The organism is Pseudomonas sp. GW821-FHT03C07, assembly GCF_059420925.1.
On sequence record NZ_JBWKUQ010000014.1, the window covers coordinates 113405 to 169150 of the forward strand.

Sequence of the window (55746 nt, forward strand, 5' to 3'; positions counted from 1 at the left end):
ACAAGGCCGAGAAAGCCCGTTTCTACATCCGAGAGTCCCGCGCCGGGCGTTGAGCCTGCGAATGCGCTCCTTTGTAGGCGCCAGCAAGCTGGCGCCTACAAAGGAGGTGGTGTCGTTGCGCAAAACAAGGTTGTTTCACAGGCCTGCGTAGCTCCAGAAACACGGTAGTATCCCCGGCTTCTCCCCACGTTCGGATGTCTGCCTATGCGCAGTAAACTGGAAGCCTGTCTGCAGGCCGTCAACCAGGTGGTGTTGGGCAAGGATGCGCAGGTTCGCCTGGCCCTGACCTGCCTGCTGGCCAACGGTCATCTGCTGATCGAAGACCTGCCGGGCATGGGCAAGACCACCCTCAGCCACACCCTGGCCAAGGTCCTTGGCCTGAGCTTCCAGCGTATCCAGTTCACCTCCGACCTGTTGCCCAGCGATATCCTCGGCACCTCGGTGTTCGACAAGGACAGCGGGTTGTTTGTGTTCCATCCGGGGCCGATCTTCGCCGAGCTGGTGCTGGCCGACGAAATCAACCGGGCCACCCCCAAGAGCCAGAGCGCCTTGCTCGAGGCCATGGAAGAAGGCCAGGTGACCATCGAAGGCGCCACGCGCCCCTTGCCGTCGCCGTTCTTCGTGATCGCCACGCAAAACCCCAGCAGCCAGGGCGGCACCTTCGCCCTGCCGGAGTCACAGCTCGATCGTTTCCTGATGCGGGTGTCCCTCGGCTATCCGGCCCGGGCCGCGGAAAAGGCCCTGCTGCAAGGCGTGTCGCGGCGTGACCTGTTGCCGAAGTTGCAGCCGATCCTCAGCCATGCCGAATTGTCGGTGTTGCAACAGCAGGTCAAGCAGGTGCGCACCAGCGATCCATTGGTGGACTACGTACTGCGCCTGGTCGGCGCGACCCGCGATCAAGCGCAATTCGCCTGGGGCCTTTCACCCCGGGCCAGCCTGGCGATCCTCGCCGCCGCCCGGGCCTGGGCGCTGTTGGCCGGGCGCGATTATGTGATCCCGGAGGACGTCCAGGCGGTCTTGCCCTCGGTGGTCAGCCATCGTCTGCGCGAACGTGCCGATCCGGCCGGGCAGGGCGGTGGCGCCCTGGTGCAGTGGCTGCTGCGCGAGGTGCCGGCGCTTTGATCCGGCGCCTGCGCGAGTTCTGGCAGGCCTGGCTGGTGCGGCGCCTGCCACCCTCGACGCGGATCCAACTGAGTCAGCGGCAGATCTTTATCATGCCCAATCGCGCCGGCGGAGTCTTTGCCGCCCTGCTGGCGCTGATCCTGATGCTCGCCATCAACTACCAGAGCAGCCTGGCCTACGCCCTGTGCTTCCTGCTGCTGTCGGTGTTCGTGGTGGCGATCCTGCATACCTGGCGCAATTTGCAGGGGCTGGTGCTCAGTGCCGGGACCGGGCCTGCGGTGTTTGTCGGCGAGCAGGCGCGCTTCCTGGTGCGCCTGGAAAGTGCCGGGAAAGCTCATCAGTCCATTGGTCTGGGCTGGTCGACGCCGGCCTTGCACCGCGTCGATGTGCCGGCCGCGGGCTTTTGCGAGCTGGAGTTGAATCGGCCGACGCTGGTGCGCGGCTGGTTGCAGGCGCCGCGGATCGGCGTCGAGAGCAGTTTCCCGTTGGGGATCCTGCGGACCTGGAGCCGGCTCGACCTGGGCCAGAAAGTGCTGGTTTATCCACAGCCCCTGGAAGGCGAACTGCCGAGCCTGGCCAGTGTGCTGACGGATGATCGCGAAGAGGGCATGCGCGCCCACGGCCAAGGGGTCGACGACTACCAGGGTTTGAAGGTCTATCAACCCGGTGACTCCTGGCGACGCCTGCATTGGAAAGCCTATTCCCGTGGCCAGGGTTTGCTGATCAAGGAATTCGCCCGGCTCGATGGTCGTGAGCTGTGCCTGGATTTTCTCGCCCTGGGCGGGGATGTCGAGCAGCGCCTGTCACGCCTGTGTTATTGGGTATTGGAATTATCCCGCCGCGAGACGATGTTCTCCTTGCGCCTGCCCAACCAGCTGCTGGCCAGCGACAGCGGTGCGGCCCATTGCGCAGCCTGCCTGCGGGCCCTGGCGCTGTTCGGGAAACAACCATGAGCGCCGCGCCGCTGATCTCCCGTGCCAGCCTGGTCTGGCTGCTGGTGGCCCAGACCCTGGTGATGCTGCCGTTCTGGTTTCATGTGCCGCCGTGGATGGTCGCACTGTGGCTCGGCTGCACGGTCTGGCGGATCCAGGTCTACCGCATGCGCGTGCGCTTTCCCGGACGCCTGATGGAACTGCTTCTGCTGCTGGTCACCATCGCGGGCATCTGGCTCTCGCGCAGCAGTTTGCTCGGACTGGACGCCGGGGCGGTGCTGCTGGTGGCGATGTTTATCCTCAAGCTGGTGGAGACCCGCACCCGCCGCGATGCCCTGGTGCTGATTTTCCTTGGCCTGTTCTGTGTCGCGGTGGCCTATCTGTTCGAAGACAGCCTGCCCTGGGCGCTCTATAGCCTGTTGCCGGTGGGCGCGCTGCTGGCCGCGTTGATCGGTTTGCAGCAAGGCTCGACGACCCGGCCCCTGGCGACCCTGCGCCTGTCCACGAGCCTGTTGCTGCAAGCCTTGCCGCTGATGCTCCTGCTGTTCCTGTTTTTCCCCCGTATCGCGCCGCTCTGGTCGTTGCCGTTGGCCGTCGACAAAGCGCAGAGCGGCTTGTCCGAGAGCATGTCGCCGGGGGATGTGGCTGAGCTTGGGCGTTCCGCGGAACTGGCCTTTCGCGCCAGCTTCGACGGCCCCATGCCGGCGCGCCGCGACCTCTACTGGCGGGCCCTGACCCTGGAGCAATTCGACGGCCGGCGCTGGAGCCAGGCCGCCTCGGTGACCTACAGCCAGGCGCCGAAATGGCAAGCCGGCGGCGAGTCCTGGCGCTACAGCATTATCCTCCAGGCCAGTGGCAAACCCTGGTTGCCGGCGCTGGATGTGGCCCGCACCGATCAGGCCGATGTGCACCAACTGGCAGACTATCGAGTGCAGCGCTTGCGTCCGGTGCAGCAGGTATTGCTCTATCGGGTCGAGTCCTGGCCGCAGGTGGTGCGCGATCCGCAGCTCAGTGACCGGGCCCGGCGCCAGGCCTTGCAATTGCCGGCCCAGGGCGATCCACGCAGCCGCCAGTGGGCGGCACAATTACGACAAGGTTATCCACAGCCCCAGGCGCTGGTGGCGGTGCTGCTCAAGCATTTTCACGATGAGCCGTATTACTACACCCTCAAGCCGCCGACCCTGGGGGCCGACAGTATCGACGCTTTCCTGTTCGACAGCCGCCAGGGCTTTTGCGCGCATTACGCCGGGGCCATGGTCTACGTGTTGCGGGCGGCGGGTATTCCGGCGCGGATGGTGGCCGGCTATCAGGGCGGTGAGCTGAATCCGGCCGGCCACTTCCTCACGGTGCGTCAGTTCGATGCCCACGCCTGGGTCGAATACTGGCAGGAAGGGCGGGGCTGGCGCAGTGTCGATCCGACCTATGCCGTGGCCCCGCAGCGCATTGACCAGGGACTGGAACAGGCCCTGGCGACCGATGAAGATATGCTCGGGGCCTCGCCGCTGTCACCGCTGCGTTACCGCCATCTGACCTGGCTCAATGATCTGCGCCAGGGCTGGGATAATCTCAATTATGCTTGGCAGCGCAGGGTCCTGGGTTATCAGGGTGAACAGCAACTGCAACTGCTGGGGCGCTGGTTCGGCGACCTGACGGCGTGGGTCCTGCCGGTCGGCTTGGTGCTGATCCTGGGGCTGCTCTCGCTGCTGTTGCTGCGGCCCTGGCGGAACAGGTCCGATCCGTCGCTGCGCTTGTTCGCCAGCTTTGAAAAGCTGTTGCGACGGCGCGGGCTGGTGCGCGAGCCGGGCGAAGGTCCGCAGGCTTTTGGCGAGCGGGCCGCAAGGCAGTTGCCGCGCCAGGCAGAAAATATCAATGCATTCATCCAGAGCTTCGTGGCCCAGCGCTATGCTGAACGGACCCCGTCGATGGATGCCTTGCAACAGACGTTGCGGTCATTGCGTCGTAGTCTTGGAAGTTCGATTTGGGAGTGAGTGTCGAATGTCTGCCCTGGTGGATGGATTGGTGGTTGAGGTCGTGAGCCTGGAAGTGCGGTTGCTGGCCTGTCATGCGCGTGTCGATGCGCTGACCGACGAGGAGGGCCTGCATGACTTGCGCACCACGGTACGGCGCCTGCGCAGTCTGTTGCGGCCGTTGCGTGGCTTGCCAGGGGTTGAACAGGTCGAGCAGGCGGCGCAGCAGGTCGGCAGCCTGACCACGCCGATTCGCGACCGCGAAGTACTGGCCGTCTACCTGCATCAGCAGGGGCATCATGTGGCAGCGGCGCGGCGCACGGAACAGTTGTCCGATGATTACTGGGCCGTGGCGCGCAGTGCCGAGTTGAAGCAGTTGTTCAGTGTGCTCGATGCCTTTCCGCGTTTTCTCCGGGCTTCGCAGCACCAGGGTTTGTTGAGGGGGCTGCGCAAGCGCATCGAAAAGCGCCTGGCCAAGCAGTGGGAGGCGCTGGATGAGGCCTTGCATGATCCGCTACATGACCGTCATCGCTTGCGCTTGTTGATCAAGCGCGTGCGTTACGCCGCCGAAGCCTATCCGCAACTGAACCGGTTACCGGCCCCGGCCTTGAAATCCCTGAAGGCGGCCCAGGAAGCACTGGGTGACTGGCATGATTGCTGGCAATGGCTGCTGCGGGCGGAACAGGAACCGGACCTGCAATCCTGTGTCACCGGTTGGCGCCGGACCATGGTCCTGGCCGAGAGCAAGGCCGATCGGGTGCTGGACCGATTGAGCGAGATCTGTTTCAGCTGAGGGATGACGGCCTGTTTGGCGGCTGCTTTGGCCGGTATGAGTGCTGTGTGGCCTGGATCAGCTGGGTACTATTCGGTAGGACTTTTTCCAGCCGAGGTGTGCATGGGCTTTTCAGATTTGCTCGATAGGGTTCGTCGCCAGCCCAGGGGGCTTTGCATTTCCGCCGAGTGGGCGCAGGGGCGGGCGACTTTTGGCGGCCTGGTGGTGGCGCTGCAATACGAAGCGATGCGGGCGCGGGTAGCCGCCGAGCGGCCGGTGCGTTCGTTGGCGATCACTTTTGTCGGGCCGGCCGAGCCCGGGGTGCCGATCGATTTTGAAGTCGAAGTGCTGCGCGAGGGCAAGGCGGTCAGCCAGGTGCTGGGCCGGGCCGTGCAGAATGGCCAGGTGGTGACGCTGGTGCAGGGCAGTTTCGGCGCTTCCCGGGAGTCGCTGGTGGACGTGCCGGCCGAGCCGGCACCCTCGCTCAAGCACTGGGACGAATGCCCGGAGGCGCCGTATATTCCAGGGGTGATGCCGGAGTTCATGCGTCATCTGTCGATGCGCTGGGGGATTGGCGGCCTGCCTTTCACCGGCAATAAATCCCGTGAGATGGGCGGTTGGGTACGTTTCCGTGGGGATGTCCGGCAAGAGCCGCTGAGCGAGGCGCACCTGCTGGCGCTGGTGGACGCTTGGCCGCCGGCCGTGTTGCCACACCTGAGCAAACTGGCGGCCGGCAGTACCCTGACCTGGACCGTGGAGTTCGTCCAGCCGTTGCTTGAACTCGATACCCTGGACTGGTGTAAATACCGCGCGGTGATCGAGCATGCCCGCGACGGCTACGGCCATGTGGCCGCGGCGTTGTGGAGCGCGGATGGACGGCTGATTGCCTTGAGCCGGCAGACCGTTACCGTGTTCGGCTGAGGCCGGCGGTGACGGTTGCATCGCTATCGCCGGCAAGCCGGCTCCCACAGGTACGGGGTCCGGCGATGTTTTTGGGTTGGAACACGGATTTTTAGGTGCTGGCACACCTGTACGGGGCACGGCGATGTTTCTGGGTTGGAACGCGGACTTGTAGGTGCTGGCACACCGTACGGGGCACGGCGATGTTTTTGGGTTGGAGCACGGATTTGTAGGTGCTGGCACACCTGTACGGGGCACGGCGATGTTTCTGGGTTGGAACGCGGATTTGTAGGAGCTGGCTTGCCGGCGATGAGGCCGGCAAGGCTTGCCTTGATCACAAGGTCCTACAACGAACCACGGCAGTTCAGGCCTCCAGCGCCAAACTCTGGCCTTTGCTGCGCAGGCTGAACGCGGCCACCAGGCCGAGTACGCCGACGGCGAAGCTGGTCGGGTTCTGGGCGAATACGCCGGAACTCACCAGCAGGAAGGACAGGGCGAACAGGATCAGCGCCAGCAGTTGCATGCCTTCGCCGGTGCTATCGTTCGAAGCTTGGGGAGCAACCCGCCATTGCCAGGCGGGGAAGTTGGGGTGACGTTGGCCCATGATCGTGTCCTCTGTTCGTGTAGTGGGTGAACAGAGAGTAAGCCCGACCCACTGGCGAGGCGAATCAACTCTTCCTATCGATCCTATAGTTTGAGCTGGCCAATCGCCTTATTCAGTTCTCCCGCCAGCTTGGCCAGGTCATGGCTGGTGGTGGCCGAGTCCACGGTCTGTTGCACGGTGTTCTCGGTCACGTCGCGGATACTCACCACCGCCCGGTTCATTTCCTCCGCCACCTGGCTCTGCTGTTCGGCGGCCACCGCGATCTGGGTGTTGCTTTCACGCATCTGGGCCACCGCACTGGTGATCTGCGCCAAGGCTGCCCCGGCTTCCTGGGCCTGCTGCACGCAGTCGTCGGCCTTGAACGAGCTTTCCTGCATAAAGTCCACGGCGTCGCGGGTCCCGGCCTGCAAGGCGGAGATCATGCCGGTGATTTCGTCGGTGGAGGTCTGCACCCGCTTGGCCAGGTTACGCACTTCATCGGCAACCACCGCGAAACCGCGGCCCATTTCCCCAGCCCGGGCCGCTTCGATGGCGGCGTTCAGCGCCAGCAGGTTGGTCTGTTCGGCGATGCTGTGGATCACGCTGACCACGCCATTGATCTTCTGGCTGTCCTCGGCCAGTTGCTGGATCATCGTCGCGGTCTGCTGCACGCCGCTGGACAACCCGGTGATCGACTGCTGGACCCGGCTGACCACCGCCTGCCCGCTGCCGGCCAGGTCGTCGGCGGTTTTCGACAGGTCACGGGTGGCGCCGGCGTGCTGGGCAATGTGATAGACCGTGGCCGACATCTCGTTGATGGCCGTGGCGGCCTGGTCGGTTTCGCTCTGCTGGCCGAGCATGCCGTGGCGTACGTCGTTCATGCTCGAGGCCAGGCGCGCGGCACCGACATCCAGTTGCGCCGCGGTACGGGCCACCGTGCCGACCACCCGCTGATAGCCGGCCTGCATCGCGTTGAAGGCGCTGGCCATTTGTCCGACTTCATCCTTGCCAGCCAGCGGCACACGGGCCGAGAGGTCGCCGGTCTTCTCCACGTGGAGCATCACGTCCTTGAGGGTATTGAGCTGGCTGAGCAGGAAGCGGATCAGCAACTGCGAGGCGCCGAGCATCGCCAGCATCAGGATGAACACGGCCACCGCATAGTTGGCGAACCGCTCGCTGAACACCTGGGCCAGGCTGGGCGCGTAGGCGAGCACGGCGACTTGTTGCTCGCCATGGCTGAGCACTTGCGCGCCGAGCAGCGGGTTGTCGCCGAACAGCGGCATATAGTCGTAGTCGACCCAGCCCTTGGCGTCCTTCAGGCGTGGCAGCATCTGGCCCTTGAGGCTCGGCGTTTCGCCAGCCTTGAACGGCAGCAGGTTATCGGCCTCGGGCCAGGCCTTGCCTTCGGGCCAGGCGCCGAGCAGGCGGGCCTGGGACTGGACCGTGGCGCGGGAAGCGTCGGTGCGGGCCTGTTGCTCAAGCTGCACGGCATACAACACCAGGAGCAGGGTGGTGACGAAAGCGACCGCGTTCACGGCCCAGAACTTGTATTTCAGCGAGATATTGCTAAGCCAGGCACGCATGGGGGTCTTCCCTGATAGAGCGGAAACAGTTTTGGCAAGGTGCCATTATTGTGCCGCTACCGGGCAAGAGGCTTGTTGATGTAGGTCAATAGCGCTTTAGTCGAGGCTTGGCAAGTTGAAAAAGGCGCGGGCGCAGGCGGTCGTATGGGCGGCCAGGTCTTCCTGGCTTTCGCCGCGGTGCAGGGCCACTTCACGCAGCACTTCGCCCAGGTACGCCGGTTCGTTGCGCCCGTTCTTCGGCTTGGGTCGCAGGCTGCGCGGCAGCAGGTAGGGCGCGTCGCTTTCAAGCATCAGCCGACCACGGGGAATCTCCCGCACCAGGGGGTGCAGGTGGCTGCCCCGTCGCTCATCGCAGATCCAGCCGGTGATACCGATATGCAGGTCCAGGTCGAGGTAACTGAACAGCGCCTTTTGCTCGCCGGTGAAACAGTGCACCACGGCAGCGGGCAGGCGGTCGCGGTAGTCACGCAGGATCTCCAGCAAGCGCACGTTGGCATCGCGCTCGTGAAGGAACACCGGGCGCTGCAACTCCACGGCCAGGGCCAGGTGTTCCTCGAGGACTTTTTCCTGCTGCGGGCGCGGGGAGAAGTCCCGGTTGAAATCCAGCCCGCACTCGCCGACCGCACAGACGTTCGGTTCCATCAATAGGGCTTTCAGACGAACGGCGCTATCGGCTGTCCAGTCACTGGCGCAATGGGGGTGGATCCCGGCGCTGGCGAACAGCCGCTGGCCGCTAGGATCCCTCTCCCGACATAGCTCCAGCGCCTGTTCGCTGCCCGCCAGGCTGGTGCCTGTGACAATCAGTTGGCAGACTCCGGCGGCATAGGCACGCTCGAGTATTTCCTGCTGTTTGCCGGCAAAACTGGGGTTGGTCAGGTTGACGCCGATATCGATGAGTTGCATGGTGCTACCTCAGGCCACAGGCCGAAAAGCATACCAGAGCTGTAGATTTATAATAAAAATCAAGAACTACAACGAGTTATGACTGTCTCTTAAAGCCGCAAGAACGCATCGGTTGGCATGCCGCCGATGTCGCACCGCCTCTTGCGCACTTTTCGCGTTCAAAAGACGCTCGATTTCAGTTACCCGACTTCAGGCCACCCCGCCTGTGCCGGGCAGTATGCTTTCCGGAGAACGGATGAAGAAGCGACCCTCGCTGTTGCTCCTGCTGTGCCTGTCCTTGCTGCTGCCGTTGCCGGCGGTTGCGCGCTTGGCCGGGCCGTTGGAAATCGTCCAGCCGGGCAAGGTGCGCGACCTCGCGGAGATTCGCGGCAGCCGGGTCCTGCGGGTGCTGGTCAACCAGAGCCGCAACAGCAGCGGTGAGGTCCAGGGCGAGACCATCGGTATCGAATACCATCGCTTGCGGGCCTTTGAGCAGTTCCTCAACAGCCAGGCCCGCGACAATCAGGAGATCACCCTCAAGATCATTCCCAAGGCCAAGGACCAACTGCTCGGCGCCTTGCAGCGCGGGGAGGGCGATCTGGTGGCCCCGGGGGAATTGCTTGAGGCCCAGCCGGGTCATGCGGTGATCGCCAGCGATCCGCTCGGCAGTACGGTGCCGCTGTTGTTGGTGGGGCTCAAGGGCGAGAAGCGTTTTACCCGCTTTGAACAACTTTCCGGCCGGACCCTGGCCCTGACCCCCGGCAGCGCGGCGGGCGAGGCGGTCAACCAGATCAACCAGAAACTGGCGTTGCGCAAGTTGCCGCCGGTCAAGGTCGAATGGGTCGATCCGAGTCTGGCGGCGGAGGATGTGCTGGAGATGGTCCAGGGCGGGATCTTTCACCTGACCATCGTCGAACAGCCGATTGCCGAACGCTGGGCCCGGATCATGCCCAGGCTGCGTTTCGACAAGCAGGTGCTGGTCAGCGAGCCGGGGCAGATGCACTGGTTCGTACGCGACAATGCGTCGATGCTGCGGGCGAGCATCGACCGCTTCCTCAAGACCTACAAGACCCCTTCGGACCAGGATGCGGCGTTTCTGCGCATCTATCGACGCCTGTATCAGGTGCATTATCCGTTGAGTCGCAGCGATCGGGCGAAGCTGGAAAAGCTGCGTCCGGTGTTGCAACGTCATGCCCAGGCCCAGGGCATCGACTGGCTGAACCTGGCGGCGCTGGCCTTCAAGGAGTCGGCCCTGGATCCCGCGGCCCGCGGCGCCAGCGGTGCAATGGGGTTGCTGCAGATCACCCCCTCGGCGGCGCAACGGGTCGGCGTGAGCAATATCCAGAATGTCGATAACAATGTGCAGGCCGGGGCCAAGTACCTGGCGATGATCCGGCGCAAGTTCTTTGCCAGCCCCAAGCTCAATGAGCGCGAGCGCATGGCCTTTGTCCTGGCGGCTTACAACATGGGCCCGGAACGGGTCCAGGGCATGCGCGCCGAGGCCCGCCGTCGTGGCCTGAACCCCAACCAGTGGTTCTTCCAGGTCGAGCGCATCGCCATGGAGCAGGTGGGGATGAATGCGGTGAACTATGTGAACAGCGTGAACAAGTACTACCTGGCCTTTGACCGGGAGCGCGACTCCCTGGAGCCGAATGCACGGAAGATCGCCTCACGTAAATAATCGAATAAATAGATTTGTTTGTTGAGTTTTTTGCGATTTTACATTTTAAAAACTGATTAATATGAGGCCTATCACCCGCTCATAGAATCCAGACGACAGCGCCAATCTTTGTAGCCGCTGGCTTGCCGGCGATAGCGTCCGATCCGGCGATGCAAGGCTTACTGGCCTCATCGCCAGCAAGCCGGCTCCCAGACGAATACGACAAGCCCGCATTTTTGCGGGCTTTTTCGTTGTCGGGGATTCTTGACAGCTTGCTACCGGCTTCTCTAGGATTGCTATATGCGCCGATTTAAACAGCTACTTGCGGGGCGCCAGGCCGGTCGAAAGACCGCCGACAGAAGCTTGCGACAGGCTTCGAAATACCGCTAAAGCGCTGGTTCGGTGTTGCCTCACACCTGCCCGGCAGATCGTTGAGGCGGAGACACGCACTTTGAACAACCCACGCCCCGTTGTACGCCTTACGCCGATCACGGCGAGCCTGCCTTTTCGCAACCCTAAAATCCTTCTCGGCGGTACACACCAGCCCACGCTGCTGCGTTATCTCGACGGCTGGCCGCGGCGCAAGGGCCGTGCTTCGGCCTTCTTGATCCAGTTCGTCGAGGACGGTGACGCCCTGACTCGCTTTGCCGATGACAGCTTCGACCTGGCGGTGATCCAGGCACCGGATGCCGAGCACGCCGAAGCGGTGATCCGCCAACTGACCCGCGTGGCGCGGCAGGGTTTGATCACACGGCGCTAAGAGGTTGTCTCAGGGGATTCGAGCAGGGTTTAAAAACGAGAAATCTACTGGTGTTGGTTTGCCGGTTTCGTGGCTACTACCTGCTATGAAATTTTTCACTGCTGGTCATATCTGACCTATTTCTATTGATTTTCCGATTTTATTGGTCATTTTTGACCAATAGTAATCTGTTTTATCTCTTTGCTTTTCTATTGGTCAAAATTGACCTTTTATGGCTTGATTTATGTCATAGTGGGTCAGTTTTGACCAATAGCCTGTGAGAGTTAAGCGATGTCACTCATGCATTTTCTGTACTCCCCAGCGGAGATCGCCCGTGAACTGGGGAAAAATGCCGAATCATTGCGCCTGTCCAAGAACCTTTCCCGCAAGACCTTGGCCGAGCAATCCGGAGTCTCTGAGTCCTCCATCAAACGGTTCGAGTACACCGGCTCCATCACCCTCGAGTCCATGATCCTTCTGGCCACGGCGCTCGACGAACTGACCCCGATGATGAGTCTGTTCAAGCCTTCGAACCCGAGCTCAATCGACGAGCTGAAAAACCTCAAGCGAAAACGGGGTAACAAATGAGCTCACTCACCCCCAGGTTCAAGTCCACCGAGTCCCTCACCGTCACCGCTAATGGCATCAGGGTCGGAGAGTTGAGCCGTACCGAGGGGAAAGGCATTTACTTCGCCTATGACAAAGAGTGGTTGGCCAAGGGGTTCAACCTTTCTCCCCTGACCATGAAGTTCGACGACAAGCCACAGCTCGCTCAGGAACGGCGTTTATTCAAGGGGCTGCACGGCCCATTTGCAGACTCCTTGCCGGATGGCTGGGGGCTCCTGCTGATGGATCGATTCTTCGACGCGACGTTTGGAGTGGGAGCCTCGCTGACACTCAGCCCGCTGGATCGGTTGGCCTACATGGGCGATCGTGGCATGGGAGTCTTTGAATACCATCCCAAAACAGAAAAGGTCAGCGTCTTCAGGTCATGGCAAACCGACGAGGAAGGTCATCCGGGATCTGTGCAAAGATTACAAATACCTCAAGCCGGATGGGTACATCGATCAGACGCTTGCGGCACTGGATGACTGGGAGCGGATGCTCGGATTGTTAAACATCCCCAAGGCCGCGGGGGCTGCGATTCATCGTGTTCTAAATGATGCAAGGGCACGTTTCGAGGATGATTCATCAGTGAGAATCCCGTCTTGAGTACCAATATCATCACACAAGCAGGCCATGAAGCTCTGAAGCAAGAGCTTGATTACCTTTGGCGAGAGAAACGCCCCGATACCACGAGAAAGGTTACCTGGGCCGCATCGCTGGGAGATCGTAGCGAAAATGCCGACTACCAGTACAACAAGAAACTGCTTCGGGAAATTGATCGGCGAGTCCGCTACCTTCGCAAGCGTCTTGAGGATGTCCGCGTAGTCGCCTACTCGCCTGAGCAGGAAGGCCGGGTTTTTTTCGGGGCCTGGGTCGAGATCGAAAACGAGGCGGGTGAAATCAAGAAGTTCCGGGTGGTTGGGTACGACGAGATCTATGGTCGCAACGACTACATCTCGATCGACTCGCCGATGGCGCGCGCGCTTTTGAAGAAAGAGGTAGGCGATGAGGTCGTGGTGCAGACCCCAAGTGGTGAAGTGTTGTGGTGGATCAACGAGGTCCTTTACCAAAAATAAGCTCGGCGCGTATGCGCGCCGAGTTCTTGGGAGTGATCCGAGCTGACTCTATCAGCCCTCGCGCAGCACTGTCAGTGGGCTGACATTGAGCGCCCGGCGGGTGCCGAACACACCGGCGCCGCCGACCATCAGCGCGCCGATCAGCGGCAGCAGCAACAGCCATGGATGCAGGTGCCAGGGTAGGTCGAAGGCGAACCGGTACAGTACCCAGCTCACCAGTTCCGTGCCGAGGGCCGCCAGCAGGCCGCTGGCCGCGCCGAGCAGGCCGAACTCGATCCGCCGGGCCTTGACCAGCAGCTTGCGCTCGGCCCCCAGTGCCCGCAGCAGCGCGCCCTGGCGGATGCGTTCGTCAAGCGTTGCCTGCAAGCCGGAGAACAGCACCGCCATGCCCGCCGCCAGGACAAACAGCAGCACGTACTCCACGGCAATGGTCACCTGCGCCAGGATGCTGCGCAGTTGTTCCAGCAGGGCTTCCACTTGCAGAATGGTCACCGCCGGGAAGGCCCGGGACAGTTCGACGATGTCCTTGTCGTGCCCCGGTGCCAGGTAGAAGCTGGTCAGGTAGGTCGCCGGCAGGTCCTGCAGGGTGCCGGGCTGGAAGATCATAAAGAAGTTCGGCTGGAAGTTGTCCCAGTTGATGGTCCGCAGGCTGCTGACCACCGCCTCGCGATTGACCCCGCCGACGCTGAACACCAGGTGATCGCCGAGCTTGAGCTTCAGGCTCAGGGCGACCTTGGCTTCCACCGAGACGCCAGGAGTGTCGCCAGTGGGCTTGTCCGGCCACCAGCTGCCTTGCGTCAGGATATTGCCCGGCGGCAGGTCGGCGGCCCAGGTCAGGCTGAGGTCGCGCTGGGTGGCGCGATCGCCGCCGGAGTCCTTGCTGACGATCTCCTGCACCGCAGTGCCGTTGATGCTGATCAGCCGGCCGGGCACCACTGGATAGATCGGTGCCGAGGTGGCCGCGAGCTGGATCAGATGGTCGCGGAAACCGTCCTTGTCCGCCGGTAGGATGTTCAGGGCGAAATAATTCGGCGCATTTTTCGGCAACTGGTTCTGCCAGGTGTCGAGCAATTCGCCGCGCAACAGGGCGATCAGGGCCATGGACAGCAGGATCAGGCCGAACGCCAGGGATTGTCCGGCCGCCGCCAGCGGATGGCGCAGCAACTGGCCCAGGCCCAGGCGCCAGGGCAGCGAGGCCCTCGCCAGCAGCCGCCGCAGGCTTTGCAGCACGAGCAGCAGCAGGCCACCCAGTACCAGCGCGGCGATCACCCCGCCACCGAGCAGAGCGAAAGTCAGCAGCAGGTCCAGGCTCAGGCGCCACATGATCAGGCCCAGCGCGAACAAGGCCGCTCCGTAGACCAGCCAGGTGCTGGCCGGGATCGGCAGCAGGTCACGGCGTAGTACCCGCAGCGGCGGCACCCGACCGAGGGCGGCCAGGGGCGGCAGGGCAAATCCGGCCAGTGCCACCAACCCGGTGCCGATCCCGGCGAGTGCCGGCATCAGCCCACCCGGCGGGACATCGGCGGGCAGCAGGTCATGCAGCAGGGCGAACAGACCCAATTGGGCCAGCCAGCCGAGCAGGGCGCCGCTGACACTGGCCAGCACGCCGAGCATCGCCAGTTGCAGGCTGAACAACGTCATGGTTTCCCGGCGCGACAGACCCAGGCAGCGCAGTAACGCGCTGGCGTCGAAGCGCCGGGCGGCGAAACGGCTGGCGCTGAGGGCCACGGCGACGCCGGAGAGCAACACCGCCACCAGGCTGGCCATATTCAGGTAACGCTCGGCCTTGCCCAAGGCACCGCCAATCTGCTGGTTGCCGTCGCGGGCATCGAGCAGGCGCTGGTTCGGCGCCAGCCCGGGCTTGATCAACTCGCGATAGGTCGCCAGGGCGTTCGCCGAGCCGCGCCACAGTTCACGATAGTCGACCCGACTGCCAGGCTGGACCACGCCGGTGGCGTCGAGGTCGGCGAGGTTGATCAGCACCCGTGGGGTCAGACTGTAGAAATTGCCGGCGCGATCCGGCTCATAGGTCAGGACCCGGGCCAGGCGCACGCGCTTCATCCCGACATCGATACTGTCGCCGATCTTCAGGTCCAGCGCGGTCAACAGCCGAGCTTCGACCCAGGCCTCGCCCGGTGCCGGTCCGCCGCCGGCGGTTTCGCTGCCGAACGGCGCTGCGGCGCTCTTCAGTTCGCCACGTAGCGGGTAGTGTTCGTCGGTGGCCTTGATGCTTGACAACTGGATGCCGCTGTCGGTGGCGATCACGCTGGAGAACTCGACCGCCCGCGCATGCGCGAGGCCCAGGTCGCTGCCGGTCTGGAGCTGCTCCGGGCGGGCAGCGGAGGTGCCGTCGAGCACCAGGTCTGCGGCGAGGAATTCGGTGGCCCGCAGCAGCATCGCGCCGTTCAGGCGCGCCCCGAAGTAGCCGATGGCGGTACTGGCCGCGACCGCCACCAGCAAGGCGAAGAACAGCACCCGCAGTTCCCCGGCGCGGGCGTCGCGCAGGAGCTGGCGGGTGGCGAGGCTGAACAGGCGCAACAGCGGCAGGCGTGCCATCAAGGCTCCAGGGGGCCGACCAGATGGCCGGCGTCAAGACGGATCAGGCGCCGGCAGCGATGGGCCAGGCGTTCGTCGTGGGTCACCAGCACCAGGGTGGTACCGCGTTCATGGTTCAGTTCGAACAGCAGGTCGCTGATGCGCTCGCCGGTATGGCTGTCGAGGTTGCCGGTGGGTTCGTCGGCGAACAGTACGTCCGGCTCGGCGGCAAAGGCCCGGGCGATGGCCACCCGTTGCTGCTCACCGCCGGACAACTGGCGTGGCGCGTGCGTCAGGCGCTGGCCCAGGCCGACCCGTTCGAGCAGGTCGCGGGCGCGTTCGCGGGCATCGCCGCGGCCGTCCAGTTCCAGGGGCAGCATGACGTTTTCCAGGGCGTTGAGGCTGTCGAGCAATTGGAAACTCTGGAATACGAAGCCAACGTGCTCGGCGCGGATCCGCGCGCGCTGGTCTTCATCCAGTGTGCTCAAGGCTCGTCCGGCCAGGATGACTTCGCCGCCACTGGGCAGGTCGAGGCCGGCGAGCAGGCCGAGCAGGGTGGATTTGCCCGAGCCCGAGGCGCCGACGATGGCCAGGCTGTCGCCCTTGTTCAATGTCAGGCTCAAAGGGTGCAGGATGGTCAGCTCACCTTCCGCGCTGGGAACCACTTTGCTAAGGTTCTGCGCGGTGAGAATACTTTCGCCCATGGAGAATCCGATGCGAGTGTGGTTTTTGAGTGCCGGCCTGGCCTTGATGTGCATGGCCCAGAACGCGGCGGCGGGTACAGTGCTGATCGTGGGCGATAGTATCAGCGCGGGTTTCGGCCTGGATACCCGTGTGGGATGGGTCGCCCTGCTGGAAAAGCGTCTGAAGAGTGAGGGTTTTGCCGATCAGGTGGTCAATGCGTCCATCAGTGGCGACACCAGTGCGGGGGGCCAGGCGCGGCTGCCGGCGCTGCTTGCAGAGCACAAACCGCAGGTGGTGGTGCTCGAGTTGGGCGGCAACGATGGTCTGCGTGGGCAGTTGCCGACGCAATTGAAACAAAATCTTGCATCGATGATCGACAAGTCTCAGGCCGCAGGTGCAAAAGTCCTACTGCTCGGGATGCAGATTCCGCCCAATTATGGTCCGCGCTACACCCAGGCCTTTGCCAAGGTCTATGGCGAGCTGGCCGAGGAAAAAAATATCGCCCTGGTGCCGTTTTTCCTCGAAGGCATCGGCGGTCATCCCGAACTGATGCAGGCCGACGGGATTCATCCGGCGCCCGCTGGTCAGGGGATGTTGCTCGATAACGTCTGGCCGAGGCTCAAACCGCTGCTTTGAGCTTTTCTAGCGGCCGGCTTTCGGCTATGGTGGCGCCCCCGATTTGGAGCCATCGATGCAGCGTCCCGCCTGGTCCTTGTTTGCCTACCAACTGATCGAACCCGACGAGCAGCTCGATCTGTTCGCCTGTCAGGAAGTGCGCGTGCACCTGGTCACCCGGCAGCTGGAGCTCGGCGGCTCGGCCGATCGAACGCTCTGCGGCACGCTGTTGCCGGCCCAGCCACGTTGGTCGGGGGTGGATCGCTCGATTTTTCGCGACCAGCGTCTGTGCCCTCTGTGTCGGGCGATTCTCGAATCGCAGAAGCGCGGTACGCCGCCGATCTGGCCGGAACTGCGCTTCGAGTTGTAGGCGCGAGCTTGCTCGCGATGGTAGTCAGGGCAACGCGGGGGGCAGGCTTTTCGCGTCATCGTTGAGGTCCATCGCGAGCAAGCTCGCTGCTACACCGGCAACCTGTACCGTACCTGTCTCGTTACGATTGTCCCAGTGCGCCATCTCCCTTGCCGGCGCGGTGTCGGTGTACAATTGCTGTCTATTTACTTACGTCGATCTATGCGAAGGATGTCCCGGATGTTGTCGCGCTTTCCTGCCGTTGCCCGTTGCCTGTCTGTGGCCGCCCTCTGTGTAGCGGGTCCCGTTTCGGCGCTGGAACTGCCGTTGCCTCCTCCTGGCGAGGATATTGTCGGCCAGGTCCAGGTGATCAAGGCCAAGTACGAAGATACCTTCGCCGACCTCGGGACCACCTACGACCTGGGTTATTCGGAGATGGTCGCGGCCAACCCGGGCGTCGATGCCTGGTTGCCGGGCGCGGGGACCAATATTGTCCTGCCGACCCGCTTCATCCTGCCGCCGGGTCCGCGCGAAGGCATCGTGATCAACCTGGCCGAGTACCGCCTGTACTACTTCCCCAAGGGGCGCAACGTGGTCTACACCTTCCCGTTGGGGATCGGTCGCGAAGGCTGGGGCTCACCGGTCGCCCACACCACCATTACCGCCAAGATCCCGAATCCGACCTGGACCCCGCCGGCCTCGATCAAGGCCGAGCACGCCGCCGAGGGTGATCCCCTGCCCAACGTGGTCCCGGCTGGCCCCGACAATCCGTTGGGCCCGTTCAAGTTCACCCTGGGGACGCCGGGGTATCTGATCCATGGTTCGAACATGAAGTTCGGTATCGGCACCCGGACCAGCCACGGTTGTTTCCGCATGTACAACAACAACGTGCTGGAGATGGCCGGCATGGTGCCGGTGGGCACTTCGGTGCGGATTATCAACGAGGCCTACAAGTTCGGCGTGAGCGGCGGCAAGGTGTTCCTCGAAGCTCACACACCGCTGGACGACAATGGCAACCCTTCGGTGGTCGACAAGCACACGGCGGTGATCAATGCCCTGCTCAAGCGTGAAGACCTGGCGAAGAATTTGCGGGTCAACTGGGATCAGGTGCGTGACGTGGTAGCCGCCGAAGATGGCCTGCCGACGGAAATCGCCGTGCCGGGAGCGCCGTCGTTGGTGTCTAACGCGCCTGATTTGCAGCAGTAAGGATTTGTACAGCGACCCGCCTGGGCCCAGTGGCCCAGGCGGGTTTTTTATACCTGCCCGCTTTTCCGACAGGCAAAAAAAAGCCGATCCAATAATGGATCGGCTTGATAACAACCCCGAAGGATTATTACTTCTTGCTTGCTTTATTGAGCATGCGCAGAGCGCGCTCGTTAGCTTCATCAGCAGTCTGTTGTGCTTTTTGAGCAGCAGCCAGAGCTTCATCAGCATGGCGGTAGGCTTCGTCAGCACGAGCCTGGGCACGAGCAGAAGCGTCTTCCGTAGCAGTCAGACGAGCTTCGGTTTCTTTGGATGCGCTGCTGCAACCAGTGGCCAGAACGGCGGCCAGGGCCAGAGCAGAGAATTTCAGAACGTTGTTCATCGTGTTCCCCTTCAAGGACTTTCTATTAATAACCATCTCCCCAGAGTGGGGATATAGTCGGCATACATACTACCCATTACTTGTAGTAAGTAAACTGACGTAACGCAAGAAGCAAAAAAATTTTTTGGAAGAGAATGTTTTCAGCTAAGTTTTCATGATTCTGTATGAAAAATGTGCAGCAAGCGGGCGCGATTCGGGCGCTTTGGCTAAGTCAGATCTGCACTAGTGTGCCAGTCACAGGGACTGTCCACTGCTCATACATGCGTCGTGTTAGTCGCGGCGAATGACTCTTTGCTTCTACCGTCACCTGGGCGGGGGGGCATCTTTGCCAATTGAAAAGTGACTTTAAGCGGCACAGTTCGTCTTACAACATAACATTCCGGCAGTCTGCAGCCGCTGTTCAGGTTTTCCAGCGAAAGGGCCAGTTCGACGGGGCTACCATGAGCCGGTCGAAGTACATGACGAGCGTATCTTGAGCGGGGGAGACAGGACGCCTACTATCTGTCAGGTGCCCACTTGTTCGGGAGCTGTCGGCTCTTCTCGTTGTCCAGCCAGGCACGGGGCGGCGTAGGATCTTTGTGGCGATTTGGCTGATGAAACGATTTTTCGTCGTGAGCCAGGTGGTTCCTTCGCCGGAAAAACATGTAAGGTAGGGTCAGAATCCAAGACCCGCGAGGAGTAGTGATGAGCGAGGCGTTGTCCATCCACCATGACCAGGCAGGTCATCAATTCGAGACCAATGTGGACGGTCATCGTGCCTACCTGACCTATATGGACCTGGGTAAGCAGACCCTGGATATCTACCGCACCTTCGTGCCCAACGCCTTGCGTGGCCGGGGCATTGCGGCGGCATTGACCGAGCAGGCGCTGGCCTATGCCGACCAGATGGGTTACACGGTGATTCCTTCCTGCTCCTATGTCGAACGTTACATGGAACGTCATCAGCGGCACGCCGCGAAGATCTGAGTCCAGGACGCACACGAAAACGCCGGGCAATGCCCGGCGTTTTCGTGTCTGCCTGTTGCGATCAGCCGCGCTGACGCTTGGGCAGCACGTCCTTGAGCTTGGCATGCATGCTGCGCAGGGTTTTTTCGGTGGCGCTCCAGTCGATGCAGGCGTCGGTGATCGACACGCCGTATTGCAGGTCGGCGAGGTCTTTCGGAATCGCCTGGCAGCCCCAGTTCAGGTGGCTTTCGACCATCAGGCCGATGATCGACTGGTTGCCTTCGAGGATCTGGTTGGCGACGTTCTCCATCACCAGCGGTTGCAGGGCCGGGTCCTTGTTGGAGTTGGCGTGGCTGCAATCGACCATGATGTTGGCCTTGATCTTGGCCTTGGCCAGCGCCTGTTCACAGACCGCGACACTGACCGAGTCGTAGTTCGGCTTGCCGTTGCCGCCACGCAGGACCACGTGACCGTAGGCATTACCCTTGGTGGTGACGATGGACACGCCGCCTTCCTGGTTGATGCCAAGGAAGCGATGCGGGCTGGACACCGACTGCAAGGCGTTGATCGCCACGGTCAGGCCGCCGTCGGTACCGTTCTTGAAGCCCACGGCCGAGGACAGGCCCGAGGCCATTTCGCGGTGGGTCTGGGATTCGGTGGTACGCGCGCCGATGGCCGACCAGCTGATCAGGTCCTGCAGGTACTGCGGCGAGATCGGGTCGAGGGCTTCGGTGGCAGTGGGCAGGCCCATTTCCGCCAAATCCAGCAGCAACTGGCGACCGATGTGCAGGCCGTCCTGGATCTTGAAGGAGTCATCCAGGTAAGGGTCGTTGATCAGGCCTTTCCAGCCCACGGTGGTGCGCGGCTTCTCGAAATACACGCGCATCACCAGGTACAGGCTGTCGGACACTTCGGCGGCGAGGACCTTGAGGCGCTCGGCGTATTCGTGGGCCGCCTTGATGTCGTGGATCGAGCAAGGCCCGATCACGACAAACAGGCGATGGTCGGTGCCATCGAGAATATTGCGGATCACCTCGCGGCCCTTGGTCACGGTGCGCAGGGCGGACTCGCTCAGGGGGATTTCACGCTTGAGCTGATCAGGGGTGATCAGCGTCTCGTTGGAGGCGACGTTAAGGTCGTTGATCGGTAAATCAGCCATCGTGTTACTCGTCAGGTCACGGATGCCGGCCGCCAGCGATCCCCGCGCGGCGGAGCGCAGCAGATTTAAGCGCGTCGGGGAGCCGAACCTTAGCGCGTTAGGCGGGGCGCGGGCAATGGCCTGGCCGGTTTAATCGAGCAAAGCCCGCACATAAGGTTGCTCCAGGCTGGCGCGGGAGAAGTCGCTGGCGTGTTCGCGAACCCATTGCTGGGCGATGACTTCGACGTTTTGCCGATCTTCGCTTTGTTGCTCGCGCGTTCGCTGGTAGCGTTCGATCTGGCAGACCTGCTCACCCATGCGCGCGCCGAACAGGGTTTGCTCGTCGACAAAGGCAATGCCCACCCGGTAGCCGTGCTTGCGTTTCAGGCACCAGGCCACGTAGCCGGGATAACAGGCGGCTGCGCCGAGGCTGGGAATGCACATCTGCAGCGCCGAGCCTTTGCGCCAGCCGCGGGCCGAGAGGCAGGACACACCGCCCAGGCTGATGCGCTCGAGTTGGTGGCGGGAAATGCAGGAATGTTCAAGCAGGGTCAATGTGACGGGAACGTCATCGGGATGAGGAAGAAAGCGCACCATGAACAACGACTCCCTGCGTCGATCAGTGGAAAAACTTTCCAACAGTATAGTGAAGAGCCTGGAGTTGACGGATTTTGATATCGACCGGAATCTATTGGACTTGCCAGGTGTTTCATTATTGATATTCACCAGTGTCGGTTGCGCTTCCTGTCGGTTTGCTCGGGAGGTCTTGCCGACCCTGGCCCTGCCGGTCGAGCGCCTGTGCTGGATCGATGCCGGCGATAATGGCGGGGCGGTGCAGCGTTACGGGGTGTTTCATCTGCCGGCGCTGTTTGTGGTCAAGGACGGTGATTTTCATGGCGCTGTGCGCTCACGCCTGGCTGTGAACGAGCTTGCCGAAGCGCTTCGGCAAGCCTTGAGTCTTGTACCAGAGGAGTTGCCATGACAGGTTCAGCGAGCAAGCCGCGTATCGGCATTATCGGTACCGGTGCGATCGGCGGGTATTACGGCATCATGCTGGCGCGGGCCGGTTTTGATGTGCACTTCTTGTTGCGCAGCGAGTTTTCGACAGTGCTCGAGAACGGCTTGCATATCGACAGTGCGGTGCACGGTCCTCTGCATCTGAATGCCGTGCAGGCCTATGCCCAGGCCAGCGATATGCCACTCTGCGACTGGCTGCTGGTGGGGACCAAGACCACCAGCAATGCCAGTCTCGCCCCGCTGATCGCCCAGGCCGCCGCGCCTGGGGCCAAGGTGCTGGTGCTGCAGAACGGCCTCGATGTGGAGGATGAGTTGCGTGCGCTGCTGCCCGAGTCACTGCATCTGTTGGGCGGGCTGTGCTTTATCTGCGTGCACCGTACCGGCCCCGGGGCTATCGTGCATCAGGCCCTCGGGGCGGTGAACATCGGTTATCACAGTGGTCCGTTGCTGCAGGATGCAACGGCTCGACAGGCCCTGGTCGAAGAGGGGGCTGGCTTGTTCCATGAGGCGGGCATCGAGTCCCAGGCCATGGCCAACCTGCAGCAGGCGCGCTGGCAGAAGCTGGTGTGGAACGTGCCTTACAATGGCCTGTCGGTGTTGCTGCGGGCCAGCACCACGCCGCTGATGACCGATGACAGCAGCCGCGAACTGGTCCAGGCGCTGATGGCCGAAGTGGTGCAGGGCGCCCAGGCCTGCGGTCACGAGCTGCCGGCCGGTTATGCCGCGCACCTGTTCAAGGTGACGGAAAAGATGCCGGACTACTGGCCGAGCATGTACCACGACTTTGTCCACAAGCGCGCGCTGGAGCTGGATGCCGTCTATGCGCGCCCGCTGGCCGCGGCGAGTGCCGTCGGTTGTGAGTTGCCGAAGATCCGGGCCTTGTACCAGGCCCTGGCGTTTATCAACGCGAACAATCGCCAGGGATGAATGCGGTCCTGTAGGCGCCAGCTTGCTGGCGATTGCGATCTGACTGTCGACATTTTCGTCGCTTGGTAAACCGCTGTCGCCAGCAAGCTGGCTCCTACAGGTGTCGTGGTGTTTTCTGGATCGAGTTTCTTCAGGGATGAGCAACGGGGCCGGCCCGACCAGCCGTGCACCGCGCTCTTCGGGGCGCTGCTAAGCTCAACTGAGCTCGGCCATTCTGGCAGTCGAGGAGGCCCCATGATTCGTTCGATGTTGTATGCCACCGACCTCGGTCTGTATGCGCCTTATGTCATGCAGCATGCCCTGGAACTGGCGCGGACGTTCAAGGCCGATTTGTATGTGGTGCATGCGGTCGAGCCGATGGGTTTGTTCGCCGAATCGGTGTTGCAGAGCTACCTGGACGAACAGGCATTGAACGAATTTCACAGCCAGGGTCTTAACACCGTGATGGCGACCATTGAGCAGCGGGTGCTCGACAGCTTTCGCGAGGAGTGCGCGGACGGGCTGCAGGACCTGAGCATGATCCAATCGATCAAGGTGCTCCAGGGCGACCCGTCGCAGGTCATTCTGGAACAGGCCCGGGCCCTTTCGGTGGACCTGTTGATCGTCGGCAGCCACAGCCATGGCAGCGCTGGCGAGGCGCATTTGGGGCGCACCGCCGCGCGGGTCCTGCAGTTGGCCCAGGTGCCGGTCTACCTGGTGCCACTGTTACAGCGCCGTCGCTATGGCGATATCTGAGTCGGAAAGTCGGCGATTTGATAAAAAAGTTCTAGATTTATTCTTCAAACCATTCATATAGTTATATATCGCCGCTGTTACCTGTGGCGTCTACCTGCTTTGAGGGATACATATGAAGCTTCAACAACTGCGCTACATCTGGGAAGTGGCGCACCACGACCTCAACGTTTCCGCCACCGCCCAAAGCCTTTACACCTCTCAGCCGGGTATCAGCAAACAGATCCGCCTGCTCGAAGACGAGCTGGGGGTCGAAGTCTTCGCCCGCAGCGGCAAACACCTGACCCGCGTCACGCCAGCCGGTGAACGTATCATCACCACGGCCGGCGAGATCCTGCGCAAGGTCGAGAGCATCAAGCAGATCGCCCAGGAATTCTCCAACGAGAAGAAAGGCACCTTGTCGATCGCCACCACCCACACCCAGGCGCGTTATGCCTTGCCGCCGGTGATCAGCAGCTTTATCAAGCAATACCCGGATGTGGCCCTGCACATGCACCAGGGCTCGCCGATGCAGATCGCCGAGATGGCCGCCGACGGCACCGTGGATTTCGCCATTGCCACCGAGGCCCTGGAGCTGTTCGGCGACTTGGTGATGATGCCGTGCTATCGCTGGAACCGTTGCGTGGTCGTGCCCCAGGGTCACCCGCTGACCAAGCTGCCGAAGCTGACCCTGGAAACCCTGGCCGAATACCCGATCGTCACCTACGTGTTCGGATTCACCGGCCGTTCCAAGTTGGACGAGGCCTTCAGCCATCGCGGCCTGACCCCCAAGGTGGTGTTCACCGCGGCGGACGCCGACGTAATCAAGACCTATGTACGCCTGGGCCTGGGTGTCGGTATCGTCGCCAAAATGGCGGTGGACCCGGTGCTCGACAAGGACCTGGTGGTGCTTGATGCGAGTGAGCTGTTCGAGTCCAGCGTGACCAAGATCGGCTTCCGTCGTGGCACCTTCCTGCGCGGTTTCATGTGCGATTTCATCGAGAAGTTCGCCCCGCACCTGACCCGTGAAGTCATGGCCAAGGCCATCCAGTGCCACAACAAGCAAGAACTGGAAGAGCTGTTCGACGGTGTCGAGCTGCCGGTGCACTGAGTCGCCCGAACATGAAAAAGCCCCGATTGGTTCGGGGCTTTTTTGTCTGCGCTGGAACGCGATCTTGAAGGCCACGCGGTCCCTGTAGGAGCCAGCTTGCTGGCGATGAGGCCGGTGAGTCTTGCATTGATCTCGCGGACGCCATCGCCAGCAAGCTGGCTCCTACACGGAGAGCGTGCCAGGTCTTCAGATCTTGGCGATCAGGTTGCCGGCGTGCAGACCGCATTCCTTCTGCGTGGCTTCTTCCCACCACCAGCGGCCTTCGCGCTCGTGCTGGTTCGGCAGCACCGGACGGGTGCAGGGCTCGCAGCCGATGCTGATAAAACCGCGCTCATGCAGGCTGTTGTACGGCAGTTCGAGCATGCGGATATAACCCCAGATCTCTTCGCTGCTCATCTGCGCCAGCGGGTTGAACTTGTACAGGGTGTGTTCCGGGGTGGAGAAGGCGCTGTCGATTTCCAGTACCGCCACCTGGCTGCGGGTGCCCGGGCTCTGGTCGCGACGCTGGCCGGTAGCCCAGGCGCTGACGCCGGACAACTTGCGCCGCAGCGGGGCGATCTTGCGGATGCCGCAGCATTCGCCGTGGTTGTCCTTGTAGAAGCTGAACAGGCCTTTGGCTTTGACGAACGGCTCAAGCTCATTGTGATCCGGGGAGATCAGCTCGATGTCGATCTTGTAGTGCTCGCGCACCTGATCGATAAAACGATAGGTTTCCGGGTGCAGGCGACCGGTGTCGAGGCTGAAGACCTTGACGTTCTTGTTCAGTTTCCAGGCCATGTCCACCAGCACCACGTCTTCCGCGCCGCTGAAAGATATCCACAGGTCATCGCCAAACTGGGCGAAGGCCAGCTTGAGAATGTCCTGGGCGGACTTGTTGGCGTAGGTCGCGGCGAGTTCAGCGACGTCGAATGGTTGGCTCATCAGGCGGTTCCTAAGTCAGCGGCGCTTTGCGCTCGAATAGGCTAATAGTAACAAAATCCTTCGGCGACGGCCCCATGCTCGAACGCGGTCATTGTGGGAGCCGGCTTGTCGGCGATGGCGTCCGCATGAACGATGCCAGGCTTGAGGGCCTTATCGCCAGCAAGCTGGCTCCTACAGGTTTTGTGGTGTTCCGGAAGCAGGGTTTCAAAGGTCTTGCAGGGTATCGAGCAAGACCTTCACCTTGGTGATGGACTCCTGGTATTCGGCCTGCCAGTCGGAATCGGCGACGATGCCGCCGCCGCCCCAGCAACTGACCTGGCCATCCTTGACCAGCAGGCTGCGGATGGCAATGGAGCTGTCCATCTCGCCGCGTACATCCAGGTACAGCAGCGAACCGCAATACAACGCCCGTCGGGTCGGTTCCAGCTCGTCGATGATCTGCATGGCGCGGATCTTCGGTGCGCCGGTGATCGAGCCCCCGGGGAAACTGCCGGCAATCAGGTCGAGGGCGTCACGGTCGTCGGCCAGGGTCCCGGTCACGCTGCTCACCAGATGGTGCACATTGGGGTAACTCTCCAGGCTGAACAGTTCCGGCACCCGCACCGAACCGATGCGGCAGGTGCGCCCCAGGTCGTTGCGCAGCAGGTCGACGATCATCAGGTTCTCCGCGCGGTCCTTGCCGCTGGCCAGCAGTTCGGCGGCGTTGGCGGCGTCCTCGACAGCGTCGCGGCCACGCGGGCGGGTGCCCTTGATCGGCCGTGTCTCGACCTGGCCCTGGCTGACCTTGACGAAACGCTCCGGTGACAGGCTCAGCACCGCGCCCTGGTCGGGCAGGCTCTGGAAACCGGAGAAGGGTGTCGGGCAGGCGGCGCGCAAGGCGCAATAGGCAACCCACGGATCGCCCTGGCAGGCGGCCCGGAAGCGCTGGGCGAAGTTGACCTGGTAGCAGTCGCCGGCCTGGATATAGTGCTGGATGCGTTCGAACGCCTGGCGGTAGGCCTCGGTCGTGAGGTCCGCGGTCATCGGCGCCATGAGCTGGAAGTCGCTGCTGCCCTGGCCGGCTGGTTGGCTGAACAGTTGGATCAGCCGTTCGCGTTCAACGGCTTCGACGCCGGGATGGAACACCAGTTGGCTGCTGCCTCGCTGGTGATCGCTGATCAGCGCCCAGGCGTACAGGCCGAAACGCGCGTCGGGCAGTTGCAGGTCGTCCCGGGCCTGATGAGGCAGGTTTTCCAGATGGCGGCCGAAGTCGTAGCTCAGGTAGCCGATCAGGCCGCCGGCAAAAGGCAGTTCAAGACCCGCGGGGAGTTGCGCTTCACCCAGGCGCGCCAGGTTGTCCCGCAGGCGTTGCAGGAACGCCGCGCCGCGTTCGTCCGGCAACACCGCCAGTTGCTCCAGCGGCCAGGCGCTGAGCAGGTCGTAGCGCCCGCGCTCGGCCTCGGGGCGGCCGCTGTCGAGCAGCACGGCCCCGGGCGCATGGCGAATCGCCGCGAAGTAATGAGCGGGATTGGCGTGGTAGGGCAGCGGATGTACGGAGCAGGTCAACATGGGGGGCGGGTCAGCCATGGGAGCGCGGTGCGCGATTGTAGTCCCCTGCCGACGCCGCTCCTAGAGGGATATCGCAGGATCGTGTAGGAGCCAGCTTGCTGGCGATGGCGCCCGCAAGATCAGCGCAAGGCTCACCGGTCTCATCGCCAGCAAGCCGGCTTCTACAGGGGCGGTGTTATGAAGAGGGCCGATCAGGCTTCGATCGCAGGCACACGTCCGAACAGTTCCTGGACAAAGCGCACCCGTTGCGCCGGTGTCTCGCTGAGGCCCTCGGCGGCCAGTTCCGCCAGGTGGGCCTCCACGGCATGGGTGCGGTGGGTCAGGCCGCAGTCGTTGGCGATCTGGATATTCAGGCCGGGGCGGGCGTTGAGCTCGAGGATCAGCGGGCCCTTGTCCTGGTCCAGCACCATGTCCACGCCGATGTAGCCCAGGCCGCAGAGCTCATGGCAACCGGCTGCCAGTTGCATGAAAGCGTCCCAGTTTGGCAATTGCACACCGTCCACCGGGTGGGTGGTGTCCGGGTGTTTGCGGATGATGTTGTTCAGCCAGGTGCCGCGCAGGGTGATCCCGGTCGCCAGGTCCACGCCCACGCCAATGGCGCCCTGGTGCAGGTTGGCCTTGCCATGGGACTGACGGGTCGGCAGGCGCAGCATGGCCATCACCGGGTAGCCCATCAGCACAATGACGCGGATGTCCGGCACGCCTTCGTAGCTGATGCTTCTGAAGATCGGGTCGGGGGTGACCCGGTACTCGATCAGCGCGCGGTCGCGGTGCCCGCCCAGGGAATACAGGCCGGTGAGAATGCTGGAGATCTGGTGCTCGATTTCCCCGTGGCTGATGAGGCGCCCGGAGATCGAGCGATAATGGCCCTCGAAACGGTCGGCGATCACCAGGATGCCGTCGCCGCCCGCGCCCTGGGCCGGCTTGATGACGAAATCCCGACGTCCGGCGATGATCGCCTCAAGCCGGTCGATTTCCTTTTCCGTGGAAATCACCCCATACATTTCCGGCACATGGATGCCGGCGGCGATGGCCCGTTCCTTGGTGATGATCTTGTCGTCGACGATGGGGTAGAGGCTGCGCTTGTTGTACTTGAGTACATAGTCCGCGTTGCGCCGGTTGATTCCCATGATGCCTCGGGCTTCCAGGGCCTTCCAGGTTTTCCACAGGCCGAACATCAGGCTTGTTCCTTCAGGAATGCCTTGAAACGCACCAGTTCGGTCAGGCGGTAACCGCGATAGCGGCCCATCGCCAGCATGAAGCCCACCAGGATCAGCAGGATCGCCGGAAAGGTGAAGACGAAGTAGATCAGCTCCGGCACGGTCATGATCAAGTGGGCCAGGGCCGCCGCGAACAGCGTGCCGATGGCGACTTTCAGCGCATGATTGGCGCCGCGCTCTTCCCAGGTAATGGACAGGCGCTCGATGGTCATGGTCAGGATCACCATCGGGAACAGCGCCACCGACAAGCCGCGCTCCAGGCCCAGCTTGTGGCTGAACAGGCTGATGGCGGCGATCAGCACCACGACGAAGGTCAGCACCACCGACAGCCGCGGCAACATCTGCAACTTCAGGTGTTCCAGGTAGGAGCGCAGCGACAGCCCGAGGGCGGTAATGATGGTGAACAGCACGATGCCGAAGCCCAGCTGGGTTTCGCGGAAGGCCAGGGCAATCAGCACCGGGGTGAAGGTGCCGAGGGTCTGCAGGCCGATCAGGTTGCGCAGGATCAGGATTACCAGCACGCCGATGGGGATCATCACCATGATCATGAAGGTCTGCTGGGTTTGCAGCGGCAGGCCGTAGAGCGAATATTCGAGGAAGTTGGCGTCGGAGTTCTCGTCGGTCAGCTTGGCCAGGCGGATCGCGTTCATCTCACTGTTGTTCAGGCTGAAGGTGACGCCGGCCTTCTTGCCGCCATCGACGGTGATCAGGTTGTCGGCGCCGGTCCACCACAGCAGGCGGTCGGAGGGTAGGCCCTGTTCGCCGGTGTCCGGGTTGAAGTACAGCCAGTTGTTGCCGTTGAAGCTGCGCAGCCAGAGTTCCGGGGTTTGCGGTTGATCGGCCACCAGGCGCAGGGTGTGGGCCCTTTCCATCGGCACATGGGCGATGGACAGCAGCAACTCGATGATCTGCGCCTTGTGCGGGGTCGACGGGTCGCCGGCGAGCAGCAGCTTGACGTTGTCATCGGCCAGGTTGTTGACCCGCTTGATGGTCTCGCCGATGAAAGTCTCGACGTCCGCCGAGTGCTGGCGGATCGGTGCGAGCAAAGCGTCGGCGGCGATTTTTTCCGGTCCTTCGATCGCCATGCTGTCGCGGAAAGTCGGGCCTTTGACCTTGGGTTTTTCGCCGGTGTAGCGCTTGGTCAGCACCAGGCGGTAATACAGCGTCTGCTTGCCACTGACCTTGCGTGCCGACCAGATGACCTTGCGGTTGCCGTCGGCGCGGTTGACGCTCACCCCATAGTTGTTGGAAATGAAGCTCTCGTTGAGGCTGACGTAGTCGCGGCTCAGGGGCGGCACGAACATCTGGATCTTCACCGGTTCCTTGCTGTTGGCGACGAACTCGACCTTGGCGTCGATATTCCACAAGTCGTCCGTAGCATCCTCGGTGACGGGAATCCCCAGCACGAAAATCTGATAGGCCGTGACCGAAACCCCCAACAGCACCAGTACGGTGATGAGAATTTTCAGGTGGAGGGTAAGAGAACGCATTCGGATTACTCGGCGGTTTGAGCGTCGTGGCTGCAGGCGGGTTTGCCGGCGGCGTATTTGAGGCTGGGGTCGACCAGCGCATCGAAGCGCTTGAGGGCCTCGGAGCCGATCAACAGCGGGTATTGGAAGCTGCTACGGTCGGTCAAGTTCAGTTCGATGCTGCGCAAGGCGCTGCCCATGCAGATTTCCAGGGTGACCACTGGGCGCGCGGTATAGGCGTTGCCCTCGTCCGGGTCATAGTCGCCGGCGCGGCGCTTGATCTTGCTGACGCGGGCCAGGGGCAGTTCGATCGGGTGCGAGTGTGCGGCGTCGATCGCCAGGTAGAAGCGTACCCAGCTCTCGCCGTTGCGTTTGAACCGGTGGATGTCGCGGGCACTGAGGGAGGCGGTCTTGGCTCCGGTGTCGAGCTTGGCCGGCACTTGCAGATCGATCCCGGCCAGGCGCGCGTACTCGTTCAGGCCGTACACCGTCTTCTCGGTCGCCAGGCTCATGCCAGGCAGACAAAGCAGGCAGAGAAGCAGTAGGGGGAAAGGCTTGAGTCTCATAAATCCTGGCGCGTATCGGGCAATCTTGATTCAAGGGGACTGGCAATATCGCGCAAGCATCCTCGTACGTCTGTCAGGAAAATATGACAGGCAGCGCATCGACGGATGCGCGCGGCATTCTAGCATGCTGGTCTTGTCGCGCCAGCGCCGGGCAAATGACCGAGCGCACGGGCGACGGGCAAGCCTGAGGGGGGGCGCCAGATGCTGCATGCCCACAAGCCCGATGCGGCGCTCCAGGCAGTGTGGGCTATAATCTTTTGGTCCCGTAAATCAGGATGTCTAGGCGGTGTAACAGCAGCTCTATGGGTGAAATGGTTGTTTATTTCCATGCTGTGAGAAGTTTCTAAGAATTAAAGACGTGGACACGGTTCTTTATTGGCTTTGAATTCTCATCGGTCGTAAATTGACAATCGGAGAGCTTGACATCATGCGCAAGAAAAATAATCAACTCATGCCCACATACCCTTGGGCTTTTATCGCCAGTCCGCTGGTCGATTCCCTACTTGAGGAAGAGGTCGTCTGGTACGATACGGATTATACTTTTATGTCGGTAGCGACACGGGAGAAATATAAACGGCATGGTTTGGCCGCCGCCGCGGCCTATATGTCGCCCACCACCACTGATGTGGCGCGTCTGCGACCAATAGCCAGGCTGATGATCTGGTTGACACTGTTTGATGATTATTATGAGTTTTGTCCGATCAGTGAGCTGGTGCCGATAAGAGATCACATGGTCAATATCCTCTTGGGCGAGGAGCCTCGTCCTGACGATATTGGAATGGTCCGCCAGGCGGCGCAGATGACTAAAGAGTTCAAAACGTTTATGCCCGATTTTTGGATTGAGCGATTGGCTCATTCTTTTTATCGTTATGTCACCTATGGCTTAATGGCGGAAACCCCTTACAAGCTGGCTGAGATAAAGCGCTTCCCTCCTTTGGCGATCCTGCTGCCTATCAGGGAATATTCGATTGCCATGTATCCATATCTGGATATGCTGGATCCAGCGCTGGGTTTTACGTTGCCGGTGCATCTGCACAATCATCCGGTTATTCAAAGATTTAGAGCGGTCATAGCGCGGCTTACGGTCATTCAAAATGATTTTGCTTCTTTGGAGAAAGAAAAGGCATTGGCGGCTGAAGTGCTTAATATCGTGTTGGTGGTGCAGCATGAATACCAAATCTCATTGAAAGAGGCTGTCGAGGAGTCCCTCCGGATACATGATGGCTATGTAAAAGAGGTGGATGCCTTGCATGCCGCTCTGCCTGATTTTGGTGCCTGTCATAAAGAAGTAGATAGTTATATTTCTCACATGAAGTTGATGTTGACCGGTATCGGGCGCTGGTATGAAGATGTGACGGAGCGTTATACCCAATTTCCTACGCCTGAATATGTGAACGCGGATGCTGTTGAACAGTGATGGGGAGGATGATTTAAATATTTTTTTAATGCGTTAATTTGATGCGGTTGATCGGGCGCATGACGGAGGTGCAGAAAAGAAAATACTGAACATTATGCGGGCGTCGGTAGGGCAGACGAGAGGCTTTTAAAGCCTTCAGGGTGTTCGAGTTTGAAATAGCTTGTTGACGCGATTTTTAGCGTGATTCGCCTGCCTAAAACTTTATATTCCTAAAGCAGTCTTCAGTTTAAGGGAGGGCTGATGATTTTTATAGGACCCCAATAAAACCTGAAATACCAACGAGTTTCCTCGTGTGGCCATCAGCCAGGTTTGACTGACGCGCACCTTGGCGTGCTGATTTTGTGGTGCCAGCGCAGGGCAAATGACGGTTTGGACTTTCAGGCGACTCTCTTAGACTATTGTCGACAATCCTGACAAATGCTTTGACTGCTTTGTCGTTTTTGGCTATTTTTACCGCCATTAACTCATGGAGTGTCGACAATATGCTGGATCAGCAGGCGATTACCCTGATTGACCCTGAGGAGTCCGAGACCCTCTCGGAGAACGTCTTCCGGCGTATTCAGGCGGCGATCGTCAAGGGTGAGATTGCCCCCGGCAGCAAGATTTCCGAGCCGGAACTGGCGCGCACCTACGGCATCAGCCGCGGCCCGCTGCGCGAGGCCATTCACCGCCTTGAAGGCCAGCGCCTGCTGGTGCGCGTGCCCCATGTCGGGGCGCGGGTGGTGTCCCTCAGCCAGGCCGAACTGATCGAGCTCTACGAGATCCGCGAGTCCCTCGAAGGCATGGCCTGTCGCTTGGCCGCCGAGCGCATGACCGTCGAGGAAATCGAGGAGTTGCGACAGGTTCTCAATACCCATGAGCGTGACGCAGCCTTTCAGGCCGGTGTCGGCTATTACCAGCAGGAGGGTGATTTCGACTTCCACTACCGGATCATCCAGGGCGCCGGCAACCGCACCCTGACCCAGATGCTCTGCGGCGAGCTGTACCAGTTGGTGCGCATGTACCGCATCCAGTTTTCCGTTACCCCCAATCGGCCACGCCAGGCGTTCGCCGAACATCACCGGATTCTCGACGCCATCGCCGAGCGTGATGGCGAATTGGCCGAACTGCTGATGCGCCGCCATATCGGCGCGTCGAAACGCAATATCGCGCGTCACTACCAGGACGCCGTCAAACCGACAGCTACGAAGCGAGGTGAGTCATGAGTCAGGGTTCCAACCAGAGCACGCCCGGTCAGCGTTTCCGCGATGCGGTCGCCAGCGAACATCCCTTGCAAGTGGTCGGCGCGATCAACGCCAACCACGCCTTGCTGGCCAAGCGTGCCGGCTTCAAGGCCATCTACCTGTCCGGTGGCGGTGTCGCGGCGGGTTCCCTCGGGGTGCCGGACCTGGGCATCACCGGCCTGGATGACGTGCTCACTGACGTGCGACGCATCACCGATGTCTGCGACCTGCCGCTGCTGGTGGATGTCGACACCGGCTTCGGCGCCTCGGCGTTCAACGTCGCGCGCACGGTCAAGTCGATGATCAAGTTCGGTGCGGCGGCGATTCATATCGAGGACCAGGTCGGCGCCAAGCGTTGCGGTCATCGTCCGAACAAGGAAATTGTCACCCTGCAGGAGATGGTCGACCGCATCAAGGCGGCGGTGGATGCCCGCACCGACGACAGCTTCGTGATCATGGCGCGGACCGATGCCCTGGCCGTGGAAGGCCTGGAATCGGCCCTGGAACGTGCCGCCGCGTGCATCGAGGCCGGCGCCGATATGGTCTTTCCGGAAGCCATTACTGAACTGGAAATGTACAAATTGTTCGCCAGCCGGGTGAAAGCGCCGATCCTGGCCAACATCACCGAGTTCGGTGCGACGCCGCTGTTCACCACCGAACAGCTGAAGTCCGCCGATGTGTCGCTGGTGCTGTACCCGCTGTCGGCCTTCCGCGCGATGAACAAAGCGGCGGAAAACGTCTACACGGCGATTCGCCGCGACGGTACCCAGCAGAATGTGATCGACACCATGCAGACCCGCATGGAGTTGTACGACCGTATCGACTACCACACCTTCGAGCAGAAGCTTGATGCGCTGTTTGCCCAGAAGAAGGGCTGATCGTTTTTTGTGGGCGCGGAGCTTGTCGGATCGCCGCACCGCCGCGAAGGGGCCCCTGAGAGCGCCAAAAAGCTTCGCGGGCAAGCTCCGCTCCCACGGTTTGGGTGTGCAGCCTCTTGCGGCGAACGCCCATTGATTGAATGGCCGAGTCCCTGACAACATCAAGAATTGGAGAGAGCAATGGCTGAAGCAAAAGTACTGAGCGGTGCCGGCCTGCGTGGCCAGGTCGCCGGGCAAACCGCCCTGTCCACCGTTGGCCAGGCCGGTGCCGGCCTGACTTACCGTGGCTACGACGTGCGTGAACTGGCCGCCGAGGCGCGTTTCGAAGAAGTTGCCTACCTGCTGTTGTACGGCGAACTGCCGACGGCCACCGAACTGGCGGCCTACATGGGCAAGTTGCGGACCTTGCGCGATTTGCCCCAGGCGCTGAAGGAAGTGCTGGAGCGGATTCCCGCTGACGCCCATCCGATGGATGTGATGCGCACCGGCTGTTCCTTCCTCGGCAATATCGAACCCGAAGGCGACTTTTCCCGCCAGCATGAAGCCACCGACCGGCTGCTGGCCGCGTTCCCGGCGATCATGTGCTACTGGTATCGCTTCAGCCACGAAGGCCTGCGCATCGACTGCGTGACCGATGAGGTCTCCATCGGCGGGCACTTCCTGCACCTGTTGCATGGCAAGGCGCCGAGCGAGCTGCACCGCAAGGTGATGGATGTGTCGCTGATCCTCTACGCGGAGCACGAGTTCAACGCCTCGACCTTCACCGCGCGGGTCTGTGCTTCGACCCTGTCCGATCTGTTCTCCTGCGTCACCGCCGCCATCGGTTCCTTGCGCGGCCCGCTGCACGGCGGCGCCAATGAGGCGGCGATGGAAATGATCGAGCGTTTCAGTTCGCCGCAGGAGGCCGTCGAAGGCACCCTTGGCATGCTGGCGCGCAAGGACAAGATCATGGGCTTCGGTCATGCGATCTACAAAGACAACGATCCGCGCAATGAAGTGATCAAGGGCTGGTCGAAGAAACTCGCCGATGAAGTCGGTGACACTGTGTTGTTTGCGGTTTCCGAAGCCATCGACAAGACCATGTGGGAGCAGAAGAAACTGTTCCCCAACGCCGACTTCTACCATGCCTCGGCGTACCACTTCATGGGTATCCCGACCAAGTTGTTCACGCCGATCTTTGTCTGCTCGCGCCTGACCGGCTGGGCCGCGCATGTGTTCGAACAGCGTGGCAATAACCGCATCATCCGTCCGAGCGCCGAGTACATCGGTGTCGAGCAGCGCAAGTTCGTGCCAATCGAGCGTCGCTGAATACCGGCTGTGGGAAGCGTGTTTGTCCGCGAAGCCTTGGACTGGCTTGAGGGCCTCTTCGCGGGCAAGCTCCGCTCCCACAGTATTTGAGTCGAGCCTGAACCTGTGTACAACATGGACGTTGTGGGAACGGAGCTTGCCCGCGAATGGGGCCTCAAGGTCGCCACAAGTTTCGCTGGCAAATGCAACTCCTACAGGTTCTGCGTCCACTCTTGAATCTACCGTGACCGAGTCCTGACGATGAACACTGAATACCGTAAATCGCTACCCGGCAGCCAGCTGGATTTTTTCGACGCCCGTGCGGCGGTCGATGCCATCCAGCCCGGGGCCTATGCGACCCTGCCTTACACTTCCCGGGTGCTTGCCGAGAACCTGGTCCGGCGCTGCGCCCCGGCGACCCTCAGCGACTCCCTGAAGCAACTGATCGAACGCAAGCGCGACCTCGACTTTCCCTGGTTCCCGGCCCGCGTGGTCTGTCATGACATTCTCGGCCAGACCGCCCTGGTCGACCTGGCCGGGCTGCGTGATGCCATCGCGTCCCAGGGCGGCGATCCGGCCCAGGTCAACCCGGTGGTGCCGACCCAGTTGATCGTCGACCATTCGTTGGCGGTGGAGTGCGGCGGTTTCGACCCGGACGCCTTTACCAAGAACCGCGCCATCGAAGACCGTCGCAACGAAGACCGTTTCCATTTCATCGACTGGACCAAGAAGGCGTTCAAGAACGTCGATGTGATACCGCCGGGCAACGGCATCATGCACCAGATCAACCTGGAGAAAATGTCTCCGGTGATCCAGGCGCGTGACGGTGTGGCTTTCCCCGACACCTGTGTCGGCACCGACAGCCACACGCCCCATGTCGATGCCCTGGGGGTGATCGCCATCGGTGTCGGTGGCCTCGAAGCCGAAAGCGTGATGCTCGGCCGGGCGTCCTGGATGCGCCTGCCGGAAAGTGTCGGCGTCGAATTGACCGGCAAGCTGCAACCGGGCATCACCGCCACCGACATGGTGCTGGCGCTGACCGAGTTCCTGCGTAAACAGAAAGTGGTCGGTGCCTGGCTGGAGTTCTTCGGCGAAGGCGCCAGCGCGCTGACCCTGGGCGATCGCGCGACCATTTCCAACATGGCCCCGGAGTACGGCGCCACGGCGGCGATGTTCTATATCGATCAGCAGACCATCGACTACCTGAAACTCACCGGACGTGAAGACGAGCAGGTCAAGCTGGTGGAAACCTACGCCCGCCACACTGGCCTCTGGGCCGATAGCCTGAAAGGCGCGGACTACGAGCGTGGGCTGAGCTTCGATCTGTCCTCGGTGGTGCGTAATATGGCCGGCCCGAGCAACCCTCATGCCCGCGTCGCCACCAGCGACCTGGCGGCCAAGGGCATTGCCGGCCAGTGGGACGATGTGCCGGGGCAGATGCCCGACGGCGCGGTGATCATCGCCGCCATCACTAGTTGCACCAACACCAGCAACCCGCGCAACGTGATCGCCGCCGGTCTGATGGCGCGCAATGCCAACAAGCTCGGCCTGACCCGCAAGCCGTGGGTCAAGTCGTCCCTGGCGCCGGGTTCCAAGACCGTGGCGCTGTACCTGGATGAAGCCGGGTTGACCCAGGAGTTGGAGCAATTGGGCTTTGGCGTCGTGGCCTTTGCCTGCACCACCTGCAACGGCATGTCCGGTGCGCTGGATCCGGTGATCCAGCAGGAAATCATCGACCGTGACCTCTACGCCACGGCGGTGTTGTCCGGTAACCGCAACTTCGACGGGCGCATCCATCCGTACGCCAAGCAGGCCTTCCTCGCGTCGCCGCCACTGGTGGTGGCCTACGCGATCGCCGGGACCATCCGTTTCGATATCGAGAAGGACGTACTGGGCCTGGACGCCGACGGCCAGGAAATCCGCCTCAAGGACATCTGGCCGAGCGACGAGGAAATCGACGCGGTGGTCAAGGCGTCGGTGAAGCCGGAGCAGTTCCGCAAGGTCTACATCCCGATGTTCGCCATCCAAGAAGACACCGGTCCCAAGGTCACGCCGCTGTACGACTGGCGGCCAATGAGCACCTATATCCGCCGTCCGCCTTACTGGGAAGGCGCCCTGGCCGGTGCGCGGCCGCTCAAGGGCATGCGCCCGCTGGCGGTACTGCCGGACAACATCACCACCGATCACCTGTCGCCATCGAACGCCATCATGCTCGACAGCGCGGCGGGTGAGTACCTGGCGAAAATGGGCCTGCCGGAAGAGGACTTCAACTCCTACGCGACCCATCGCGGCGACCACCTCACGGCACAACGCGCCACGTTCGCCAACCCGAAACTGTTCAACGAAATGGTCGTGGAAAACGGCCAGGTCAAGCAGGGTTCCCTGGCGCGGGTCGAGCCGGAAGGCCAGGTCATGCGTATGTGGGAAGCCATCGAAACCTACATGCAGCGCAAGCAGCCGCTGATCATCATTGCCGGTGCCGACTACGGCCAGGGCTCGTCCCGTGATTGGGCGGCCAAGGGCGTGCGCCTGGCCGGGGTCGAGGCGATTGCCGCCGAAGGCTTCGAGCGTATCCACCGTACCAATCTGGTGGGCATGGGCGTATTGCCGCTGGAGTTCAAGCCGGGGACCGACCGCAAGACCCTCGGTATCGACGGCACCGAGACCTTCGATGTGGTCGGTGAGCGTACTCCCCGTAACACCCTGACCCTGGTTATCAATCGTCACAACGGCGAGCGTATCGAAGTGCCTGTGACCTGCCGCCTCGACACCGCCGAAGAGGTCTCGATCTACGAGGCCGGCGGTGTCTTGCAGCGTTTTGCCCAGGACTTCCTCCAATCGGCCACGGCGAGCTGAGTAAGGTGCCGGGGCGGCGACCGAAGCCCCGGCCTTGTTCATGACCGGCCGGTCTGTCAGCGATTGAGGCGCAAGATTCACCTCCGTCATCGCCGGCAAGCCGGCTCCCACACATTTGTGTCTCGCCGCGAAATAATGTCGCGCCCAGACTCTGCAGGAAATTTCATGGCTCATGCAACGCAAATCAGGATTCCCGCCACCTACATGCGGGGCGGTACCAGCAAAGGGGTGTTCTTCAACCTCAGTGACCTGCCGGAAGCCGCGCAGCTGCCCGGCGCGGCGCGGGACACGTTGTTGTTGCGGGTGATCGGCAGCCCCGATCCCTATGAAAAGCAGATCGACGGCATGGGTGGCGCGACCTCCAGCACCAGCAAGACGGTGATCCTGTCCAAGAGCATCAAGGCCGATCACGACGTCGATTACCTGTTCGGTCAGGTTTCCATCGACAAACCGTTTATCGACTGGAGCGGCAACTGCGGCAACCTGTCGGCGGCGGTCGGTTCGTTCGCCATCAGCGCCGGCCTGGTGGACGCCGGCCGGATTCCGCGCAACGGCGTGGCAGTGGTGCGGATCTGGCAGGTGAATATCGGCAAGACCATCATCGCCCATGTGCCGATCAGCGACGGTCAGGTGCAGGAAACCGGTGACTTCGAACTCGACGGCGTGACCTTTCCGGCCGCTGAAGTGCAGCTTGAGTTCATGGACCCGGCGGCCGAGGAAGAGGGGGCTGGCGGTTCGATGTTTCCCACCGGCAATCTGGTGGATGACCTGGAGGTGCCGGGCGTGGGCACCTTCAAGGCGACTATGATCAATGCCGGGATCCCGACGATTTTCGTCAATGCGGCGGATATCGGCTATACCGGTACCGAGTTGCAGGGCGATATCAACGGTGATCCGAAGTCCCTGGCGATGTTCGAGACGATTCGCGCCTACGGTGCGGTGCGCATGGGCCTGATCCAGCGTATCGACGAGGCGGCCACGCGGCAGCACACGCCGAAGGTGGCGTTTGTCGCGGCTCCGGCGAACTACACCGCGTCAAGCGGCAAGCCGGTAGCGGCGGCCGATCTGGATCTGTTGGTACGGGCCTTGTCCATGGGCAAGCTGCACCACGCGATGATGGGCACGGCGGCCGTGGCTATCGGCACGGCGGCGGCGATCCCTGGCACGCTGGTGAACCTGGCGGCGGGCGGTGGCGCACGCAGTGCGGTGCGTTTCGGCCATCCATCGGGCGCCTTGCGGGTCGGTGCCGAGGCTTCCCAGGTCAACGGCGAGTGGACCGTGGTCAAGGCCATTATGAGTCGCAGTGCACGGGTCCTGATGGAAGGTTGGGTACGCATACCCGGGGAGTGAAGCGAAGATGAGCGTCAACGTCGATCTGAATGAGCGTCCCGATTACGATCAGGTCCTGCAGGACATTGCCGACTATGTGCTCGATTACCGAATCGAGTCCCCGGAAGCGTGGGACACCGCTCGTCATTGCCTGATGGATACGCTCGGCTGCGGTCTGTTGGCGCTGCGTTTTCCCGAGTGCACCAAACATCTGGGGCCGCTGGTCGAGGGTACCGTGGTGCCGTTCGGCGCCCGGGTGCCGGGGACCCGCTTTCGCCTCGATCCGGTCAAGGCGGCCTGGGACATCGGCTGCATCGTCCGCTGGCTCGACTACAACGACACCTGGTTGGCGGCCGAGTGGGGTCACCCCTCGGATAACCTGGGCGGAATTCTTGCGGTGGCCGATCATCTGTCGCAGAAGCATGTGGCCAACGGCGAGCCTCCGCTGACCGTACGTGCGGTGTTGGAAGCGATGATCATGGCCCATGAGATTCAAGGCGTGATCGCGCTGGAGAATGCCTTCAATCGAGTCGGTCTTGACCATGTGCTGCTGGTGAAAGTCGCCTCTACCGCGGTCACCGCCAAACTGATGGGGGCCAGCCGTGAACAGCTGTTGGCGGCGCTGTCCCACGCCTTTGTCGATGGGCAGGCATTGCGTACTTATCGTCACGCACCGAATGCCGGTTCGCGTAAATCCTGGGCGGCGGGCGATGCCACCAGTCGTGGCGTACGCCTGGCGGATATCGCCCTGCGTGGGGAAATGGGGATTCCCGGGGTGTTGAGCGCGGCGCAATGGGGCTTCTACGACGTGCTGTTCAGTCACACCAGCAAGGATCTGGCGCTCAAGCCCGCAGACAAGCGCGCGTTCAGCCTTTCCCAGGCCTATGGCAGCTATGTTATGGAAAACGTGCTGTTCAAAATCAGTTTTCCGGCCGAGTTCCACGCCCAGACGGCCTGCGAGGCGGCGCTGACGTTGCATCCCCTGGTCAGAAACCGCCTGGGCCAGATCGATCGGATCGTGATTACCACTCATGAGTCGGCGATCCGCATCATTTCCAAGGTCGGCAAGCTGGCCAATGCCGCCGACCGCGACCACTGCCTCCAGTACATGACGGCGGTGCCGCTGGCTTTCGGCGAGCTGGTGGCCGAGCACTATGAAGATGATTTTCACGCGAGCCATCCGATCATTGATGTGTTGCGCGAGAAGATGGTGATCGTTGAGGAGCCGCGTTACACCCGTGAATACCTGGAGGCCGACAAGCGTTCGATCGCCAATGCGCTGCAAGTGTTTTTCAAGGACGGCACGAGTACCGAGCAGGTGGCGGTCGAATACCCGCTCGGCCATCGCCGCCGCCGGGCCGAGGGTATTCCGTTACTGGAAGACAAGTTCAAGGCCAACCTGGCGACGCGCTTCACTGCCCAGCGCAGTGCCGAAATCCTGGCCTTGTGCAAGGATTCGGCGCGCCTGGAGGCGACGCCGGTGCAGCGGTTTGTTGATCTGTTCGTGATCTAGGCTGTCTGTGCCGGCCTTTTCGCGGGCAAGCTCCGCTCCCACACTGTCCCGAGTCGTGCCAAAAAAACTGTGTGCGACCGAGAGCCTGTGAGAGCAGAGCTTGCCCGCGAAAGTGTCAGTTCTGACGACACAGGGCTTGCAGGCACGATCGTGTTACTTGAACCGCCGCTCCACACCTTTTTCGACGAGGATCTTCGCGGAAATCTCTTCCACCGAGAAATGCGTGGAATTGATATGGGCGATATTCTCGCGGCGGAACAGGTTTTCCACCTCGCGCACTTCGAATTCGCACTGGGCATAGCTGGAATAGCGGCTGTTGGGCTTGCGCTCGTTGCGGATCGCGGTGAGGCGGTCCGGGTCGATGGTCAGGCCGAACAGCTTGTGCTGGTGCGCGCGCAAGGCGGTCGGCAGTTGCAGGCGCTCCATGTCGTCCTCGGTCAGCGGGTAGTTGGCCGCGCGGATGCCGAATTGCATCGCCATGTACAGGCAGGTCGGGGTCTTGCCGCAGCGCGACACGCCCACCAGGATCAGGTCGGCCTTGTCGTAATAGTGGGTGCGGGCGCCGTCGTCGTTGTCCAGGGCGAAGTTCACCGCCTCGATGCGCTCCATGTAGTTGGAGTTGCCGCCGATGGAGTGGGACTTGCCCACCGAGTAGGATGAGTGCTCGGTCAGTTCCTGTTCCAGTGGGGCGAGGAAGGTGGAAAAGATGTCGATCATGAAACCATTGGACGTGGCGAGGATCTCACGAATGTCCTGGTTGACGATGGTATCGAAGATGATCGGTCGAAATCCGTCATTTTCGGCGGCGATATTGATTTGTTGTACCATGGCCCTGGCCTTGTCGGCGTTGTCGATGTAGGGCCGGGTGAGTTTGGCGAAGGTAATGTTTTCGAACTGCGCCAGCAGGCTTTGACCCAGAGTTTCGGCGGTGATACCCGTGCCATCGGAGATAAAGAAAGCAGATCGTTTCATTTGCGCCTTGGGCCTTAAGCTGGTGACGATTCTTGGATATGATAGGCGGGATTTGTACGCCAGGAATGGCGGACATTCTCACTTATTTTCCAGGTCCAGGCCACATGGCTATAGCGGTGAAAGCTCGCCGAGCGGCGATCAGGCAAGGCAAAAACAGGCGAGGAAGCGGAGTTTGGTTTACCAAATGAGCATTCCGAGCCTGTTTTTAACTCAGCATGATCGTCGCGCAGGCAGCTTTCTGCCACAGAGCAGCCCGCTCCTGAGCTTTTCCAACATATTAGTGGAGAGATCACCTTGGTAGAGTACGTAGTTTCCCTCGATAAGCTCGGCGTCCATGATGTAGAGCACGTAGGGGGCAAGAACGCATCCCTGGGCGAGATGATCAGTAACCTCGCGGGTGCCGGTGTATCGGTCCCCGGCGGCTTTGCCACTACGGCTCAGGCGTATCGTGATTTTCTCGAACTCAGTGGCCTGAACGACCAGATCCATGCGGCGCTGGATGCGCTGGATGTCGACGACGTCAACGCCCTGGCCCGAACCGGCGCGCAAATCCGCCAGTGGATCATGGAAGCCGAGTTCCCCGAGAAGCTCAACGCCGAGATCCGTACGGCCTTCGCCAGCCTGTCGGCGGGCAATCCGGACATGGCGGTGGCCGTGCGCTCCTCGGCCACCGCCGAAGACCTGCCGGACGCCTCCTTCGCCGGCCAGCAGGAAACCTTCCTGAATATCCGCGGCGTGGAAAACGTGATCCGTGCGGCCAAGGAAGTCTTCGCCTCGCTGTTCAATGACCGCGCCATCTCCTACCGCGTGCACCAGGGCTTCGACCACAAGCTGGTGGCCCTGTCCGCCGGTGTGCAGCGCATGGTGCGTTCGGAAACCGGCACCGCCGGCGTGATGTTCACCCTCGACACCGAGTCGGGCTTCCGTGACGTGGTGTTTATCACCGGTGCCTACGGCCTGGGTGAGACCGTCGTCCAGGGCGCGGTGAACCCGGATGAGTTCTACGTGCATAAGGGCACTCTTGAAGCCGGTCGTCCCGCCATCCTGCGCCGCAACCTGGGGAGCAAGGCGATCAAGATGATCTACGGCGACGAAGCCAAGGCCGGTCGTTCGGTCAAGACCGTCGACGTCGACAAGGCCGAGCGCGCGCGTTTCTGCCTCAGCGATGCCGAGGTCAGCGAGCTGGCCAAGCAGGCGATGATCATCGAGAAGCACTACAAGTGCCCGATGGACATCGAGTGGGCCAAGGACGGTGACGACGGCAAGCTGTATATCGTCCAGGCGCGTCCGGAAACCGTGAAGAGCCGTACCCAGGCCAATGTCATGGAACGCTACCTGCTCAAGGAAACCGGCACCGTGCTGGTGGAAGGGCGGGCCATCGGCCAGCGCATCGGCGCCGGCAAGGTGCGGATCATCAAGGACGTGTCAGAGATGGACAAGGTCCAGCCGGGTGACGTGCTGGTCTCCGACATGACCGACCCGGATTGGGAGCCGGTGATGAAGCGCGCCAGCGCCATCGTCACCAACCGTGGCGGGCGGACCTGCCACGCGGCGATCATCGCCCGTGAGCTGGGGATTCCGGCGGTGGTCGGTTGCGGCAACGCCACCCAACTGCTGAAGGATGGCCAGGGCGTGACCGTTTCCTGTGCCGAAGGCGACACCGGTTATATCTTCGAAGGCGAGCTGGGCTTCGATATCAAGAAAAACTCCGTCGATGCCATGCCGGAGCTGCCGTTCAAGATCATGATGAACGTCGGCAACCCGGACCGCGCCTTCGACTTCGCGCAGTTGCCGAACGCCGGTGTGGGCTTGGCCCGTCTGGAGTTCATCATCAACCGCATGATCGGCGTACACCCCAAGGCGTTGCTGAATTACGCCGGGCTGCCAGCGGAAATCAAGGACAGCGTCGACAAGCGCATTGCCGGCTACGACGATCCGGTCGGTTTTTATGTCGAGAAGCTGGTCGAAGGTATCAGCACCCTGGCGGCGGCGTTCTGGCCGAAGAAAGTCATCGTGCGCCTGTCGGACTTCAAGTCCAACGAATACGCCAACCTGATCGGCGGCAAGCTCTACGAGCCGGAAGAAGAAAACCCGATGCTGGGTTTCCGTGGGGCTTCGCGCTACATCAGCGAGTCGTTCCGTGACTGCTTCGAACTCGAATGCCGCGCCCTCAAGCGCGTGCGCAACGAGATGGGCCTGACCAACGTTGAAATCATGGTGCCGTTTGTTCGTACCCTGGGCGAAGCCAGCCAGGTGGTCGACCTGCTCGCCGCCAATGGCCTGGCCCGTGGCGATAACGGCCTGCGCGTGATCATGATGTGCGAGTTGCCATCCAACGCCATCCTTGCCGACGAGTTCCTCGAGTACTTCGACGGCTTTTCCATCGGTTCCAACGACCTGACCCAATTGACCCTGGGCCTGGACCGCGACTCCGGGATCATCGCGCACCTGTTCGACGAGCGTAACCCGGCGGTGAAGAAGCTGTTGTCCAACGCTATCCAGGCCTGCAACAAGGCTGGCAAGTACATCGGCATCTGCGGCCAGGGGCCTTCCGATCACCCGGACCTGGCGCTTTGGTTGATGGAGCAGGGCATTGAAAGCGTGTCGTTGAACCCGGACTCCGTGCTGGAGACCTGGTTCTTCCTGGCCGAAGGGCAGGCGCAGGCCTGACCCTTGTGGGAGCTGGCTTGCCAGCGATGCGTCCTTGAGGGCGCCAAAAGCTTCGCTGGCAAGCCAGGCTCCTACAGGTTCGCGGTGTTTTGACGTTGAGTGTTACAAACCTTATTTTCAGGGCGAGTCCACATGGGTCGCCCTTTTTTGTGCAAGAGCCTTATGCAAAGCAGCAGCAATCTTTTTCCGGTGGCCTTGATCAGCGCCGAGCGTCGTGGCGATCTCTGTGAAGACGTCTATCGTTTGAAACCAGGCAACAGCCCCGATGGCACGGTCGAGCTGGCGCTTACTCGCCTGGGCCTCGCCGACGAGCCTGAAGCGCGTGGCGTGCCGGTCATCCTCCTGCATGGCAGCTTTTCCAACCGGCGGTTCTGGTATTCCGCCAAGGGCATCGGTTTGGGTGCCTATCTGGCGCGTGCCGGGTTCGATGTATGGATCCCGGAAATGCGCGGTCATGGACTCTCGGCACGCAATCACGGTTATCGACGCAATCGCGTGGCCGATTACGCCCGTTACGACCTACCGGCCATCGCCGCGTTCGTGCGTGAGCAAAGCGCGCAGATTCCCCACTGGATCGGCCATTCCCTCGGTGGCACCACCCTGGCGGCGGCCTTGGGCGGTCAATACCTGGGTGCCCCTGCCGTCGCCTCGGCGGCATTGTTCGGCTGCCAGGTCAGTCGCACCTATTGGCCGTTGAAAATTCCACCGGTGGAGTGGGGCGGTCGCTTGCTGCTCAGGCGTTTCGCCCATTTGTCCGGTTCGCGTCTCAAGCGCGGCCCGGAAGACGAGCCCATCGGCCTGGCCCTGGAAAGCCTGCGCTGGTACGGCCTGTTCGGGCGTTTCCGGGATGCCGAGCGGGACTGGTGGGGCGGCCTGGCCGAGGTGGACGTGCCAGTGCTGGCGGTGAGCGCGGTCGGCGATCACCAGGACCCGGCCTGGGCCTGTCGCAAGCTGTTCGAGCAGATCGGCTCGGCCTACAAGCATTTTCTCTGCCTGGGCCGCGCGCAGGGTTTCAGCTCGGATTTCGGTCATGTCGAGATGCTGGTGAGCAAGCCGGCACAGGCCGAAGTCTGGCCGCGGGTGGCCGATTGGCTGCATGATCAGCAGGCCTTCTTGCTCCGTGAGTCAGCCGTTGTTCAGGAAACGCCCTGACAAGGGCATTCCGCTGACGAGTGGTAAAGGCTAAGATATGACGCATTGAGCGGTTTGGGTCATTGTCTAAACATTCGACCGGGGCAAGCGTTTCATCTTGTAGCGCGACCTGCGTAGTCTGGCATTCTCGATTCCACCTACAGGAGTTTACCCATGGATCATTACCTCACCCCCGACCTGTGCGACGCCTATCCGGAGTTGGTACAGGTGCTTGAACCGATGTTCAGCAATTTCGGCGGCCGCGATTCCTTCGGCGGTGAAATCGTCACCATCAAGTGCTTCGAAGACAACTCCCTGGTCAAGGACCAGGTCGAGCTCGATGGTCGGGGCAAGGTGCTGGTGGTCGATGGCGGTGGTTCCCTGCGTCGTGCCCTGCTGGGCGACATGCTGGCCGAGAAGGCGGCGAAGAACGGCTGGGAAGGGCTGGTGATCTACGGTTGCATCCGTGATGTCGACGTGATCGCCCAGACCGACCTGGGGGTGCAGGCGTTGGCCAGCCATCCGATGAAAACCGACAAGCGTGGCATTGGCGACCTCAATGTCCCGGTGACCTTTGCCGGCGTGACCTTTCGCCCGGGCGAATATATCTATGCGGACAACAATGGCGTGATCGTTGCGCCAAGCCCGCTGAAGATGCCTGAGTAAATTTTTGCAATACGATGGGGTAAGGATGTTCGAGGAAGAAAACGCGCAGTGGGGGCTGGTCCATGCCCTGGTTCTGGATGGTAGGGGCGGTGCGCGCTCGATTGCTCGGACGGAGCTCGATGACCTGCAGCTGCAGCCTGAGGAAAGCCTCTGGCTGCACTGGGATCGCAGCCATCCGCAGACCCATGCCTGGTTGCGCACCTCCAGCGGCTTGAGTGAATTCAACTGCGACCTGCTGCTGGAAGAGAATACCCGGCCACGCCTGTTGCCCTTGCCCGAAAGCGAACTTCTGCTGTTTCTGCGTGGGGTCAACCTCAATCCCGGTGCCGAGCCCGAGGATATGGTCTCGGTGCGGGTCTTCGCGGCGCACCAGCGGGTGATTTCCCTGCGCCTGCGGCCGTTGCGCGCGACCGACGAGTTGCTGCTGCAACTGGAGCAGGGCAAGGGGCCGAAAAACGCTGCCGAACTGATTCTCTACATCGCGCAATACCTCACCCTGAAGGTGCAGGATCTGGTCAGCGACCTCTCGGAAGTGGTCGACGACGAAGAAGAAAAGATAGATGCCGACGAACGGTATAGTCCCGAACATGGCGCCATCGTGCAGATACGTCGTCGAGCTGCCGGGCTGAAACGTTTCCTGGCGCCGCAGCGGGATATCTTCGGCCAGTTGAGCCGGATCAAGCTGCCCTGGTTCGCTGATGAAGAGGCCGGTTACTGGAACGAATTGAACAACAGTCTGACCCGTTACCTGGAAGAGCTCGAGTTGACCCGCGAGCGCGTGGGGCTTGTGCTTGAGGCCGAGGATCGGCGTCTGAACGTGCGCATGAACAGGACCATGTACCGCTTCGGGATCATCACTGGGATCTTCCTGCCGATGAGCTTCCTGACCGGTCTGCTGGGGATCAACGTCGGCGGTATTCCGTGGTCCGGCAACCCCTACGGTTTCGTTATCGCTTGTCTGCTGATCGTCGCCGTTGCCGCCGGACAATGGTGGCTTTTCCGACGTTTGCGCTGGGTTTGAAACATGTTTCATGTGACCTGCAAAAAATTGATCGCGTCTTTCACAGATATACCGAGAGGTGCGTATGCACGATCCGTTCGAACAATCTCTGCGTGACATGCTCAAGGCCTCGCCGTCCACCCGTGACGACGACGCTTGCTTGGGGCGTGTCCTGAAAACCGCCAACCGACAGGTTGGCGCCGGTGATCTCTTCAGTCTGATGGGCCGTTGGCTGCAGGCGCTGATGATCGCGCTGAACAACGGATCGGCCCACGTTTCGCCGGTTTCGCGGCGTCCCCCCATTGCTCGCTCCACGGATAAGGCTGACTGAATATGGAACTTGATCTCTGGACCCAGAGCCTCGTCACGGCAATGACTGCCTTGTGGACCAAAGTGGCGAACTTCATCCCTAACCTGTTCGGGGCGCTGGTGGTGGTGTTGCTGGGCTTCGTCGTGGCCAAGCTGCTCGACACCCTGCTGTCCAAGCTGCTGGCCAAACTGGGGCTGGATCGCCTGATGGGCGGCACCGGATTGACCAAGCTGCTGGGGCGTGCCGGCCTCCAGGTACCGATTTCGACGCTGATCGGCAAGATCGTCTATTGGTTCATTTTGCTGATTTTCCTGGTTTCGGCGGCCGAATCCCTTGGACTTGAGCGAGTTTCAGCTACGCTTGACATGCTGGCGCTGTATTTGCCGAAGGTATTCGGCGCGGCCCTGGTGCTGCTGGTAGGGGTTTTACTGGCGCAAGTGGTCAGCGGGCTGGTGCGCGGCGCGGCCGAAGGGGTGGGTCTGGATTACGCCTCGGGCCTGGGGCGGGTTGCTCAGGGCCTGGTGATTATTATCAGTATTTCGGTGGCTATCAGTCAGCTGGAGGTCAAGACCGACCTGCTGAACCATGTGATCGTCATCGTGCTTATTACCGTTGGTCTGGCCGTAGCGCTGGCCATGGGGCTTGGCAGCCGGGAAATCGCCGGGCAGATTCTCGCGGGAATCTATGTGCGTGAGTTGTATCAAGTTGGGCAACAAGTGCGAGTGGGCGAGGTCGAAGGACAGATTGAGGAGATCGGCACGGTCAAGACCGTATTGCTGACCGACGAGGGTGAGCTAGTCTCTCTTTCCAATCGGATCCTGCTGGAGCAGCATGTGAGCAGCCGCTAACCCGGTAAACCCTGCTACTCTATGCCGCCGCAAAAATGCCCGCAGCCATGGGCTGCGGCGGACATTGACCTGACTGTCGGCCCGACTCGTTTTGAATAAAGCTCAATCGCTCTCCATGCGCTACGACCCCCGCGAACTCACTGATGAGGAGTTGGTGGCGCGTGCGCATGGAGAGCTGTTTCATGTGACTCGCGCCTATGAAGAGTTGATGCGGCGCTATCAACGCACCTTGTTCAGCGTTTGTTCAAGATATTTAGGGAACGAACGCGATGCGGACGATGTCTGTCAGGAAGTGATGTTGAAGGTGCTGTATGGCCTCAAGAACTTTGAGGGTAAATCGAAGTTCAAGACATGGCTATATAGCATCACGTACAACGAGTGCATTACGCAGTATCGCAAAGAGCGTCGCAAGCGGCGTTTGATGGATGCGTTGAGTCTTGACCCCCTCGAGGAAGCATCTGAAGAGAAGATGCCGAAACCTGAGGAGAAGGGCGGACTGGATCGATGGTTAGTGCATGTGAACCCAATTGACCGGGAAATTCTGGTGCTACGATTTGTCGCAGAGCTGGAGTTTCAGGAGATTGCCGACATCATGCACATGGGCTTGAGCGCCACGAAAATGCGCTATAAACGGGCCCTCGACAAATTGCGTGAGAAATTTGCGGGTATCGCTGAAACTTAGTTCAGCGCAAATGTCTCTTACGTGTAGGCAAGTTCTGCTACACTTGCCGCCGAGTTGTCCCCCGGTTTGTGGGACTGCTTTACAATCACCAGATGGGGATTTAACGGATGAAACTGAAAAACACCTTGGGCTTGGCCATTGGTTCTCTCATTGCCGCTACTTCGTTCGGCGCACTGGCACAAGGCCAAGGCGCGGTCGAAGGTGAAGCGTTCTACGGCAAAACCTGGAACCACAGCGTCGATTCCTACCAGAACGGTCGCACACCTGGCGTTTCGATCGGCTACTTCATCACCGACGACATTTCGGTAAACGCTACCTATCGTAAGGACGATTACACTCGTTCGGACACCGACACTGGCAACCAGAAGATCCGTGGCGATCACTTTGGTCTGAAGTCCCAGTACCACTTCGGTCAAGTCGGCGACATGTTCCGTCCTTATGTTGAAGGCGGCGTGGCTCACGGCAGCATGACCAACGTTGCTGCCGACGGCCACACTGGCCGTGACGGTTCGTCCTACCTGACCACCGGTGCCGGTGTGAAGATGTACATCACCGACAACCTGTACGCTCGTGCCGGCGGTGAAGCTGACTACAAGCTGGACAACGGTCGTTGGGACTACCAGGCTCTGATCGGCCTGGGCGTGAACTTCGGTGGCAGCGGCGGCAAAGTAGCTCCGGCTCCAGCTCCAGCTCCAGTAGAAGCAGCTCCAGCTCCAGTCGCTGAATCCGCTCCGGCGCCACAAGTTGTCAAGGTTGAGCTGGACGTGAAGTTCGACTTCAACAAGTCCGTGGTCAAGCCTAACAGCTACGGCGATGTGAAGAACCTGGCTGACTTCATGAAGCAGTACCCAGCCACCCACACTACTGTGGCTGGTCACACTGACAACGTCGGTCCTGACGCTTACAACCAGAAGCTGTCCCAGCGTCGTGCTGACGCTGTGAAACAAGTTCTGGTCAAAGACGGCGTTTCCCCAGCCCGCATCCAGTCGGTTGGCTACGGCAAAACCCGTCCAGTGGCTGACAACGCCACTGAAGCTGGTCGCGCAATCAACCGTCGCGTAGAAGCGTCGGTAGAAGCCCAAGCTCAGTAATTAGCTTGCGGTAAGAAAAAGCCCGGCTTTGGCCGGGCTTTTTTTCGCCCGCGATTTGAGCTCGGCGCGGTCACCGAACTGCCTCGATATGCTTGCGGATGTCCGTTCATCAGATTTTCATCATGATTGGCTGGCGTCGTCCGGCCATCATCCTCGCACTGCTCAATAAGAACGAGACGGAGCGCAGTGTGCAGATTGATGAATTATCCGCGACCCGGTGTCCGGGCTTTTTATGTGGCGAACAGGTGGTTCAGGTGCGGGCGGGGGAGGCCGGCGTGTGCCTGGTCCATGACGAGGCGAGCGTGTCCTGGTGCCTGCCGGCGTGCTGGGAGGGCTTGCTGGTGGCGCGGGGCATGTTGCGGGTCGTTGGCGGCGAGCTGCTCAGCGAGCGCCCGGTGGAGGCGAGCCTGGTCAAGTTGCAGGTGTTTCTCGACCAGGGTATGAGTTTCGAGCGGGCGCGATCGGTCGCCGCGCCTTGGGCGGCCTTGCCCCTGGCTTCTGGTATATCGACCAGCAGGGGCCTGCTGGAGCCCTGGTATATCGACTGCGCCTTGCGCGCTGATCCCGCCTATCAACGCTTTGCCGAAGTCTTGCGGCAAAGTCCGAATTACTGGCTGGTGCGTTTTCTCCTGGAACAGGGCACCGCCAGCGAGAAGCTGATCGGCCTGGCCAAGCGCTATGGCGTGTCGGTCTCGCATTTTCGCCGGTTATGCCATCAGGCTCTGGGCTGTGCGGCCAAACCCGAGTTGCGTGACTGGCGGACGGCCAAGGCCTTGCTGAGCATGATCGGTAGCGAGTGTTCGTTGACCGATGTGGCGCTGGAGTTCGGTTATGCCTCTTCATCGCATTTCTCCAAGGAGGTCCGTGAGCTGCTGGGCGTGGCGCCCAGCCGCCTCTGCGATATCCAGGCGTCCATGGGGTTGATGATCTCGTGACAGTCAAGACGTCAGCAACTGACGTGTTCCCTGGGGGGTGGCGATGAGTGGCCCGAAAGAGGCGCTCAAGGAGATGAGCGAAACCGGTAATGAGCAGGTGCAGGGCCTCTATGCCCACGCCTGCCAGTTCCACGAGCAAGGACGCCTGGAGGATGCGGAAAAACTCTTTCGTTTCCTGTGTATCTACGATTTTTACAACAGCCATTACTGGATGGGATTGGCGGCGGTCTATCAGGTCTCCGGGCACTACCGCAAGGCCATCGAACTCTATGCGGTGGCGTTTGCCCAGGACCGGGGCGACTACCGGCCGATGTTCTATACCGGCGAGTGCCAGCTGGCGCTGGGGGCGCACGCCAAGGCCAGGGACTGTTTCGAGTATGTACTCGGGCAGGCGGCTCATGGCGAACTGCCACGGCGCTCGCGGGGCTATCTCGAGGCGTTGAGTACGGCGGCGATACCGTCCTGCCCCGGCGCGGTATGCGGGAAAGTGAAGCTATGAGTTACCTGGTTCCGGGAGGGTGTGACTACTTTATCGAGCAACAGGTGATGGTGTTGCTGGCTGAGCATTGTTCAGTACCGCGCAGAAAGATTCGCTTCGAATCGAGGTTGCGTGAAGACCTGGGTATGAGCGGTGCGGACCTTGCCGGGCTGGTGGCGCGGCTCAATACCGCGTTCCGGATTGGACTACCGGTCGATGAGGTTTGCCGTTGGCGTAGCGTGGCTGATCTGTGCCGCCTTGTAGGAAACGCCCGGGGAGAGGGCGAAGGGCGACGAAAGCTCCTGCTTTGAGGTGCAGTTTGTATAGGGGAATCGGCTTTTGGGCTGTAGGTTTTGTCGGGTCTACAGCCTTGTTGAATATTCCTTTTCCATGCGGGAAATGTCCTACCGACATGGCCCGATGTGAATTCCTATAGTCGTGGCGTTCCTCGTGAATAAGCCCTTTTCCCGGGTTTATTTTTGAATGGTCGTACATCTCTATAGAGGATTGCGTCGAGGTTATGGACAGCGTCACTGGAAAGACTCCGCGACAAGCCTTCGTCTTTGGTCAATGGATATTGCAAAGCGATGGAAACCTGGTGAGGCACGGCCGGGGTGTTCATCTGCCGCCCAAGGAACTGCAGGTGTTGCGCCTGCTGCTGGGTTCGGCGGGACGGCTGGTGACCAAGGATTGCTTGCTCGACAGCGTCTGGCCGGGCATGGACGCTGCCGAGGAGTCGTTGACACGCTGTATCTATGTGCTGCGCAAGTTGCTCGAGGAGGCCAAGGGCTACATTGCTACCGTCTACGGCAAGGGTTATCGCTTTACCGCTCCGGTGGTGCCGTTGCTACCCGCGCTGATCGAGCCGGCGATCGCCTCGGCGGCACCGCCTGCTGTTCATTCAAGAGGGCAGCAGGAGGCCGTGATCCGGCAACTGACGACCGTGTTGGGTGAAAGGCTGGAGGTTTTGCCGACAGAGCTGATGGCCGCCTGCTGTGAGCCCTGGAGTGCCTTGCAGCTGGCCGATACCTGGCTGGCCTTGTCGATGCTCGGGCTGTGCGATCGGGGCGTGGGCGTCGAGCAGGCGCGGGCGGCGGTTGCCCGGGTCCTGGAGCTGGAAGCCGGCAATCACCAGGCGCTGGCCCGCCTGGCCCTGGTGGCCAGCCTGCAAGGCTGTACCGATGCAACCGCGCGCCCCCCTCGTCGGTGAGCCGTGCTCGTGGTGCGCCTATGGTTTTTCTCGGGGCCCGGCTATAATCGCCGACCACTATCGCCGCCATCCGAGTCAAGCCCGCCCATGTATAACCTGGCCCGCCAGTTGTTGTTCAAGTTTTCTCCGGAAGTCTCCCACGACCTGTCCCTGGACCTGATCGGCGCGGGCGGCCGCCTGGGGCTCAATAGCTTGTTGTGCAAGGCTCCGGCGTCGAACCCGGTTACGGTCATGGGCCTGGAGTTTCCCAACCCGGTGGGCCTGGCTGCGGGCCTGGACAAGAACGGCGCGGCCATCGATGGTTTTGCCCAGTTGGGCTTCGGCTTCGTTGAAATCGGCACGGTGACGCCACGACCGCAGCCGGGCAATCCGAAACCGCGGATCTTCCGCCTGCCGCAAGCCGAGGCAATCATCAACCGCATGGGCTTCAACAACCTGGGCGTGGACAACCTGGTGTCGCGGGTCCGCGCCGCGCGCTATCGCGGTATCCTCGGTATCAATATCGGCAAGAACTTCGACACGCCGGTGGAACGTGCCGTCGATGACTACCTGATCTGCCTGGACAAGGTCTACGCCCATGCCAGCTATGTGACGGTCAACGTCAGCTCGCCGAATACCCCGGGCCTGCGCAGCCTGCAATTTGGTGACTCGCTCAAGCAACTGCTCGAGGCCCTGCACGTGCGCCAGGCGCAGTTGGCCCAGCAGCATGGTCGCCACGTGCCCCTGGCGATCAAGATCGCCCCGGACATGACCGACGAAGAAACCGTGCTGGTCGCCCAGGCGCTGCTGGCGTCGGGCATGGATGCGGTGATCGCCACCAATACCACCCTGAGCCGTGTCGGTGTCGAAGGTCTGGCCCATGGCGACGAGGCCGGCGGCCTGTCCGGCGCGCCGGTGCGCGAGAAGAGCACCCATACCGTCAAGGTGCTGGCCGCTGAGCTGGCCGGTCGCTTGCCGATCATCGCCGCTGGCGGTATCACCGAGGGCGAGCACGCGGCTGAAAAGATCGCCGCTGGGGCGAGCCTGGTACAGGTGTATTCGGGGTTTATCTACAAGGGGCCGGCGCTGATTCGCCAGTCGGTGGATGCCATTGCGGCGTTGCGTCGCTGAATCCGCGGCATTAAAAAGGGCTCCGTAGGAGCCCCTGGGCCGAAGCCCGCCGCCCGGATGGGGCGTGCATGGTAAGTCGGTTGTTGCGCAAATTGTTATGTCGGAATGTGCCCTGATCAGCCGACAGCGTGAAGTTCGTTGAGTCTGTGGATTCCCGCAGTGCCGGTCATACCGTCCCAGTTGTCGCCGCGTCCTTCTCGCCAGCCATTGATCCAGGCTTGGCGTACCGACGGTAGAGTAAAGGGGCAAAGCTCGCGGGATTTGCCATGAACGCCGTATTGATATCCGCGTAAAAATGCTCTTTCCAACGGATCACGCTTAAGTCTTCTCATAGGGTGTTGCCCTCACTGGTTGACTGTTATATGTCCCGTCGACCTCTTGGCGAGATCAGGCAGAATGCATCTGCCGTTGGTGCTCGCTGCCGGCGTGGCGAGCTCCGCTCTGGTACGAAAAGGCCCTTGGGCGATTTCGGGGGAGAGCGGGGTGTTGACGCCATTGCGACGTCAACCTGTTGTGAGTTCTAACCAATGCGCAGGGGCGTGTGAATGACCGTTTTGTCATAAGGACGTAACGATAATGGTGTTAAGGCCATAAGATGTGATGGCCGTAGGCTCGAGTATCTGGAGAAAACCCAGCTATGATCAGCCCTTAGATGAATGATGAGTTTCATTCTCTACTGCGAATACCGACCTGTTGGGGTCAGGTATTATTCGACGAAGGGTCACGATGTGACTTTTTGTTACGAAGGTTTTTGTTAAAAAGGTTTTTATTACGAGAGTTGAGCTGTCCAGGCATCAAGGTTCTTTCAATCCAAGGGTTGAAGGATCTGCCTGGGTGGACAGGCGCAATGGTGCGCCACACGAGCGCTCTGCGAGAAAAGCGCTTGATCGAAACCGAGCGGGCGATGCGTTTGCCCGTTCCTTGAAGGCTTGAAGCCCTGGAATTCCCATGTCGGATCGTTACGAACTCTTCCTCACTTGCCCTAAAGGCCTTGAAGGCCTGCTCATTGAGGAAGCCGTCGGGCTTGGCCTTGAGGAGGCGCGCGAGCACACCTCGGCCATTCGTGGCACGGCCGATATGGAGACTGCCTATCGCCTGTGTCTCTGGTCGCGACTGGCCAACCGCGTGCTGCTGGTGCTCAAACGCTTCCCGATGAAGGACGCCGAGGACCTTTATCACGGCGTGCTGGACGTCGACTGGCAGGACCATATGGTCTCCGACGGCACCCTGGCCGTTGAGTTCAGTGGTCACGGCTCGGGCATCGACAATACCCATTTCGGCGCCTTGAAGGTCAAGGATGCGATTGTCGACAAGCTGCGTACGCCGACCGGCGAGCGTCCGTCCATCGACAAGATCAGCCCGGACCTGCGCATTCACCTGCGCCTGGACCGTGGCGAAGCGATCCTTTCCCTTGACCTGTCCGGCCACAGCCTGCACCAGCGTGGCTATCGTCTGCAGCAGGGCGCCGCGCCGCTGAAGGAAAACCTCGCGGCGGCGATCCTGATCCGTGCCGGCTGGCCGCGTATTGCCGCCGAAGGCGGGGCCCTGGCCGACCCGATGTGTGGTGTCGGGACCTTCCTGGTGGAGGCGGGGATGATCGCCGCCGATATGGCGCCCAACCTGAATCGTGTGCACTGGGGCTTCGATGCCTGGCTCGGGCATGTGCCGGCGCTGTGGAAAAAGCTTCACGAGGAAGCCACCGAGCGTGCCGACGCCGGCCTGGCCAAGCCGCCGCTGTGGATTCGCGGTTATGAAGCCGATCCACGGCTGATCCAGCCCGCGCGCAACAACATCGAGCGCGCCGGCCTGAGCGAGTGGATCAAGGTCTACCAGGGCGAAGTGGCGACCTTTGAGCCACGCCCGGACCAGAACCAGAAAGGCCTGGTGATCTGCAACCCACCCTACGGCGAACGCCTGGGCGATGAAGCCAGCCTGCTCTACCTCTACCAGAACCTCGGCGAGCGCCTGCGCCAGTCC

At 61.3% G+C, this 55746-nt stretch carries 55 protein-coding genes (2 of these 55 only partly in view); 40 read left to right on the forward strand and 15 right to left on the reverse strand.

Going from position 1 to position 55746, the window contains the following annotated elements; all coding sequences use genetic code 11:
- The 6 genes from AC07VG_RS23925 to AC07VG_RS23950 form a co-directional block, all read left to right on the forward strand.
- Positions 1-53 carry the final stretch of a hypothetical protein gene (locus tag AC07VG_RS23925; protein ID WP_191485152.1) on the forward strand. 226 nt of this gene lie to the left of the window's left edge, so only the last 53 of its 279 coding nucleotides appear in the window; the start codon falls outside the window, past its left edge; its stop codon occupies positions 51-53.
- A gap of 151 nt (positions 54-204) precedes the next feature.
- Positions 205-1122 carry an AAA family ATPase gene (locus AC07VG_RS23930; protein WP_495021983.1) on the forward strand — a complete coding sequence of 306 codons (918 nt, stop codon included), beginning with the start codon at positions 205-207 and terminating at the stop codon, positions 1120-1122.
- On the forward strand, positions 1092-2075 hold the full coding sequence (locus AC07VG_RS23935) for a DUF58 domain-containing protein (protein ID WP_495021984.1): 984 nt from the start codon (positions 1092-1094) through the stop codon (positions 2073-2075). The genes AC07VG_RS23930 and AC07VG_RS23935 overlap by 31 nt, the downstream gene beginning before the upstream one ends.
- A complete protein-coding gene (locus AC07VG_RS23940) occupies positions 2072-4042 on the forward strand; it encodes a transglutaminase TgpA family protein (RefSeq protein WP_495021985.1) in 1971 nt (656 codons plus the stop codon). The genes AC07VG_RS23935 and AC07VG_RS23940 overlap by 4 nt, the downstream gene beginning before the upstream one ends.
- Before the next feature lie 7 nt (positions 4043-4049).
- On the forward strand, positions 4050-4814 hold the full coding sequence (locus AC07VG_RS23945; protein ID WP_495021986.1) for a CHAD domain-containing protein: 765 nt from the start codon (positions 4050-4052) through the stop codon (positions 4812-4814).
- A 102-nt stretch (positions 4815-4916) separates the two neighbouring features.
- Positions 4917-5714 (forward strand): acyl-CoA thioesterase, encoded by a 798-nt coding sequence (locus AC07VG_RS23950; RefSeq protein ID WP_495021987.1) that lies wholly within the window; start codon positions 4917-4919, stop codon positions 5712-5714.
- A gap of 343 nt (positions 5715-6057) precedes the next feature.
- On the opposite strand, the gene AC07VG_RS23955 is transcribed toward AC07VG_RS23950, so the two are convergent.
- The 3 genes from AC07VG_RS23955 to AC07VG_RS23965 all read right to left on the reverse strand — a co-directional run bounded on the left by AC07VG_RS23955 (position 6058) and on the right by AC07VG_RS23965 (position 8762).
- A complete protein-coding gene (locus AC07VG_RS23955; RefSeq protein WP_495002927.1) occupies positions 6058-6297 on the reverse strand; it encodes a terminase in 240 nt (79 codons plus the stop codon).
- Positions 6298-6380: 83 nt separating this feature from the next.
- Complete coding sequence (locus tag AC07VG_RS23960) at positions 6381-7859, reverse strand: methyl-accepting chemotaxis protein (protein ID WP_495021988.1); 1479 nt, start codon at positions 7857-7859, stop codon at positions 6381-6383.
- Between the two features lie 96 nt (positions 7860-7955).
- Positions 7956-8762, reverse strand: a complete 807-nt coding sequence (locus tag AC07VG_RS23965) for a TatD family hydrolase (protein ID WP_495021989.1) — start codon at positions 8760-8762, stop codon at positions 7956-7958.
- Positions 8763-8997: 235 nt separating this feature from the next.
- Here AC07VG_RS23965 and AC07VG_RS23970 point away from each other — a divergent pair, with 235 nt between their 5' ends.
- From AC07VG_RS23970 to greB, 5 genes are all read left to right on the forward strand, one after another.
- Entirely contained in the window at positions 8998-10422 is a 1425-nt protein-coding gene (locus AC07VG_RS23970) for an MltF family protein (protein ID WP_495021990.1), read from the forward strand.
- A gap of 430 nt (positions 10423-10852) precedes the next feature.
- Complete coding sequence (locus AC07VG_RS23975) at positions 10853-11161, forward strand: class I SAM-dependent methyltransferase (protein ID WP_100940829.1); 309 nt, start codon at positions 10853-10855, stop codon at positions 11159-11161.
- A 270-nt stretch (positions 11162-11431) separates the two neighbouring features.
- A complete protein-coding gene (locus AC07VG_RS23980; protein ID WP_495002931.1) occupies positions 11432-11728 on the forward strand; it encodes a helix-turn-helix domain-containing protein in 297 nt (98 codons plus the stop codon).
- The gene (locus tag AC07VG_RS23985; protein ID WP_495002932.1) at positions 11725-12231 is read left to right on the forward strand and encodes a HipA N-terminal domain-containing protein; all 507 of its coding nucleotides are present in this window, start codon (positions 11725-11727) and stop codon (positions 12229-12231) included. Before AC07VG_RS23980 ends, AC07VG_RS23985 begins: the two co-directional genes overlap by 4 nt.
- A 117-nt stretch (positions 12232-12348) precedes the next feature.
- Complete coding sequence (greB, locus tag AC07VG_RS23990; protein ID WP_495021991.1) at positions 12349-12822, forward strand: transcription elongation factor GreB; 474 nt, start codon at positions 12349-12351, stop codon at positions 12820-12822.
- A gap of 51 nt (positions 12823-12873) precedes the next feature.
- Here the strand turns inward: greB and AC07VG_RS23995 are convergent, their stop codons facing one another.
- On the reverse strand, positions 12874-15378 hold the full coding sequence (locus tag AC07VG_RS23995; RefSeq protein WP_495021992.1) for an ABC transporter permease: 2505 nt from the start codon (positions 15376-15378) through the stop codon (positions 12874-12876).
- A complete protein-coding gene (locus tag AC07VG_RS24000; RefSeq protein WP_495002935.1) occupies positions 15378-16061 on the reverse strand; it encodes an ABC transporter ATP-binding protein in 684 nt (227 codons plus the stop codon). Before AC07VG_RS24000 ends, AC07VG_RS23995 begins: the two co-directional genes overlap by 1 nt.
- Before the next feature lie 10 nt (positions 16062-16071).
- Here AC07VG_RS24000 and AC07VG_RS24005 point away from each other — a divergent pair, with 10 nt between their 5' ends.
- The 3 genes from AC07VG_RS24005 (at position 16072) to AC07VG_RS24015 (ending at position 18211) form a co-directional block, all read left to right on the forward strand.
- Positions 16072-16677, forward strand: coding sequence for an arylesterase (locus AC07VG_RS24005; RefSeq protein WP_495002936.1), 606 nt, complete (start codon positions 16072-16074; stop codon positions 16675-16677).
- A gap of 55 nt (positions 16678-16732) precedes the next feature.
- A complete protein-coding gene (locus AC07VG_RS24010) occupies positions 16733-17026 on the forward strand; it encodes a hypothetical protein (RefSeq protein ID WP_191485136.1) in 294 nt (97 codons plus the stop codon).
- Positions 17027-17245: 219 nt separating this feature from the next.
- On the forward strand, positions 17246-18211 hold the full coding sequence (locus AC07VG_RS24015) for a L,D-transpeptidase family protein (RefSeq protein WP_495002937.1): 966 nt from the start codon (positions 17246-17248) through the stop codon (positions 18209-18211).
- Positions 18212-18338: 127 nt separating this feature from the next.
- On the opposite strand, the gene AC07VG_RS24020 is transcribed toward AC07VG_RS24015, so the two are convergent.
- Positions 18339-18590 (reverse strand): Lpp/OprI family alanine-zipper lipoprotein, encoded by a 252-nt coding sequence (locus AC07VG_RS24020; protein WP_495002938.1) that lies wholly within the window; start codon positions 18588-18590, stop codon positions 18339-18341.
- A 684-nt stretch (positions 18591-19274) separates the two neighbouring features.
- Here AC07VG_RS24020 and AC07VG_RS24025 point away from each other — a divergent pair.
- A complete protein-coding gene (locus tag AC07VG_RS24025) occupies positions 19275-19556 on the forward strand; it encodes a GNAT family N-acetyltransferase (protein WP_040065473.1) in 282 nt (93 codons plus the stop codon).
- Positions 19557-19617: 61 nt separating this feature from the next.
- Here AC07VG_RS24025 and AC07VG_RS24030 read toward each other — a convergent pair whose 3' ends face one another.
- Complete coding sequence (locus AC07VG_RS24030; RefSeq protein WP_495002939.1) at positions 19618-20694, reverse strand: 3-deoxy-7-phosphoheptulonate synthase; 1077 nt, start codon at positions 20692-20694, stop codon at positions 19618-19620.
- Positions 20695-20823: 129 nt separating this feature from the next.
- A complete protein-coding gene (locus AC07VG_RS24035; protein ID WP_495002940.1) occupies positions 20824-21270 on the reverse strand; it encodes a PilZ domain-containing protein in 447 nt (148 codons plus the stop codon).
- Between AC07VG_RS24035 and AC07VG_RS24040 the strand changes: the two genes are divergently transcribed.
- The 4 genes from AC07VG_RS24040 to cysB all read left to right on the forward strand — a co-directional run bounded on the left by AC07VG_RS24040 (position 21269) and on the right by cysB (position 24439).
- On the forward strand, positions 21269-21655 hold the full coding sequence (locus AC07VG_RS24040; protein WP_495002941.1) for a thioredoxin family protein: 387 nt from the start codon (positions 21269-21271) through the stop codon (positions 21653-21655). The genes AC07VG_RS24035 and AC07VG_RS24040 overlap by 2 nt on opposite strands.
- Complete coding sequence (locus AC07VG_RS24045) at positions 21652-22617, forward strand: putative 2-dehydropantoate 2-reductase (protein WP_495021993.1); 966 nt, start codon at positions 21652-21654, stop codon at positions 22615-22617. Before AC07VG_RS24040 ends, AC07VG_RS24045 begins: the two co-directional genes overlap by 4 nt.
- A gap of 234 nt (positions 22618-22851) precedes the next feature.
- Positions 22852-23352 carry a universal stress protein gene (locus tag AC07VG_RS24050; RefSeq protein WP_495002943.1) on the forward strand — a complete coding sequence of 167 codons (501 nt, stop codon included), beginning with the start codon at positions 22852-22854 and terminating at the stop codon, positions 23350-23352.
- 112 nt (positions 23353-23464) lie between these two features.
- A complete protein-coding gene (cysB, locus tag AC07VG_RS24055; RefSeq protein ID WP_040065465.1) occupies positions 23465-24439 on the forward strand; it encodes an HTH-type transcriptional regulator CysB in 975 nt (324 codons plus the stop codon).
- Between the two features lie 186 nt (positions 24440-24625).
- Here cysB and AC07VG_RS24060 read toward each other — a convergent pair whose 3' ends face one another.
- The 5 genes from AC07VG_RS24060 to rloA form a co-directional block, all read right to left on the reverse strand.
- Positions 24626-25360, reverse strand: a complete 735-nt coding sequence (locus tag AC07VG_RS24060) for a phosphoadenylyl-sulfate reductase (protein WP_495002944.1) — start codon at positions 25358-25360, stop codon at positions 24626-24628.
- Between the two features lie 204 nt (positions 25361-25564).
- The gene (gene pabB, locus AC07VG_RS24065; protein WP_495002975.1) at positions 25565-26908 is read right to left on the reverse strand and encodes an aminodeoxychorismate synthase component I; all 1344 of its coding nucleotides are present in this window, start codon (positions 26906-26908) and stop codon (positions 25565-25567) included.
- 191 nt (positions 26909-27099) lie between these two features.
- Positions 27100-28086 carry an alpha-L-glutamate ligase-like protein gene (locus tag AC07VG_RS24070; protein ID WP_495002945.1) on the reverse strand — a complete coding sequence of 329 codons (987 nt, stop codon included), beginning with the start codon at positions 28084-28086 and terminating at the stop codon, positions 27100-27102.
- Positions 28086-29618 carry an osmotic stress tolerance membrane protein RloB gene (rloB, locus tag AC07VG_RS24075; protein WP_495002946.1) on the reverse strand — a complete coding sequence of 511 codons (1533 nt, stop codon included), beginning with the start codon at positions 29616-29618 and terminating at the stop codon, positions 28086-28088. Before rloB ends, AC07VG_RS24070 begins: the two co-directional genes overlap by 1 nt.
- Before the next feature lie 5 nt (positions 29619-29623).
- Positions 29624-30163, reverse strand: coding sequence for a retropepsin-like aspartic peptidase RloA (gene rloA / locus AC07VG_RS24080; protein WP_495002947.1), 540 nt, complete (start codon positions 30161-30163; stop codon positions 29624-29626).
- A 427-nt stretch (positions 30164-30590) separates the two neighbouring features.
- Here rloA and AC07VG_RS24085 point away from each other — a divergent pair, with 427 nt between their 5' ends.
- The 7 genes from AC07VG_RS24085 to prpD all read left to right on the forward strand — a co-directional run bounded on the left by AC07VG_RS24085 (position 30591) and on the right by prpD (position 40666).
- The gene (locus AC07VG_RS24085) at positions 30591-31580 is read left to right on the forward strand and encodes a terpene synthase family protein (protein WP_495002948.1); all 990 of its coding nucleotides are present in this window, start codon (positions 30591-30593) and stop codon (positions 31578-31580) included.
- Between the two features lie 482 nt (positions 31581-32062).
- Entirely contained in the window at positions 32063-32785 is a 723-nt protein-coding gene (locus AC07VG_RS24090) for a GntR family transcriptional regulator (protein ID WP_495002949.1), read from the forward strand.
- The gene (gene prpB / locus AC07VG_RS24095) at positions 32782-33681 is read left to right on the forward strand and encodes a methylisocitrate lyase (RefSeq protein ID WP_495002950.1); all 900 of its coding nucleotides are present in this window, start codon (positions 32782-32784) and stop codon (positions 33679-33681) included. The genes AC07VG_RS24090 and prpB overlap by 4 nt, the downstream gene beginning before the upstream one ends.
- 180 nt (positions 33682-33861) lie before the next feature.
- The gene (gene prpC, locus AC07VG_RS24100; RefSeq protein WP_495002951.1) at positions 33862-34989 is read left to right on the forward strand and encodes a bifunctional 2-methylcitrate synthase/citrate synthase; all 1128 of its coding nucleotides are present in this window, start codon (positions 33862-33864) and stop codon (positions 34987-34989) included.
- A 240-nt stretch (positions 34990-35229) separates the two neighbouring features.
- A complete protein-coding gene (gene acnD, locus AC07VG_RS24105; protein ID WP_495002952.1) occupies positions 35230-37824 on the forward strand; it encodes a Fe/S-dependent 2-methylisocitrate dehydratase AcnD in 2595 nt (864 codons plus the stop codon).
- A gap of 165 nt (positions 37825-37989) precedes the next feature.
- On the forward strand, positions 37990-39174 hold the full coding sequence (gene prpF / locus AC07VG_RS24110; RefSeq protein ID WP_495021994.1) for a 2-methylaconitate cis-trans isomerase PrpF: 1185 nt from the start codon (positions 37990-37992) through the stop codon (positions 39172-39174).
- Positions 39175-39181: 7 nt separating this feature from the next.
- The gene (gene prpD / locus AC07VG_RS24115; RefSeq protein WP_495002954.1) at positions 39182-40666 is read left to right on the forward strand and encodes a 2-methylcitrate dehydratase; all 1485 of its coding nucleotides are present in this window, start codon (positions 39182-39184) and stop codon (positions 40664-40666) included.
- Between the two features lie 153 nt (positions 40667-40819).
- Here prpD and ppsR read toward each other — a convergent pair whose 3' ends face one another.
- Positions 40820-41638 carry a posphoenolpyruvate synthetase regulatory kinase/phosphorylase PpsR gene (ppsR, locus tag AC07VG_RS24120; protein ID WP_495002955.1) on the reverse strand — a complete coding sequence of 273 codons (819 nt, stop codon included), beginning with the start codon at positions 41636-41638 and terminating at the stop codon, positions 40820-40822.
- A gap of 294 nt (positions 41639-41932) precedes the next feature.
- On the opposite strand from ppsR, the gene ppsA reads away from it, so the two are divergent.
- From ppsA to AC07VG_RS24185, 13 genes are all read left to right on the forward strand, one after another.
- Complete coding sequence (gene ppsA, locus AC07VG_RS24125) at positions 41933-44308, forward strand: phosphoenolpyruvate synthase (RefSeq protein ID WP_495002956.1); 2376 nt, start codon at positions 41933-41935, stop codon at positions 44306-44308.
- A 162-nt stretch (positions 44309-44470) separates the two neighbouring features.
- Positions 44471-45460, forward strand: coding sequence for an alpha/beta fold hydrolase (locus AC07VG_RS24130; protein ID WP_495002957.1), 990 nt, complete (start codon positions 44471-44473; stop codon positions 45458-45460).
- 153 nt (positions 45461-45613) lie between these two features.
- The gene (gene rraA, locus AC07VG_RS24135; protein WP_495002958.1) at positions 45614-46105 is read left to right on the forward strand and encodes a ribonuclease E activity regulator RraA; all 492 of its coding nucleotides are present in this window, start codon (positions 45614-45616) and stop codon (positions 46103-46105) included.
- A 25-nt stretch (positions 46106-46130) separates the two neighbouring features.
- Positions 46131-47126, forward strand: coding sequence for a zinc transporter ZntB (locus AC07VG_RS24140; protein WP_495002959.1), 996 nt, complete (start codon positions 46131-46133; stop codon positions 47124-47126).
- 58 nt (positions 47127-47184) lie between these two features.
- Complete coding sequence (locus AC07VG_RS24145) at positions 47185-47436, forward strand: CrfX protein (protein WP_495002960.1); 252 nt, start codon at positions 47185-47187, stop codon at positions 47434-47436.
- 2 nt (positions 47437-47438) lie between these two features.
- Positions 47439-48263 (forward strand): mechanosensitive ion channel family protein, encoded by an 825-nt coding sequence (locus AC07VG_RS24150; RefSeq protein WP_495002961.1) that lies wholly within the window; start codon positions 47439-47441, stop codon positions 48261-48263.
- Positions 48264-48354: 91 nt separating this feature from the next.
- Positions 48355-48945: an RNA polymerase sigma factor SigX gene (gene sigX / locus AC07VG_RS24155; RefSeq protein ID WP_495002962.1), complete on the forward strand. Its 591-nt coding sequence runs from the start codon at positions 48355-48357 to the stop codon at positions 48943-48945.
- 107 nt (positions 48946-49052) lie between these two features.
- A complete protein-coding gene (locus AC07VG_RS24160; protein ID WP_495002963.1) occupies positions 49053-50036 on the forward strand; it encodes an OmpA family protein in 984 nt (327 codons plus the stop codon).
- Between the two features lie 122 nt (positions 50037-50158).
- Positions 50159-50971: a helix-turn-helix domain-containing protein gene (locus AC07VG_RS24165; protein ID WP_495002964.1), complete on the forward strand. Its 813-nt coding sequence runs from the start codon at positions 50159-50161 to the stop codon at positions 50969-50971.
- Positions 50972-51014: 43 nt separating this feature from the next.
- Positions 51015-51470, forward strand: a complete 456-nt coding sequence (locus AC07VG_RS24170; protein WP_495002965.1) for a SycD/LcrH family type III secretion system chaperone — start codon at positions 51015-51017, stop codon at positions 51468-51470.
- On the forward strand, positions 51467-51760 hold the full coding sequence (locus AC07VG_RS24175) for an acyl carrier protein (protein ID WP_495002966.1): 294 nt from the start codon (positions 51467-51469) through the stop codon (positions 51758-51760). The genes AC07VG_RS24170 and AC07VG_RS24175 overlap by 4 nt, the downstream gene beginning before the upstream one ends.
- Before the next feature lie 287 nt (positions 51761-52047).
- Positions 52048-52659, forward strand: coding sequence for a winged helix-turn-helix domain-containing protein (locus AC07VG_RS24180; protein WP_495002967.1), 612 nt, complete (start codon positions 52048-52050; stop codon positions 52657-52659).
- Positions 52660-52746: 87 nt separating this feature from the next.
- A complete protein-coding gene (locus AC07VG_RS24185; protein WP_495002968.1) occupies positions 52747-53769 on the forward strand; it encodes a quinone-dependent dihydroorotate dehydrogenase in 1023 nt (340 codons plus the stop codon).
- Positions 53770-53885: 116 nt separating this feature from the next.
- On the opposite strand, the gene rmf is transcribed toward AC07VG_RS24185, so the two are convergent.
- On the reverse strand, positions 53886-54101 hold the full coding sequence (gene rmf, locus AC07VG_RS24190) for a ribosome modulation factor (protein WP_002553055.1): 216 nt from the start codon (positions 54099-54101) through the stop codon (positions 53886-53888).
- Positions 54102-54717: 616 nt separating this feature from the next.
- Between rmf and rlmKL the strand changes: the two genes are divergently transcribed.
- Positions 54718-55746 carry the 5' portion of a bifunctional 23S rRNA (guanine(2069)-N(7))-methyltransferase RlmK/23S rRNA (guanine(2445)-N(2))-methyltransferase RlmL gene (gene rlmKL, locus AC07VG_RS24195; RefSeq protein ID WP_495002969.1) on the forward strand. Its footprint extends 1239 nt past the window's final position, so 1029 of the gene's 2268 nt are visible here — the first part of the coding sequence; its start codon is at positions 54718-54720; the stop codon falls past the right edge of the window.

Excerpts from the sequence above, each read along its gene's own strand:
- AC07VG_RS24045 (WP_495021993.1), top strand. The coding sequence starts at position 21,652 with ATGACAGGTTCAGCGAGCAAGCCGCGTATCGGCATTATCGGTACCGGT.
- rloA (WP_495002947.1), bottom strand. The coding sequence starts at position 30,163 with ATGAGACTCAAGCCTTTCCCCCTACTGCTTCTCTGCCTGCTTTGTCTG.
- AC07VG_RS23985 (WP_495002932.1), top strand. The coding sequence starts at position 11,725 with ATGAGCTCACTCACCCCCAGGTTCAAGTCCACCGAGTCCCTCACCGTC.
- AC07VG_RS24175 (WP_495002966.1), top strand. The coding sequence starts at position 51,467 with ATGAGTTACCTGGTTCCGGGAGGGTGTGACTACTTTATCGAGCAACAG.
- AC07VG_RS24010 (WP_191485136.1), top strand. The coding sequence starts at position 16,733 with ATGCAGCGTCCCGCCTGGTCCTTGTTTGCCTACCAACTGATCGAACCC.
- AC07VG_RS24030 (WP_495002939.1), bottom strand. The coding sequence starts at position 20,694 with ATGGCTGATTTACCGATCAACGACCTTAACGTCGCCTCCAACGAGACG.
- AC07VG_RS24000 (WP_495002935.1), bottom strand. The coding sequence starts at position 16,061 with ATGGGCGAAAGTATTCTCACCGCGCAGAACCTTAGCAAAGTGGTTCCC.
- AC07VG_RS23970 (WP_495021990.1), top strand. The coding sequence starts at position 8,998 with ATGAAGAAGCGACCCTCGCTGTTGCTCCTGCTGTGCCTGTCCTTGCTG.
- AC07VG_RS24160 (WP_495002963.1), top strand. The coding sequence starts at position 49,053 with ATGAAACTGAAAAACACCTTGGGCTTGGCCATTGGTTCTCTCATTGCC.
- prpF (WP_495021994.1), top strand. The coding sequence starts at position 37,990 with ATGGCTCATGCAACGCAAATCAGGATTCCCGCCACCTACATGCGGGGC.
- AC07VG_RS24085 (WP_495002948.1), top strand. The coding sequence starts at position 30,591 with ATGCGCAAGAAAAATAATCAACTCATGCCCACATACCCTTGGGCTTTT.
- AC07VG_RS23930 (WP_495021983.1), top strand. The coding sequence starts at position 205 with ATGCGCAGTAAACTGGAAGCCTGTCTGCAGGCCGTCAACCAGGTGGTG.
- AC07VG_RS24090 (WP_495002949.1), top strand. The coding sequence starts at position 32,063 with ATGCTGGATCAGCAGGCGATTACCCTGATTGACCCTGAGGAGTCCGAG.
- AC07VG_RS24165 (WP_495002964.1), top strand. The coding sequence starts at position 50,159 with ATGATTGGCTGGCGTCGTCCGGCCATCATCCTCGCACTGCTCAATAAG.
- AC07VG_RS23940 (WP_495021985.1), top strand. The coding sequence starts at position 2,072 with ATGAGCGCCGCGCCGCTGATCTCCCGTGCCAGCCTGGTCTGGCTGCTG.
- AC07VG_RS24060 (WP_495002944.1), bottom strand. The coding sequence starts at position 25,360 with ATGAGCCAACCATTCGACGTCGCTGAACTCGCCGCGACCTACGCCAAC.
- rloB (WP_495002946.1), bottom strand. The coding sequence starts at position 29,618 with ATGCGTTCTCTTACCCTCCACCTGAAAATTCTCATCACCGTACTGGTG.
- rmf (WP_002553055.1), bottom strand. The coding sequence starts at position 54,101 with ATGAGAAGACTTAAGCGTGATCCGTTGGAAAGAGCATTTTTACGCGGA.
- AC07VG_RS24140 (WP_495002959.1), top strand. The coding sequence starts at position 46,131 with ATGTTCGAGGAAGAAAACGCGCAGTGGGGGCTGGTCCATGCCCTGGTT.
- AC07VG_RS24015 (WP_495002937.1), top strand. The coding sequence starts at position 17,246 with ATGTTGTCGCGCTTTCCTGCCGTTGCCCGTTGCCTGTCTGTGGCCGCC.
- acnD (WP_495002952.1), top strand. The coding sequence starts at position 35,230 with ATGAACACTGAATACCGTAAATCGCTACCCGGCAGCCAGCTGGATTTT.
- AC07VG_RS23960 (WP_495021988.1), bottom strand. The coding sequence starts at position 7,859 with ATGCGTGCCTGGCTTAGCAATATCTCGCTGAAATACAAGTTCTGGGCC.
- pabB (WP_495002975.1), bottom strand. The coding sequence starts at position 26,908 with ATGTTGACCTGCTCCGTACATCCGCTGCCCTACCACGCCAATCCCGCT.
- AC07VG_RS23995 (WP_495021992.1), bottom strand. The coding sequence starts at position 15,378 with ATGGCACGCCTGCCGCTGTTGCGCCTGTTCAGCCTCGCCACCCGCCAG.
- AC07VG_RS24040 (WP_495002941.1), top strand. The coding sequence starts at position 21,269 with ATGAACAACGACTCCCTGCGTCGATCAGTGGAAAAACTTTCCAACAGT.
- AC07VG_RS23950 (WP_495021987.1), top strand. The coding sequence starts at position 4,917 with ATGGGCTTTTCAGATTTGCTCGATAGGGTTCGTCGCCAGCCCAGGGGG.
- AC07VG_RS24050 (WP_495002943.1), top strand. The coding sequence starts at position 22,852 with ATGATTCGTTCGATGTTGTATGCCACCGACCTCGGTCTGTATGCGCCT.
- AC07VG_RS24150 (WP_495002961.1), top strand. The coding sequence starts at position 47,439 with ATGGAACTTGATCTCTGGACCCAGAGCCTCGTCACGGCAATGACTGCC.
- rraA (WP_495002958.1), top strand. The coding sequence starts at position 45,614 with ATGGATCATTACCTCACCCCCGACCTGTGCGACGCCTATCCGGAGTTG.
- AC07VG_RS23955 (WP_495002927.1), bottom strand. The coding sequence starts at position 6,297 with ATGGGCCAACGTCACCCCAACTTCCCCGCCTGGCAATGGCGGGTTGCT.
- AC07VG_RS24005 (WP_495002936.1), top strand. The coding sequence starts at position 16,072 with ATGCGAGTGTGGTTTTTGAGTGCCGGCCTGGCCTTGATGTGCATGGCC.
- AC07VG_RS24020 (WP_495002938.1), bottom strand. The coding sequence starts at position 18,590 with ATGAACAACGTTCTGAAATTCTCTGCTCTGGCCCTGGCCGCCGTTCTG.
- AC07VG_RS24130 (WP_495002957.1), top strand. The coding sequence starts at position 44,471 with ATGCAAAGCAGCAGCAATCTTTTTCCGGTGGCCTTGATCAGCGCCGAG.
- AC07VG_RS24025 (WP_040065473.1), top strand. The coding sequence starts at position 19,275 with ATGAGCGAGGCGTTGTCCATCCACCATGACCAGGCAGGTCATCAATTC.
- prpD (WP_495002954.1), top strand. The coding sequence starts at position 39,182 with ATGAGCGTCAACGTCGATCTGAATGAGCGTCCCGATTACGATCAGGTC.
- prpB (WP_495002950.1), top strand. The coding sequence starts at position 32,782 with ATGAGTCAGGGTTCCAACCAGAGCACGCCCGGTCAGCGTTTCCGCGAT.
- AC07VG_RS23980 (WP_495002931.1), top strand. The coding sequence starts at position 11,432 with ATGTCACTCATGCATTTTCTGTACTCCCCAGCGGAGATCGCCCGTGAA.
- AC07VG_RS24185 (WP_495002968.1), top strand. The coding sequence starts at position 52,747 with ATGTATAACCTGGCCCGCCAGTTGTTGTTCAAGTTTTCTCCGGAAGTC.
- AC07VG_RS23965 (WP_495021989.1), bottom strand. The coding sequence starts at position 8,762 with ATGCAACTCATCGATATCGGCGTCAACCTGACCAACCCCAGTTTTGCC.
- AC07VG_RS24070 (WP_495002945.1), bottom strand. The coding sequence starts at position 28,086 with ATGTTCGGCCTGTGGAAAACCTGGAAGGCCCTGGAAGCCCGAGGCATC.
- AC07VG_RS24035 (WP_495002940.1), bottom strand. The coding sequence starts at position 21,270 with ATGGTGCGCTTTCTTCCTCATCCCGATGACGTTCCCGTCACATTGACC.
- cysB (WP_040065465.1), top strand. The coding sequence starts at position 23,465 with ATGAAGCTTCAACAACTGCGCTACATCTGGGAAGTGGCGCACCACGAC.
- AC07VG_RS24170 (WP_495002965.1), top strand. The coding sequence starts at position 51,015 with ATGAGTGGCCCGAAAGAGGCGCTCAAGGAGATGAGCGAAACCGGTAAT.
- AC07VG_RS23945 (WP_495021986.1), top strand. The coding sequence starts at position 4,050 with ATGTCTGCCCTGGTGGATGGATTGGTGGTTGAGGTCGTGAGCCTGGAA.
- ppsR (WP_495002955.1), bottom strand. The coding sequence starts at position 41,638 with ATGAAACGATCTGCTTTCTTTATCTCCGATGGCACGGGTATCACCGCC.
- prpC (WP_495002951.1), top strand. The coding sequence starts at position 33,862 with ATGGCTGAAGCAAAAGTACTGAGCGGTGCCGGCCTGCGTGGCCAGGTC.